Genomic DNA, 57,084 nt, shown 5'->3' on the forward strand with positions numbered 1-57,084 from the left:
CACGAGCAGGGCTCGACCTCGGGGCGTAAGACGGGCATGTTTATGCAGGTTCATCCGGGGCTCCTGGTGTGCTGGTTGGGTCGCACCTCCAGAATCCCGGGATCGCCCCGGGTGAACAACCTACTGAGAGATCACAGCTAGTCCTCTCGCTGTAATGCCAACTGCAAGCCGAAAGCGAGCAGCACGGTGCCGCACAGGCGATCCATCCAGTGGCCCAGGTCTGGCCGAGCCAGCAGCAGCCGGTGGATGCGTCCGCCGAGCAGCGCCAGCACCAGCGACCAGGTGAGGCCCGTGCCGATGAAGCTCATCCCCAGCACCAGCAGCGCCAGCTGCGGGTGCCCCGCCTGCGCCGAGACGAACTGCGGCAGGAACGCCAGGTAGAAAAGCGCCACCTTCGGGTTGAGCACGTTGGTCAGCAGGCCCTGCCGGAACGCAGCTCCCGCGCCCTGTCCACGGGTCGCGGTGGGCGTGTGCGCAGCCGTCCGCGAGAACAGCATGCGCAGGCCGATCCACACCAGGTAGGCCGCGCCCAGGTACTTGAGCGCACTGAACGCCAGCGCGGAGGTCATCAGGATCGCCGAAACGCCCAGCACGGCCGCCCCTGTGTGCACCACGCAGCCGGCATTGATGCCCAGCGCCGCGGCGAAGCCCACCGCGCGTCCCTCGCGACCGCTGCGGGCGAGGATGTAGAACGTATCGAGCCCGGGCGTGAGATTTAGCGCCACGCAGGCGAGCAGGAAGGCGCCGAAATGCGCGATGCCCAGCGTCGCCATCATGGCGCCGGCTCGGTATCGCGGTGCTTGCCGCGATAGCCGCGGAACAATGCGCGGATGCGCGCCATGTCGGCGTCGGGATCGTCGGTGGCGTATTGCAGCGTGCCCAGCGTGAAAGTCCGGGTCGGATAATCGAGGAACACCGGCAACACCGGCACGTCGGCTTCTCGCGCGATGCGCAGGAAGCCGCTCTTCCATTGCCTCACGTGCTTGCGCGTGCCTTCGGGGGTGATGCCCAGCCACATCCGCGGGTGGTCGGCGAAGCGGCGCACCATCTGGCCGACCACGTTGAGCGCGGCCTTGCGATTGATGCCGATCATGCCGATGGGCTTCAGGATCAGGCCCAGCGGGCTGTCCAGCACCTCGCGCTTGATCATGATCTTGATGTCCAGTCCCAGCGCGATCTTGATCATCAGGCCCCATACGCCGTCCCAGTAGGACGAATGCGGCGCGCCGATGATGATCAGCTTCGGCACGTCGGGCAGCTCGCCCAGCAGGCGCCAGCCGGACAGGCGCAGCAGGCCGCGCATCAGCCGGGGCCAGAAGCGGCTGTCCAGCCGCGGTGCCTGGGGTGGCACCGGCGGCAGCATGCGGTCGCTCATTCACCGCTCCAGTCGCGCGAGCGTGCCTGCTTGAGCTTGCCGCGCTGCTGCTTGACCGACAGGCGGCGTTCCTTCGAGGCGCGCGTGGGACGGGTCGCCACGCGCTTCGCCGGTGGCGCCAGCGCACCGCGAATGAGCTCGACGAGCCGGGCGCGCGCGTCGTCCCGATTGCGTCCCTGCTCGCGGAAGCGGCGTGCCTGGATCACCAGCACGCCCTCGTCGGTCATGCGCCGGTCGCGCCGCGTGAGCAGCCGCGCGCGCACTTCCTCGGGCAGCGAAGGCGAGGAGGCCACGTCGAAACGCAGCTCGACCGCGCTCTCGGTGCGGTTGACGTGCTGGCCGCCCGGACCATCCGCGCGCAGGAAGCGCTCGGTCAGTTCGGTGTCGGGGAGGGAGAGGGTGCGGCTGATGGACAGCATGTGCGCATTTTAGGGGATCGCCACGGGCGGGCTGAAGCCCGACCGGCCTCGCGCTGCCTGTCCGGTCGGGTGGGCTTCAGCCCGGCAGCGGCCAGCCGAAGCGCTCCAGCACCGCCTGGAATGCGCCGTCCAGCGGCGCTTCCAGGTCCATCGGCGCGCCGCTTGCCGGATGCGCGAAGCGCAGCCTCCAAGCGTGCAGCAGCATGCGGTGGCAGCCGAAATACTGCTTGTACAGGCGGTTGTGGTCGCCGCGCCCGTGCTGGCAGTCGCCGATCACCGGGTGATGGATATGCGCCATGTGCTTGCGGATCTGACGGAAGCGGCCGGTTTCAGGCTCCGCCCTCACCAGCGCGTAGCGCTGCTGCGGATATCGGCCGAGCGCGATCGGCACCTCGACCGTGCACAGGCGCGCAAAGCGCGTGCGCGCCTCGCGCCGCGGGCCGGTCTCGCGGGAACCGGGCAACGGGTAGTCGATCAGGCCTTCGGCCGGCTCCGGCCAACCGCGCACGACGGCCAGGTATTGCTTGCGCACCGCACGGCCCATGAACTGCTCGCCCAGCGCCGCGGCCATGGCAGCCGAGCGCGCCACCAGCAGCACGCCGCTGGTGGCGCGGTCCAGCCGATGGGCGAGGAACAACTCGCCACCCACTTGCTCGCGCAACAGGTCGACGAGGAACGCATCAGCGGGGCCGATCAGCTTGGAGCGGTGCACAGGCAGGCCCGCGGGCTTGTTGACCGCGAGCAGGGCGTCGTCCTGGTGGAGGATGTCGAGCATGGAGACAGCGTTTCTTTGGCGTTCCCGCTGGAACGGACCGTTCGCCTCGCAACCGAACGAATGGACTCCGCTCCTGCGGGAACGACGCCCGGACAGTGTTGCCGCACTGGGAAGGTGGCGGCCGTTTCAGCGCCGGGCGCTGGCGAGGAAGGCGACCAGGCCCGCCGCCAGGCATCCCAGCGCCAGCCATTCCGAACCCGCCGTCGCCCGGCCCAACCACAGCAGCGCGGCGCAGCCGAACGCGGTGGCGCCGAACAGCCCGCCCAGCAGCGCGCGGCGCCCGCGCAGGGCGAGCTCCGCACGCAGCGCCAGCTCCGCCGGTTCGGTTAGCGGCCGCCGCTCGCCGCTGGCCACCTGGCGCAGCGCATCGCGCACCAGCTCGGGCAGCTGCGGGGCCTCGTGCAGCCATTCAGGCAGGCGCTGGCGGATCGCGCGCAGGGTGCGACGCGCGCTGTAGCGCTCGCGCAGGATGCGCTTCAGGACCGGATGCGCGACCGCCCAGATGTCGATGTCCGGGTCGAGCATGCGACCCACGCCCTCGATGTTGAGCAGGGTCTTCTGCAGCAGGATCAGCTGCGGCTGCAGGGTCAATTCGAAGCGGCGCGCGGTCTGGAACAGCTTGACCACCAACTCGGCCAGCGAGATCTGCGACAACGGGCGGGTAAAGTAGGGCTCGCACACCGTACGCACGGCCGCCTCCAGTTCGTCCAGCCGGACCGTGGCGGGCATCCAGCCGGCCGCCACGTGCAGCTGCGCGATGCGCGCGTAGTCGCGCTCGAACAGGGCGATGAAGTTCTGCGCCAGCCAGTACTGGTCGGCCTCCGGCAGCGAGCCCATGATGCCGAAGTCCAGCGCGATGAAGCGCGGATCTTCGCGCCGCGCGATGTCCACCCAGATGTTGCCCGGGTGCGCGTCGGCGTGGAAGAAATTGTCGCGGAACACCTGCTCGTAGAACACCCGCACGCCCTTGGCGGCGAGCGCCTTGCGGTCGATGCCGGCGGCGTCGATGGCGGCGATGTCGTCCGCACTCACGCCATGCACGCGCTCCAGCGTGAGCACGCGCTCGGCGGTCAGCTCCCAGTGCACGGCCGGCACGTAGAGGTCCACGCCGCTCTCGAAGTTGCGCCGGAGCAGGCTGGCGCTGGCGCCTTCGCGCTGCAGGTCCAGCTCGTTCCCGAGCATTTTCTCCACTTCGGCGACGACATCGAGCGGGCGGATCTTGTCGGCATTGGGATGCCAGCGCCGGGCCAGCTCGCCCAGCGAGCGCATCAGCGCCACGTCGCGGGCGATCCTGCCCTCGATGCTCGGGCGCAGCACCTTGACCACCACCGCACGGCCGTCGTGCAGGGTGGCGGCGTGCACCTGGGCGATCGAGGCGGAGGCGAGCGGCGTCTCGTCGAAGTGGGCGTACAGGCGTCCCACCGGTTGCTTGAGCTGCTGCTCGACGATGGCACGCGCCTCGCTGCCGGGGAACGGCGGCACCTGGTCCTGCAGCTGCGCCAGCTCGTCCGCGATGTCGGTCGGGATGAGGTCGCGGCGCGTGGACAGCACCTGCCCTGCCTTGACAAAGATCGGCCCCAGCTCGGTCAGCGCCAGGCGCAGCCGCGCGCCGCGCGGCAGCTCGCGTGCACCCGGACGCGGACGCGCCAGCAGCGGGCGCAGCAGCTTGAGCGGGCGGTACAGGTGCGCCGCGTCGACCAGTTCGTCCAGCCGCCAGGCGAGCAGCACCGAGGCGACCCGCAACACGCCGGGCAATACCTTGAGAGGCGTCATGCGCGCGGCCCCGGCGTGCGCTGGCGCAGCCGGGCCAGCCGCGCCTCCAGGCGCTCGGTGCGTTCGCGCAGACGATCGACGCCGTCCAGGAAATCGTCCACCTCGCCCATCGCGGGGGTCAGTTGCGCCTCGTCACGCAGCCAGTCCGCGCCATCCTCGGTGAAGTGGCGGGCGCTTTCGCGCGCATGCCGTAGGCCGCGGGCGATGGCCTGTGCCAGCGGCACGCCGAGCACGTCGCCGAAGCTGCGTGCGAAGGCCTCCTCGAAGTCCGGCGCGAAGGCGCTGGCGAGCTTTTCCAGTCGACGTGCCAGGTCGGCGTCGCCGGCGATCTCCACCTTGCCGGGCGACACGCTTTCGTCTCCCCGTCGCAGCGCCATCGCCAGCAGGCTGGCCGGGCTCGCCGCCACCCGCAGCTGGCTTGAGTCCTGCGGCGGCCCGACCCGGAGGCGTTGGCCCTCCACCGCGACACGCAGGACCAGCTCCGGTCCGCGCAGGTGCAGCTGGATGCTGCGGCCTTCGAGCGCGGCCAGCTTGTGCCGGGTATCCGGGTCGAGCGCCAGCGTGTGGTTGAGCGCGGTTTCCAGGGCGCGGCCGGCGAGCTTGCGCAGCGGCTGCGGCAGCCAGGCATTCGGGGTGGCGGCATTCATCCGCTGATTGTAGCGGGTGCGTTGTAGCGGGCTGCACGGGGCGCGATCGCCCCTCGCGGCTCAGCCGCCGATGGGCGCGGCGCCATCGAAGCCGAGCTGGCGCCAGGCCTCGTACACCGCCACGGCAACGGCGTTGGAAAGGTTGAGGCTGCGGCTGTCCGGCCGCATCGGCAGCCGCAGGCGCTGTTCGGGCGGGATCGCCTCCAGCAGCTCAGGGGGCAGCCCGGCCGTCTCGCAGCCGAACAGCAGCGCGTCGCCCGGCACGTAACGCACGTCGACATGCGCGATGCGGCCTCGGGTGGAGAAGGCGAACACGCGCGGTTGGCCCAGTGAGGCCAGGCAGGCGGCCAGGTCCTCGTGCACGGCGACGCGGGCGTACTCGTGGTAGTCCAGGCCGGCGCGACGCAGGCGTGCGTCGTCCAGTTCGAAGCCCAGCGGCCGGATCAGGTGCAGGCTGGCGCCGGTGTTGGCGCACAGGCGGATGGCGTTGCCGGTGTTGGGCGGGATCTCGGGGCGGTACAGGATGACGTGCAGCATCGGGCCATTATCCCGATCCCGTGCGGCGCGCGCAGGACCCATCCCGTGTGGCGCCGCTCAGCTGTCCTGGCGCGGGCACACCACGCCATCGGGAGGCAGCATGCAGACGGCGGGCGCGGCCAGCAGCGCGCCGATGCGGGCGCCGCCGCCGGTACCCGCCAGTTGCACCGGGCCGGGGGTGAACAGCATCGCGCCCATGATCCATCCGCACGCCAGCAGGCAGGCGACGAAGAGGCTGCGCAGCAACAGGGTCTCGAATTTCATGGCTTGGCTTCCTTCAAACAGGGAAAGGGGTCCGTCGTGATTACTTTGGCAAGCGCCGTGCCAGCGATGCAGTGGCGGGAAAACCCTTGATCCAGTGACGTTTGTCAGCCCGGGCCGGTCGTGCGGCGGTTGTCCGCGGACAGTGCGGGTCCACTGCCGGACACCGGACGGACAGCGATGCGACAGCGCGCTTGTGCTCTCTCGCCCTCGCCCGATAGCCTCAGGAGACATCCATGAGACAGGAGGTTGCATCGTGGCAAGCCGCTTTCCCGCCAAGACCGCACTGGCACTGGTCGTCGCAGGCCTGATCGCCCTTCCCGGCCTGGCGCCGGCGGCACCGGTCGCCGGTACGCCCGCGGTCCAGGCGCAGAAGATCCCCGACCTGGCCTACCACCGCTTCACTCTCCCCAACGGGTTGACCGTGGTGGTGCACGAGGACCACAAGGCGCCGGTGGTGGCGGTGAGCGTGTGGTACCACGTGGGCTCCTCCTACGAACCCAAGGGCAAGACCGGTTTCGCGCACCTGTTCGAACACCTGATGTTCCAGGGCTCGGAAAACCACAGGGACGAGTACTTCCGGCCGTTCGAGCTGGCCGGCGCCACCGATCAGAACGGCACCACCTGGCTGGACCGCACCAACTATTTCGAGACGGTGCCCACTACCGCGCTGGACATGGCGCTGTGGATGGAGTCCGACCGCATGGGCCACCTGCTCGGCGCGATTGGCCAGAAGGAGCTGGACGAGCAGCGCGGCGTGGTGCAGAACGAGAAGCGCCAGGACGAGAACCAGCCCTACGGCCGTGTCGGCGAGCTGATCCAGGCCGAGGCCTTTCCGGCCAACCATCCCTACCACCACGACACGATCGGCTCGATGGCCGACTTGAACGCCGCCTCGCTGGCCGACGTCAAGCAATGGTTTCGCGACTACTACGGCGCGGCCAACACGGTGGTGGTGCTGGCCGGCGACATCACCCTGGCGCAAGCCAAGCAGAAGATGCTCAGGTACTTCGGCGACATCGGCGCCGGCCCGCGGGTGCCGCGCCCGCAGCCGTGGATCGCGCCGCGCGAGAAATCCAGCCGCGGCACGATGACCGACAACGTGGCGCAGACGCGCATCTACCGCGAGTGGAACGCACCCTCGCGCACCGACCTGGAACTCAACCAGCTGCAATTGGCCGCGGCGGTACTCGGCGGCGGCAAGACCTCGCGCCTTTACCAGCGCCTGGTCTACAAGGACAAGCTCGCCGACGACGTCTCGGTCGACATCGAGCAGCACGTGCTGGCGAGCCTGTTCGAGCTGCAGGTGGACGTGAAGAAGGGCGCCGACCCGGCCAAGGTCGAGGCCGCGGTGGCCGACGAGTGGGCGAAGTTCCTCAAGGACGGGCCTACCGCCGACGAGCTGGAACGCGTCAAGACCACCATCCGCGCCGCCTTCGTGCGCGGGCTGGAGCGGGTCAACACGCAAGCCTCGATCCTCGCCGAGGGGCAGCTTTACCAGGGCGATCCGGGCGCATACCTGAAGGACTTCGACACGCTGATGGCGGCCACGCCGGCCAGCGTCAAGGCGTCAGCCAACCGCTGGATCGCGCGCGGCGACTACACGCTCACCGTCGTTCCCGGCAAGGTCGAAGAGACCGACTTCGCCACCGCCGGCGGCCGTGCCGCGTTGCCGGGCAAGCCCGCGCCCCGGCTTTCGGACAAGGGCGACTACCACACCGTGAAGAGTCCGGTCGATCGCAGCAACGGCGTGCCGCAGGTGACGAGCTTCCCCAGCCTCACCTTCCCCACCCTGCAGCACGGCAAGCTCGCCAACGGCATCGAGGTCACCCTCGCCGAGCGCCACGAAGTGCCGGCGGTACAGGTGCAGCTGCTGTTCGATGCCGGCTACGCGGCCGACCAGGGCCGCAAGCTGGGCACCTCCAGCTTCACCATGGCAATGCTGGACGAAGGCACGACGGACCTCGACTCGGTCGAGATCGCCAAGCGCGAGCAGCGCCTGGGCGCGCTGATCGGTAGCGGTTGCGGGCTGGACTTCTGCAACGCCTCGCTCAACGCGCTCGACGACAAGCTGGAGCCTTCGCTCACCCTGTTCGCCGACATCGTGCGCAATCCGGCCTTCCGCGCCGATGACGTGGCGCGCCTGCGCGGCCAGTGGCTGGCGCGCATCGCGCAGGAGAAGAGCCAGCCGGTCGGCATCGCGCTGCGCACCTTGCCGCCGCTGCTCTACGGCGAGGGCCACGCCTACGCGATCCCGTTCACTGGCTCGGGCACGGTCGAGTCGATAACTGCGCTCGAGGTGGCCGACATGCGCCGCTTCATGGGCGACTTCATCCGGCCGGACAACGTCAAGATCCTCGTCGCCGGCGACACCACGCTGGCCAAGATCATTCCGCAGCTCGACAAGGTGTTCGCCGACTGGAGGCACGGCGCAGGCAAGGTGCCGGCCAAGAACCTCGCCGCCGTGGCGCCGCCCAAGTCGCCGCGGGTCTACCTGATCGACCGTCCCGGCGCGCAGCAGAGCCTGATCCTGGCCGGCAGCCTGGCGCCTTCGACCAAGGCGGCCAACAACCTCGACATCGAGACCATGAACGGCGCCTTCGGCGGCTCGTTCACCTCGCGCCTGAACATGAACCTGCGCGAGGACAAGCACTGGGCCTACGGCGCCTACAGCTTCCTGCCCGATGCGCTGGGCCAACGCCCGTTCCTGATGTACGCGCCGGTGCAGACCGACAAGACCGCGCCTTCGGCCGCGCAGATCCTGGCCGAGGCGCGCGGCGTGATCGGCAAGCAGCCGCTCACCCACCAGGAAATCGCCAAGATCAAGGACAGCGACGTGCGCGGCCTGCCCGGCGAGTACCAGACCACCTCCGCGGTGATGGGTGCACTGCAGGACATCGCCCTGTACGACCGCCCTGACGACTGGGTGCAGACCGAGAAGGCGCGCATCGAGGGGCTGAAGGACCCGCAGGTGCAGGCGGCGGCCGCGGAGGTGATTCACCCCGACAGGCTGACCTGGGTGATCGTGGGCGACCTCAAACAGATCGAGGCGCCGGTGCGGGCGCTGAAGCTGGGCCAGGTCGAGGTGCTCGATGCCGACGGCAAGCCGGTGAAGTAGCCGGCCCTCGCCCGGCGCCTCCGGTCGATCGCAACGAAGGGGGAGACTTTTGCTTTCCCTTCAGCCCGGCCCCGGCACTGCCGGGGTACGATGGCCTCTTCCACACTGCCCCGCCGGAGCCATCCATGCGCAAGACCCTGTTGCTGCTCGCCCCCATCCTGCTGCTCGGCGCCTGCACCTGGGGCATCACCCTGGATGAGGCCGGCAAGCAGGTGCGCACCGCCTGGAGCGGCGACGTCTCGCAATGCCGCGACCTGGGCAAGGTCACCGTCTCGGTGATGGACCATGTCGGCCCGGTGGATCGCAACGACATCAAGGTGCGCGACGAACTGGAAGTCATGGCTCGCAACGAGGCGGCCAAGATGCACGCCGACACCATCAAGCCGCTGGGCGAACCGGCCGACGGCTCGCAGGCCTGGGGCGCCTACCAGTGCGGCAGCGCCCGCCCGGTTTCCACCAGGCCCTCCGCCACGCCGGCGCCGGCGGCCTCCGGGGGCACTCAGACCTTCCCGATCCAGGGCGGCTGATTCGGACCGACGCGACGACGCGCCGCTACCGATCAGGACGCGGCACCCGCCACCGCGTCGGCCAGCACGAAGCGCACCAGGCCCAGGCGCCGTCCTGCGACCACGCGGTGGGCGCGTGTCCGCCGGGCTGGGCCAGGGTCACGCTGATCGCCCGGTTGGCCCGGGTGCTGCCCCACATGCGATACGCAGCTCGCGCCTCCCGCTCATCCAGGCGCCGGGGTCGCGTTCGGCTCGTTGCAATCCGCGCCAGGCGAAAGCAGGCGGCGCGCGCGGCCTGTTCGGGCGCATAGAGCGGCATGCGCCGCCGCCGTTGGGCGGTCGCGCTGTAGCAGCCAGACCGGGGCTTCGAGGCGGGCTCGCGGTGCCGCCGAGGATGATCGACAGGATCGGCTGCGCCGTCGGGCAGCTCCAGGTCGATGTCGCCGCTGGCCAGCCGTGCGGCGAAGCAGTTGGGGCCGGCGGAGCGAGGTGTCCCGCGCACCGGCTATGGCGCGTGTTGCCGCCCGCGCTTGGCGTCGAGCATCAGCAGGTCGGCTTCGCGGTAGGCCTCGCCCAGGTCACGGTCCGGACCGCGCCAGCTGTAGCCCAGCGTGGCGGCGATGCCGGCGACGCGCAGGGCCTCTTCCAAGCGACTGGCCTGGCGCGCCAGTTCGGTGGGACCCACATCGAGGATCAGCACCACGAATTCGTCGCCACCCAGGCGCGCGACCACATCGATGGCCCGCACCGAACGGGAGAGTTCCTGCGCGGCGCGCTGGATCAGCACGTCGCCCGCCGTGTGGCCTTGGCTGTCGTTGGTCTGCTTGAGCCGATCCAGATCGACCACCACGATGCCGGCGGTGGTGTGCTCGTCGCGGCAGCGCTGTTCCTCCAGCGTCAGCAGCTGGCGCCAGCCGCGGCGGTTGTAGATGCCGGTCATCGGGTCGGTCATCGCCTCGAGCTCGGCGCGCTCGGCGCGGCGCTGGGTTTCCTTCAGGTCCACGTCGTGGCGCCACAGCGTGGCCAGCATCTGCGCGCACAGCTTCACCACCGGTAGCCAGCGCTCCAGGTCCGCCGTCATCGGCTGAGGGTCGATCGCGCACAGCGTGCCGATGGCGCCGTGGTCGAGCTGCACCGGCACGCCCAGGTAGGCACCGATGCCGCGACGGGCGATTGGCGCGTCGGCATAGTCCGCCTGCGCATTGGCGTCGGAAACCACGCACGGGCCGCCGCGCACCATGCGCGAGCAGATCGAGTCGGCCCACTTGAGCGCGTCGCCGCTGCGCACGCCGTAGCGCTCGTCCGAGGCGGCCAGCACCAGCCAGTCCTCGCCGTCCACCCGGGTGAAGTACCAGGCGCCCACGCCGGTGCGCGCGCCCAGCAAGCCCAGGCAGGCCTGCGCCGCTTCGCGGAAGCCGCCGAACGGGGGCAGCGGCGGGAACGGGACGTTGTCGTACGGGGCGTTCATGCAGCGGTCGACGTGCGGAGGCGGGGCTTGGTCGATGGCCGCCTGAATCGTGCCAGCGTGTCGATGAATCGCCCCCTGCACGGGGGTTTGCACGTTGCGTGCCAGGGCTGACGTTACCAGGGCACCGGCAGCGGCGTACGCGTCAGCACGTCGGCCAGCGCGAGCGCGATCATCACCGCCAGCCAGGCGAAGCCCGCGCTGGCGACGATGCGCAGCAGCGCGTTGTCGCTCTTCAACCGCATGAAAATGCCGAGCACCAGCGACGCCTTGACCGCGGCGATGCCCAGGTTGGCCACCGCGTTGAACGGTCCGAGCCTGAGCAGCGCGCTGCCCGCGCTCAAGGCCAGCAACACCAGCAATGCGGCCAGCGTCCACAGGTTGCTGGCCAGCGAGGGCGGCCGCGGGCCGCTCCGGTGCGTGCGCTGCGGGCGGGCGGCGCGCGCGTTCATCCGGCCCTTCCGACCAGGTAGACCAGCGGGTAGACGAAGATCCACACGATGTCGACCAGGTGCCAGTACAGCGCCGTGAGCTCCAGCGGCGTGTGGTAGTCCGCATCGTAAGCGCGCCGCCAGGTGCGCCCGGCCATCACCAACATCAGCACCACGCCGACCATCACGTGGATGCTGTGGAAGCCGGTGATGAAGTAGTACAGGCAATAGAAGATCTCCATGCCGCGCGCATGGACGCCCTGCTGGGTGTAATGGATCGCCGGCATCAGCCCCTCGCGGTACTCGGCGACATATTCGAAGCCGTGCATCACGAGGAAGGCGACGCCGAGCGCGGCGGTGGCCGCCAGCAGCGCGCTGGCCAGCCGCCGCCCGCCCAGCTGCACCTCGCGCACGGACAGCGCCGCCGCGCAGCTGCTGGTCAGCAGCACGGCAGTCTCCAGCGTGCCCAGCAGCATGTCGGTGTGCCGGCTGCCTTCGGCGAAGGCATCGGGGAAGCGCACGCGACACAGCGTATAGCCGGCGAACAACACGCCGAAGAACAGGATCTCGGTGGCCAGGAACGCCCACATGCCGAGCGTGGCCGCCTCGCGCTGCTGCACGGGGTCGTCGAACTGCTCGGGAACGGGATGGGGTCGGGCATTCATCGGCGGTAGGCGTAAGGGCCTTCGGTGACCTCGGGGGCCTCGTCGAAGTTGTGCAGGGGCGGCGGCGAGGGAACGGTCCATTCCAGCCCGGTGGCATCCCAGGGGTTGGGGCCGGCGCGCGCGCCGTGGCGCAGCGACCAGGCGAGATAGAACAGCGGCAACAGGTAGGCCGCGCCCAGGATGGTGGCGCCGGCCGAGGACAGCACATTCCACACCTGGAACTGCGGCAGGTATTCGTGGTAACGCCGCGGCATGCCCTCGTAGCCCAGGATGTACTGCGGGAAGAAGGTGAGGTTGAAGCCGAAGAACATCAGGATCGCGGCGAAGCGCGCCCACGCTTCCGAATAGAGCCGACCGGTGATCTTGGGCCACCAGTAGTGGATGCCGCCCAGGTAAGCCATCACCGCCCCGCCGACCATGATGTAGTGGAAGTGCGCCACCACGAAGTAGGTGTCGGTGAGGTTGACGTCCAGCGCGGTCGCCGCCAGGAACAGACCGGTCAGCCCGCCCAGCATGAACAGGCCGACGAAGCCCAGCGCGTAGAGCATCGGCGCGTCGAAGGAGATGTCGCCCCTGTACAGCGTGGCGGTCCAGTTGAAGACCTTGATCGCCGAGGGCACCGCGATGATGAAGGAGAGGATCGAGAACACGATGCTCGCGTACATCGACTGCCCCGCCACGAACATGTGGTGACCCCACACCAGGAAGCCGACCACCGCGATGCCGATGATCGCCCACACCATGAACTTGTAACCGAAGATGCGCCGGCGCGCGCCATTAGTGATCAGCTCGCTGACCACGCCCATGGCCGGCAGGATCATGATGTACACGGCCGGGTGCGAGTAGAACCAGAAGAAGTGCTGGAACAGCACCGGGTCCCCGCCCAGCGCCGGGTCGAAGATGCCGACGCCGAACAGCCGTTCCAGCCCGATCAGCGCCAGCGTCATCGCCAGCACCGGCGTGGCCAGCATCATCACCAGCGCCACCGCGTACATCGCCCACACGAACAGCGGCAGGCGCATCCAGGTCATGCCCGGCGCGCGCATGGTGTGCACGGTGACGATGAAGTTGAGGCCTGTGAAGATCGAGGAGAAGCCCACCACGAACACGCCGACCACCACCAGCATCACGTTGGAGTTGGAGAACATCGTCGAGAACGGCGTGTAGAAGGTCCAGCCGGTGTCCACGCCGCCCAGCAGAAGGCAGAGCAGGGTGAACAGGCCGCCGACCACGTACAGGTACCAGCTGAACAGGTTCAGCCGGGGGAACGCCACGTCGCGCGCGCCGATCATCAGCGGCAGCAGGAAGTTGCCCAGGGTGGCGGGGATCGAGGGGATCAGGAAGAACCACACCATCACCACGCCGTGGAAGGTGAATGTCTTGTTGTAGGTCTCCGCGCTCATCAGGTCGCCGGCCGGCGTGACCAGCTCCCAGCGGATCAGCGCGGCGGCCAGCCCGCCGAGGAAGAAGAAGAAGGTGATGCCGATGCCGTAAAGGATGGCGATGCGCTTGTGGTCGTGCGTGGTCAGCCACGAGCGCAGGCCGTAGCCCTCCTCCAGATAGCTGCGTGGTGCGGGCACGCGCTCAACGGTGTTCATGGCTGTCCTCCGCCGCGCGCGTGCGGGTCTTCAGGTAGTCCACCAGGGCCAGCACGTCCTCCGCGCCGATGCGGCCCTCGAAGCTGGGCATGATCGGTGCGTAACCGGCGGCGATCTGCTTCTTCGGCAGCAGAATCGAGTCCTGCAGGTAGCGCTCGTCGGCGAGCACCTGCGAACCGTCCGACAGCGGCACGGTGTGGCCGTAGAGGTCGTACAGGTCGGGCGCGTGCACGCCTGACTGCGGGTCGTGGCAACCGCTGCAGCCCAGCTGCCGGAACAACGCCTCGCCCTGCGCCGCCAGGCCAAGCCCGGCGTGCGCGTGCAGCCAGCGCGCGTAGTCCGCCGGCGCCATGGCGATCACCGAACCGCCCATGCGCGCATGGTCGGTTCCGCAGAACTCGGCGCAGAACAGGTGGAAGGTGCCGGCCTGCGTGGCGGTGAACCACAGCTCCGTGTAGCGGTCCGGCAGCACGTCCTGCTTCACGCGGAAGGCTGGCACGTAGAAGCTGTGGATCACGTCCTGCGAGGTCATCACCAGGCGTATTGGCTGGCCCACCGGGACATGCAGCGTATCGATCTCGCGCTGACCGCCGGGGTGCTGCACCTTCCACATCCACTGCTTGGCGACCACGTAGACCGGCTGGGCGTTCTTGGGTGGCGTGCGCAGCCGGATCCACAGGTGCACGCTCCAGCCGAAGATGCCCATGAACAGGACGAAGGGGATGAGCGTCCAGGTCAGCTCCACGCCCAGATGCTGCCGCGCGGGCGTGCGCTCGGCAGCGGTACCGTGGCGATACCTCACGCAGAAGACGATCATCACGGCGAACACGCCGATCGTCACCAGGCCGCACAGCAACAGCAGCGCATCGAACAGGTGGTCGACGTCGGGGGCGAAGCTGGAGGCCTGCGGCAGCATGCTCATGCGCGCGCCCTCACTTTAAGCCAGGCCAGCCAGCACGCCAACGCCAGCACGAAGGCCACGCCAAGCGCCTGCATGGTGCGGCCGATCGCCAGGCTGTAGCGGCCGGTGGCCGGATCGTAGCCGCAGCACAGCAGCACCAGCCGGTCGGCCAGGGAGCCGAGCCGGCCTTGCGAGGCGCCCACCAACGCCAGGCGCAGCGATGCCGGTGGCCAGGACACGCCGAAGAAGTACTGCGCGACCTTGCCGCCCGGCGTGATCGCCACGAGGCCGGCGGCGTGGGCGTACTGGTGGAGCTTGTCGTCGTAGAAGTAGCGGAAGCCGACCGCGTGGGCGAGCGAGCCGATGCTCGCCTGATTGCCGGTGAGGAAGTGCCAGTGGGGCACGTGGGCGTCCGGATGCGTGCGCTCGAGCATCGCCTGGGTGTGGCGTGCGTCCGCCGGCCTGTCGGTCGGGTCGATGCTGACGAAGGCCACCGCGAAGTCGCGGCCGGGTGCGAGGTCGAGCATCGCCAGCGTGTGCGCCATACCGTTCAGCACCACGTCGCACAGATTGGGGCAGCGGTAGTAGCCGAGCGTGAGTAGGAGCGGCTTGCCGCCAGCGAGCGTGCGCAGGTCGATGGGTTTGCCGTTGGCGTCGAGGAAGCGGGTGTCCATAGGCAGCTGTGCGCCGAGACGTTGGTCAAAGCCGGCGCGCTGGGTGAGGTCCGGAGGAGGCGGCGGTGCGGACTGGATGGCGAGCGTGATCACTGGCCAGAGCAGCAGCCAAAGCAAGAGCAAGGGCCTCCCCCAAACCCCAACCCTCTCCCCCGGCGGAGCCACGGGAGAGAGAGCGGACTGCAGCGGCTTCGCGGCGCTGCGGGTCATGGCTGTCGCTCCCGCTGACGGCCGTCTGCCGGGTGCTCCGGCGCGTAGCGCGCACCGGTCCCCTCTCCCCCGGCCCCGCCGGGGGAGAGGGTTGGGGTGAGGGGGAGGCCTTTGCCCGCAGCCACCAACGCCATCGCCCGTGCAATCGGTATCCGCGCCACCGTATGCGCCCCATCCATCCACTGGTAGCCCTCCAGCCGCGAGCGCTGCAACGCACGCTCGGCGGCAATGTCGCCCGCCGGGTCGGGCTGCAGCCGCGGTTGCGGCGGGATCGGCCGCACCGGTGCCGCGCCGGCGGTGAGCACCGGCCGCGCCCACACGTACACCAGCAGGACGATCGCCAGCAGGCTGAGCGCCAGGATCACCGCAGCCCAGTGCAGCACGCCGGCAGCAACCGTATAGGACTCGTGCGAGTCGGGCTGGCGGCTCATGCATCCGCCTCCGGCACGGCTCGCCGTTGCGCACCGTAGCCCATCCACCACAGGCCGCCGATACCGATCCACGCCAGCGGATCACTCCAGGCCAGCGCGCTCGTGCGCAGCCCCGGCAGCACCAGCCAGGCGACGTAGCCGATCTGCGCCAGAAACAGCCACCATCCCACGCCGGCCAGCCACGCCGCGCGTTGCTTGGCCCGCCGCGAAAGCAACACCGCGAACGGCAGCGCGAGGTGGAACACCACCAGAAAGGCCCCCAGCCAGCGCCATCCGGTCTTCACCCGCGGCAGGTACCACACCGTTTCGGACGGCAGGTCGGCGATCCACACGGTGAGGTAGTCCATGAACGCGAGGTAGCCCCACGCGAGCACGAGCACCATCAGGATGCTGCCCAGGTCGTTCAGCCGCCTGGGCGTCCACGCCGCAGCGGCCGGGTCGCGGCCGGCCACGCTGACGCCTACGGCCAGTCCCGCCGCAGCCAGCAGTTGCGCCGTGCCCACCAGGACGCCAAACGTCGTCGAGTGCCAGCGCGGCACCAGGGAGACCACCCAGTCGACTGCCGCCACCGAGACGCTCAGCGCGTAGACGATCAGGCCACCGGCTGCAAAGCGCCCGGCGCTCGGCATGTCCAGCCGGCGGCGTATGCCGTGTGCGAGCCACAGCCACAGCACCCACACCACCACCGCGCGAGCGACGAAGAACGGCGCGTCCAGCCACCAGCGCTGGCGATCCAGGGTGGGATCGCCCGCTGCGTGCGGCCCGGCCCAGGGAAACAGCACGGCCACGCCCAAGAGCACCGGCAGCATCAGCAGCGCCATCAGCGGCAGCCGCCGGCTCGCCGCGAGCAGCGCGGGGCGCAACGCCAGGCCCCAGTCGCCCCCGGTCAGCGCGTGGATCATCAGCAGGCCCACGCTGCCCAACGCGGGCGCCAGCCAGAACAGCCAGGCGAACAGGTAGGACAGCAGCACCACGCGCGGCGCGCGCAGGCCCAGCAGCAGGCAGCCGACCAGCGCCAGCAGGCCGACCGCCGCGGCGACACCTTCGGTGCGCGAGACCCGCAACCAGCGGCCGCCGCTCATCGCTGCGTCTCCCCACCCTTGACGGGCGTGGCCGACAGGCGCGCCAGGTCCTGCGGCGACAAGCGGTCACGCGGCGCATGCTGGGACAGCTGCAGCGCCCGGATGTAGGCCACGATCGCCCAACGGTCGTGCGGACCGATGCGGTCGGCATAGGGATACATCACGCCGTAGCCGTCGCTGATGACCTGATAGAAGTGACTGTCCGGCGCGTTGCGCAGGCGGTCGGTGTGGTAGCTCGGCGGCGCCGGGAAACCGCGGCGCACGATCATGCCGTCGCCGTTGCCGCTCGCTCCATGGCAGGGCGCGCAGTAGATGTCGAAACGCTCGCGACCCCGCTCCAGCAGCGCCAAGGTGAGCGGCAAGGGGTTGGCATAGCGCCGCTCGCCGACGTCGCCACGGGCCAGGCTGCGGCCTTGGTCGTCCAGCGGCAGCGCGGGCCCGGGCGGCGCCGGCACCAGCGTGCGGCCGCGCCGGCCGCTCGCGGTATCGGCCGCCGCGCCCTGTGCCATCGGCACGCTGCCCGGCGGCGGCGTGCGCGCACTGTTGCCGTCGGCGAACAGCGGGCTGGGCGCCAGCGGCTTGTACTTGGGCTGGTCGTACATGTCGTGCATGGCCTGCTCGCAGCCGGCCAGCGAGAGCAGCGAAAGCGCCAGCACGAGACGGTGCCCGTTCACGGCTTCACCTCGTCGATCGCCTGCGGCGTCAGCCGCGCGAGGGCGGCCCGCGCCTGCGATGCCTCGAAGCGCGGATCGTCGGCGCGCAGCCACAGGAAGAAGCCGTCGCGGCTGGCCGCCTCGAAGCCCGGCACGGCGAACAGCGGATGCACCAGCCGCGGCAGGCCATTGGCGACGAACAGGCCGACGACGCCGAACAGCGCCGCGAACAGGATGGTCATTTCCAGCGCAGCCGGGACGAAGGCCGGCCAGCTCGCATCGGGACGGCCGCCGACGTCGATCGGGTAATTCACCACCGAGGCGTACCACTCCAGGAACAAAGTGCCCAAGCCGCCGCACAGCCCGCCCAGCAGCACCAGCAACGGGATCCGGTCGCGCACCGGCCCGAGCGCCTCGGCCAGGCCTTCCACCGCATACGGCGTATAGGCCTCCAGCTGCGTGTAGCCCAGGCGGCGCAGCTCGCGCACCGCCAGCAGCAGCGCCTGAGCGTCGCCGAAACGGGCGAGCCAGCCGCGCGCGTTCATGCCGCCTCCCGGCCGAGCTTCGCGCGCAGCTTGCGCAGCTCGAACATCGGCAGCACCGGCAGCAGCCGCACGAACAAGAGGAAGAGCAGGAAGAACAGGCCAATGGAGCCGGCGAGGAAGCCGATGTCCCAGAAGGTGGGGTAGAACATGCCCCAGCTGGAAGGGAGGAAATCCCGGTACAGGCTGCTGACGATCAGTTCGAAGCGCTCGAACCACATGCCGATGAGCACCAACACGGCGATCACGAACAACGCCGTGCGGCTCTGTCGCACGCGCTCGAACCAGATCGCCTGGATCGCCACCACATTGCAGCCGACGATGGTCCAGTACACCCAGGCATAGGCGCCGGTGAGCTCGGCCATGGCATGCGCAATCTCGAAGCGGTCGCCGCCGTAGAAGGCGTTGAACAGTTCCGAGGCGTAGCTGTAGTCGACGAACAGGCCGGCGGCGAGCATCAGCTTGGCGAGGTTGCGGATGTGCCGCGCGGTGATGAAGTCGCCCAGGTCAAAGAAGCGCCGCAGCGGGATGCCCAGCACGAGCACCATGGCGAAGCCCGAGAACAGCGCGCCGGCGACGAAGAACGGCGGAAAGATGGTCGAATGCCAGCCCGGCAACAGGCCCTCGGAGAAATCCAGCGCCACCATCGAATGCACCGAGAACACCAGCGGGACCGCCATCGCGGCAAGCAGCAGGTTGAGCGTCTCGAAGCGCCGCCAATGCCGCGCCTCGCCGCGCCAGCCGAGCGCGAGCAGCCCGTAGAACACCTGTTTGCCGCGCGTGCCGGCGCGGTCGCGCAGAGACGCGAGGTCGGGGATCAGGCCGACGTAGAAGTACAGGATCGACACGATCAGGTAGGCGACGATCGCCGAGAAGTCCCAGAACAGCGAGCTCCGCCATTGCGGCCACAGGCCCATGCGGTCGGGATAGGGCGCGAGCCAGTAGAAGAACCAGGGCCGGCCCAGGTGCAGGATGGGAAAGATGCCCGACACGGAAACGGCGAACACGGTCATCGCCTCGGCATAGCGGTTGAGCGCGTTGCGCCAGCCCTGCCGGGCCAGGTACAGGCCGCCGGAGATGAAGGTGCCGGCCATGCCGATGGCGATCCACCAAACGTAGTCGGCGATGGCGAAGGCCCAGGCAACCGGGATGTCCAGCCCCCAGATGCCCACGCCCTTGGCCAGCAGCCAGACGATGCCGACGCCCAGCCACGCGGTGAGCACGAAGGCCAGCGCGAAGGCGATCAGCCACAACCGGCCGGTCGGACGCTCGAGCACCAGGTTGCTCACCGTGTCGGTGATCGAGGCGTTGGTTTCGCGCGGGGCGAGCAGCGGCGCGCTCATGGCGATGCCTTCCAGCGCATCCGCGTACCGCGCGCTGCAGCTCCCTCTCCCCCGGCACAGCCGGGGGAGGGGGCCATGCTGAGGCCTACGCGTGACGGTGCGTGCTCATGGCGAGCGTGGTACGCGCTCATGCGTCGTCCTCCAGCGCCGGATGCGGGTTGCGGATCGCCGCCAGGTAGGTCGTGTGCGGGCGCGTGTTGAGCTCCTCCAGCAGGGCGTAGTTCCGCGGCGAGGCCTTCTGGCGACTGACCGCAGTGGCCGGGTCCTGTTGGTCGCCGAATACGATCGCCTGCGTGGGGCACGCCGCCTGGCAGGCGGTCAGCACCTCGCCGTCGGTGATGCGCCGTCCTTCGCGGTCCGCGGCGATGTGTGCGGTCTCGATGCGTTGAATGCAGTAGGTGCACTTCTCCATGACGCCGCGGTTGCGCACGGAGACGTCCGGGTTTCGCTGGGCCTTGAGGCTTTCGGTAGCGAGGTCGCTGTACTGCAGAAAATTGAAGCGGCGCACCTTGTACGGGCAGTTGTTGGAGCAGAATCGCGTGCCCACGCAGCGGTTGTAGACCTGTACGTTGAGCCCCTCGGTGTCGTGCACGGTGGCGCCGACCGGACAAACCATCTCGCAGGGCGCGTGCTCGCAATGCATGCACGGCACCGGCTGGTGGTGGATGCGCGGTGCGGCCGCCTCGCCCTCGTAGTAGCGGTCGACGCGGATCCAGTGCATCTCGCGGCCGCGCTCGACTTCCTCGGCACCGACCACGGGAATGTTGTTCTCTGCCTGGCAGGCGAGCGTGCAGGCGCCGCAGCCGATACAGGCGTTGAGGTCCACGCTCATGCCCCAGGCGTATTCGCCGCGTGGGCGGTCGGGGTAGAGGCTGGGCGGGGCGGGCGGATCCTTCGCGAATGCAGGGTGGACGCGAAAGTCTTCCAGCGTGCCTGCGCGTACCGGCGCGCGCCCTTCCATGGCGTGGTGGCGTTGCGTCGTGGCGAGCGCATAGCGCGCACCGGTGCGGTTGATCTGCAGGCCGCCGCCGCGCCAGGGTGCGGCGAGGCTGCGCAGCGCATAGGCGTCGAAGCCCAGCCGTTCGCCCACCCGGCCGGCGGCGCGGCGGCCGTAGCCAAGGCACACGGTGACGCTGCGCGCGGCCTGCCCGGGCATAACCCAGACCGGCGCCTGGGTGTGGCGCCCCTCGATGCGCAACTCCAGCGCGTCGCCGTTCTCGAGGCCGTGCGCAAGCGCAAGCTCGGGGCTCACCAGTGCCACGTTGCTCCAGGTCAGCGTGGTCAGCGGCTTGGGCAGTTCCTGCAGCCAGCCGTTGTTGGCGTAGCGCCCGTCCCACACGGTGGGGTCTGGTGCGAACAACAGTTCGAGGCTGGCCGGTTCGGCCGCCGCCGGCCGCTGCGCGAGAAAGGCAGCGTCCACCGGCGCGCGCCGCGCGGGCGGCGCACTGCGGGCGATGACGCCTGCCTGCAGGCTAGCCGTCCAGAAGCCATCCAGGTCGGCGCCAGCCTGGCCGCGCCAGGTGGCCTGCACGCGCTCGCGTTCGCCCCGCGTGTCGCCCAGGAACATCGCCAGCAGCTCGTGCACGCTGCGGCTGTCATAGAGCGGCGTGATCACCGGCTGCACGAGGCTGGCGCTGCCGTCGGTGGCGCGCAGGTCCGACCAGCTTTCCAGCGCGTGCGAGCGCGGCAGGTGCCATTGGCAGGCACTCGCGGTCTCGTCGCGGTACAGGCCCAGATGGAGGCGGTGGGGCACCTTGGCGAGCAGTTCGGCGAAGCGCGCATCGACCGGCGCGGCGTAGGCCGGGTTGCCGTCCAGGACCAGCAAGGTGTCCACACGCCCGGCAGCCATCGCCGCGATCAGTTCACGCAGGCCTTCGCCGGCGCTCTCCCACGGTTCGGGCGGCGCGTAGTACTCGACCGTGCGGCCGACGTTGCCGAGCGCCTCGTTCAGCAGATGCGCCAGAGCGTGCACCCAGGGCGGTTGCGTGCGGCCGGCCAGCACCAGCGCACTGCCTCGCTGCGCCTGGAGATCCTGCGCCAACGCGCGCAGGCGGCGCGCGGCGATGCCGCTGGACTGAGCCGCGTGCACGCCCGGCAGCCCGAGCAACTCGCCGAGCTCCAGCGCGAAGCTGCCCACCTGCGCGCTGGCGAGCGGCCAGCGATGGTCGGCCTTGGCACCGGTAAGGCTCGGGCTGGCCTCGACCGCGTAGAGCCGGTTGAAGACGGCGGCCTCGGGCTGGCGGCCGCCGGTGAAGTCGCGGGCATGGCGCAGCGCGCCAGGCAGGCTGCCGAGGAAATCGGCCTCCAGCGCCAGCACCACCTTCGCCTGATCGAAGCGGTAGCGCGCGCGCAGCGGCGTGCCGAAGGCGAGCCGTGCGCCGGCCAGCGCGTTGTCCTCGTCCACCGGCTCGTACTGGAACCAGCGCGAGCCGGGGAAGCGAGCCAGCCACGCCGCGCGCTGCGCCGCCAGCGTGGGCGAGTCGATGCGCCCGCCCAGCACGTGCAGGCCACGGCCGTCGCGCGCGTGGCGCGCGGCGAGCGCCTCGGCCTGCTCGCGGAACTCGTCCCAGCTCGCCGGCACGCCTTCGCGCAACGGCGCCTGCGAGCGGTCCGGATCCCACAGCTCGAGCACGGCCGCCTGCATCGCCGGCGAGGTGGCGCCCAGGCTCATCGGATGGGCAGGGTTGCCCTCGATCTTGGTCGGGCGGCCCTGATGCGTCTCCACCAGCACGCCCGCGACGTCGCCGGCGCAGGCGAGCGTGCTGGCGTAGAAGCGCGGCAGCGCCGGCGGCAGTTCGTCGGGACGGCGCACCCATGGCACCAGTTGCTCCTGCGGCGGACGGCTGCAGGCGCCCAGGCCCGCCAACGCGAGCGAAGCGCCGAGCAGCCTGAGAAAACCGCGACGATCGACCTTCGGCTCCAGCTGCGACAGCTGCGGAAAGGCTTCCTGCAGGCGGTCGCGCCAGTCCGGCTGTTCGATGAGCTCCTCCAGCGCGCGCCAGTAGCGCGGACCGCGGGCATCGCCCAACCGCGTGCGCAGCGCGTCGAGGGCGGTCGGCCGGCTCATGCGCGCTTCCGCCCGCGCCTGCCGCCGACGCCGCCGGCGGAATGGGCGCCGAGGCGTGGCATGCGGCCGGTCAGCGGTGGCATACCGAGCAATCCGTCAGCCGGCGCGTGTCGACGTGGTAGCGCTCGACCAGCGCCAGACCCAGCTTTTCCTGGTCCTGTGGCTTCCAGCCCATGGCGAACTCTTGCTCGCGCGGGCGCAGGTACTTCTGCGGCGCGCGGTGGCAGTCCAGGCACCACTTCATCGACAAGGGCTGCGTGCGCATGGTCAGCGCCATGCGGTCGACACGGCCGTGGCAGCTCTCGCAGCCCACACCCTTGGCCACGTGGATGGAGTGGTTGAAGTAGACGAAGTCGGGCAGCTGGTGCACGCGCTGCCAGTGCAGCGCTACGCCACGCTGCCAGCTCTGCACCACCGGCGCGAGCATCGCCTGGTCGGTGTAGAGCTGCGAGTGGCAGGTCATGCAGGTGGAGATCGGCGGGATGCCGGCGAAGGCGTCCGTTTCCACCGTGGCGTGGCAGTAGCGGCAGTCGATGCCGTCGTCGCCCACGTGGTGTTTGTGGCTGAAGGGCACCGGCTGCTCCACGGCTTCGCCGATGCGGTGCTGCTCGTTGGTCAGTCCGCGCCAGGCCAGCACGGCGGCACTGGCCAGGATCAGCAGCGCCAGCAGGGCGAGCTTGACGAACAAGCCGAAGCGCGGATGGAAGATCTGGCTCATCGCCCTCTCGTGGTGATCCTTTCAAGCGAGCGCTCGCCTTCCAGCATCGCAGGCGGCGCGTGAAGCGCATGCCCGCGCTCTCATTGGTTTGAGCCGGCGCGAAGCGCCCGCCTTCGCTCATCTCTCCCGCTGGAGGGAAGCGGGAGGGAGGAGGCCAGGCTAGCCACCCGGCGACTTGCGCAGCGTCTTGCGCAGGTCTTCCACGTGGCCGGCGTCCACTGCCTCCGCCTGGTTGCCCCACGCGTTGCGGATGTAGGTGGTGAGGTCGGCGATCTGCGCGTCGTCGAGGTGATCGGCGAAACCCTGCATGGCCAGACCGGTGGGATCGCCGCTCTTCGTGACCGGGATGCGTGCGCCCTGCAGGATCACCCCGATCAGCGTGTCGGCACTCCTGGCCTGTACCGCGCTGCTCTGGCGCAGTGGCGGGAAGGCGCCCAGCTCGCCTTGCCCCTGGGCGAGGTGGCAGCCGGCGCAGTTGTCGACGTACAACGCCGCGCCGCGGTCGAGCGTGCCGTGATCGACGCGACCCGCCGATGCCTCCTTCGGCGTGGGCAGGCTCTTGAGGTAGACGGCGATCGCCCGGCGGTCGGCCTCGCTCATGTACTGCGTGGACTGCTCGACCACCTCGGCCATGGGCCCGGCGGCGGCGGTGCGATCGTTCCGACCGGTGCCCAGATACTGCACGATGTCCTGTTCGCTCCAGCTTCCCAGCCCATCGCGCGCGCCGCCGGCCAGGCTCGGCGCAAAGGCGTTCTCGGCGTAGCCACCGGAGAACGGGTCGTCCATGTCGGTGGCGCCGGCGAAATTTCTCTTGCTGTGGCAGGCGCCGCAGTGGCCCGCGCCCTGGACGAGGTAGGCGCCGCGATTCCATTGCGCCGAGCGCTTCGGGTCGCTCCGGTAGGTGCCGTCCTGGAAATACATGCCGTCCCACGCTGCCATGACGCCGCGCTGGTCGAGTGGCCACGGCAGCTCGTTGTGCCGCTTGGCCTGGCGCACCGGCGCGAGCGTGTCGAGGTAGGCCTTGATCGCCCGCACGTCGTCGCGACTCAGGCGCGTGTACCAGGGATAGGGAAAGGCCGGGTACAGGTGATTGCCTTCGCGGTCGATGCCCTCGTGCATGGCGCGATAGAAGTCGGCGTCGTTCCAGTCACCGATGCCGGTTTCCATGTCGGGGGTGATGTTGCTGGAGTAGATCGTCCCGAACGGCGTGGGGATCGCACGATCGCCGGCGAACGGCGTGCCGCCGGGGGCGGTATGGCAGGCCGCGCAGTCGCCGATGCGCACCAGGTAGCGGCCGCGCGCGATGTCGCCGTAGGGGCCGGGGCTCATGCGCTCGCCAAGCTTGATGGCCGAGGGCGCCGCCAGATCGCGGTCATGGGTGCAGGCGGTGCAGAGCGCGGCGGCGAGCACCAGGCCCATGAGCGCCGCGGCCCTTCGCAAGGCCGCCCCTTGCGCACGCGCTCTCATGTCGCCACCAGCGGGCCGGGGTTCTTCAGGTAGCGCTTCATCGCCTCGGCCGACCAGTAGGTCAGCGCACCGACGGTGCCGGTGGGGTTGTAGCCGGCGTTCTGCGGAAACACGCTCGAGCCCATCACCCACAGGTTCGGCACGTCCCAGCTCTGCAGGAACCGGTTGACGACGCTGGTCTTGGGGTCGGTGCCCATCACCGCGCCGCCGGTGTTGTGAGTGGTCTGGTAGGGCACGATCGAGTAGGGACCCTGACGCTTCTTCACGTGCACGCTGGCGCCGGGGATCGCGCGGCCGATCGTGGCGGCCTGGTCGGTGAGGAAATCCGACATCTTGTGTTCGTTGGGCTGGAAATCGAAGGTCAGCCGCAACAGCGGGTTGCCGTACGCATCGCGCCAGGTGGGGTCCAGGTCCAGGTAGCTTCCGCGGTAGCTCATCACGCTGCCGTGGGTGGCGATCGAGCATGCGGTGAGGTAGTTCTCGTGCATCGCCTGCTTCCAGCCCGCGCCCCACTTGGCCGCATGCTCCGGCAGGTAGTGCTGCAGGATCGGCCGCCCGCCGGTATTCCACAGCGCGACGTAGCCGCCGCCGATGAAGCCGTGCGGGCCGTGGTCGAAATTGTCGCCGTTGAACTCGTCGATCGCCTGACCCAGCGCGCCGGCGCCCATGAAGGGGTTGAGGCGCTCTTTCTGGAACACGTCCACCGAGGAGGTGATCTGGTAGGCGTAGTTGCGCCCGACCACGCCGGTGTTGGCGACCGGGTCGTAGGGCTGGCCGATCTTGGAGAGCAGCAGCAGGTGCACGTTGTGCTGGGCGAAGGCGCACAGCACCACCATCTCGGCCGGCTGCTCGATCTCGTTGCCGTCGACGTCGACATAGGTGACGCCGGTGGCGCGCTTGCCGCTGCCGTCGGTGTTGACGCGGGTGACGTTGCAATGGGTACGGAAGTGGAAGTTCTCCTTCTTCAGCAGCACCGGCAGGATCGTCGTCTGCGGACTGGCCTTGGAGTAGTTGCCGCAGCCGAACCACTCGCAATAACCGCAATAGGTGCACTGGCCCATCTGCACGCCGAGCGGGTTGCGGTACGGCCGCGAGGCGTTGGCGGCAGGGCAGGGAAACGGCTTGAAGCCGGCCTCGCGCGCGGCCTTGTCGAACAGCACGGTGGAGGCGCTGCGCTCCAGCGGCGGCAGCGGATAGCCGCGTGTGCGCGGCCCCTCGAAGGGGTTGCCGCCGGCCACGAGCTGGCCCTTGACGTTGCCGGCCTGCCCGGAGACGCCGCACAGGTACTCGAAGCGGTCGTAGTAGGGCTCCAGCTCGTCGTAGCTGACGCCCCAGTCCTGCAGGTTCATGTCGGCCGGGACGAAGCCTTTGCCGTAGCGCTGCTCGGTGTGCGAGCGGATCACGAAGTCCTGCGGCAGGAAACGCCAGCACTGGCCGTTCCAGTGCACGCCCGCACCACCCACGCCCGACGCGGGCAGGAACGAGCCCAGGTGGCGCATCGGCAACGCGGTCTGGCTGGCGTTGTTGCGGAAGGTCAGCGACTCGCGCTCGGGCGCCTCGAAGATCTGCTTGCGCACCGCATAGCGCAGCTCGTCCTGGATGTGGTCGGTGGCGAAGTCCGGCACGGTGTCCCGCCAGGCGCCCCGCTCCAGCGCCAGGACCTGCACGCCGGCATCGGTGAGTTCCTGCGCGATGATCGAGGCGGTCCAGCCGAAGCCAACCAGCACTACGTCCACCGGTGGCATGCGCCTGGCCATCAGCCCACGTCTCCGGCATGGGCAAGCGCCGCGGTGGGCGCGCGGCCGATCAGGCTCACGAAGGGCTGCTGGTAGGGCTGGCCGAACTGGCCGATCTCGCGCACGTAGTTGTAGCGGGGGCCGGGGAAGCCGATCAGCTTCCAGCCGGCGAAGTCGCGGTTGCCGCCGTAGGCCGGGTCGGCCAGGTAGCCTTCCTGGGTGTTCTGCCAGAGCAGGTTGAAGAAGGTCTTCGACGGCAGGTCGCCAAGGTCCATCTTGCCGTCCTCCAACGCATGCAACACGGCGTCCTGCTGTCCGGCGCCGAGCTTGGCGAAGGGCTGCTGGTACTGCTTGCGGCAATATGCGTCGATGCCGGCGATGGCATGGCGGTATACCTGCGCGGGGGTGTAGCGCAGCTGGTAGCCCTGGCTGTCCACGCCGCTGGGCCAGGGGCCCTGCATGTACCAGCGCTCGGCGCGACCGTAGGGACCGGCCAGCTGCAGATCGATGAAGGTGGGTACGCCGGCCTGGTCGGCGCCGGGACCTAGCGCATCGGCAGGAATCAGCCGCGCCACGGCGGCACGTATGAAATCCATTTCCTCCGTGGCCAGGAAGGCGTTGGGCGAGGCGGCGTGCACGCCGCTTCCGCCGGGGCCGCCGCACGCGCAGAGCGTCATGCCTGCGGGAACCGCCACGCCCAAGAGTCTCAGGAATTCCCGGCGTGCCGGATCGTGCCCCACGTCTGCCTCCTCCCTTGCTTTGGACATAGGAGCCTAGGCAGGTCACAGTGAAGGAAGGGCGTCATCCCGGTGAAAGGAGGGTGGTAGCGCGTCGAAAACTCTTGCGTTCCACGCAGCCAATTGCGCTCTTGCCGCCGGGACCGCATCCCTTCGTCAACGCCCTTTCTCGGTTTCTTGCAAATGCACGCGGCCGGTGTGTTCGCGTGTAGTGCACGGGGACATCAACATTTGTAAACTGAAACCAGAAGATCGCATGCTTAACGCTTGACGCAGCAAGGCTTTAACCTGCACGCTTCCGTCACTTGTGTGTGGTCAGAATTCACGGTTCTGGCCGCGCGAGCGTGTGGAGGGGTCATGGCGAAGGACAACCTTGTGTTGTTAGTGGAGGACGACTCGGACACGCGCGAAGTCATGGCGCTGCTGCTCGATGCGGCCGGCTACCAGGTGTTGTCCGCGCGCGACGCCAAGAGCGGCATCCAGTTGATGGACGAGCAGCCCCAGATCGATGTGATCGTCACCGACGTCAACATCGGCGGCGGCCAGGACGGCATCAGCATGACCGAGGAACTGCGCCGGCGCGGATCGAACGCCGCCGTGGTGGTGATCTCGGGCGACCCGGAAGCGTCCAGCGACCGCCTGGGTCCCACCGCCACCTTCCTGCCCAAGCCGTACGACCGCAAGGCGCTGCTGGCCGCCATCGCCGATGCCCGTGCGAAGAACGCCCGCGCCTGCGCCGTCGCCGACGGCGGCCTGCCGCCGTATCCTGGTGCATCCCACTAGGCATTGAGGTAGGTTCGGTTGAGGTCGGCCAGGCGGAACGCGGTCGCCCAGAGGCGACCGCAATCCCCCTCTCCGGGGACGAGACACCGATGACATCGTCATGGACGGCCGTGGCGCGGTACCTGCTGTGCAAGGACGGTGGCATGCAAACGAGCGGGACCAACCCCTACCAGTTGCTGGTCCAGTCCATCCTGGACTACGCCATCTTCATGGTCGATCCGCAGGGCCGCGTCCGCAGCTGGAACGCGGGCGCGGAGCAGATCCACGGCTACCGCCCGGCCGATATCGTCGGTCGCCCGTTCGCCCTGCTGCACACCGAGCAGGAGCGCGCCGGTGGTCGCCCCGAGCTGATCCTGCATATGGCCGCCGCGCACGGACGCTTTCAGGAGGAGGCTGAGCGGCTGCGCCGCGACGGCAGCCGCTTCTGGGGACACATGGTCTGCGACGCGGTGCGCGACGAGCACGGACACCTGCTTGGCTTCGCAATGGTCACCCGCGACATCACCGAGCGTCGCCATACCGAGCAGCGGCTGCGCGAGGTGGAAAGGCGCTTCCGCCTGTTCGTCGACGGCGTCACCGACTGCGCGATCTGCATGCTCGACCCCAACGGCATCGTCACCGACTGGAACGCCGGCGCCGAGCGCATCAAGGGCTATGCCGCCGCCGAGATCATCGGCCGCCCGCTGGCGCGCTTCTTCGTCAACCCGCAGGTGGCGCAGACGGCCATGACGGTGGCCGCCGAAAGCGGACGCTACGACATGGTCGACTGGCAGGTGCGCAAGGACGGCTCGCGCTTCATGGCCGAGATCGCCATCGACGCCATCCGCGACAGCGACGGCCAGCTGCTGGGCTTCGCCAAGATCACCCGCGACATCACCGAGCGGATCGAGGCCGAGCGCCGCCTGGAGGACACCCGTGCGCAGCTGTTCCAGTCGCAGAAGATCGAGGCGCTGGGCCAGCTCACCGGCGGTATCGCGCACGATTTCAACAATCTGCTGCAGGGCATCATCGGCTCGCTCGAGGTGGTGCAGATGCGCCTGGCGAGCGGGCGCCAGGACGTGGATCGTTTCCTGGGTAATGCCATCGACTCGGCCAAGCGCGCAGCCACGCTGACGCATCGCCTGCTCGCCTTCGCGCGGCGCCAGCCGCTGGCGCCCAAGAGCGTGAGCCTCAACGACCTGGTCACGCAGATCGCCGAGTTGCTGCCGGCCACGCTGGGCGAACGGGTGGAGCTGAAGCTCGACCTGGCGCCCGCGTTGGTGCCGGTGTTGTGCGATCCGAACCTGCTGGAAAGCGCGTTGCTCAACCTGGCCATCAACGCGCGCGATGCGATGCCTGACGGTGGCCGCCTGACCATCCGTACCGGCTCGGTGCCGCCCGGCGAAGGGCCGCTGCGGCGTCCGCACAGCCTCAGCGATGCGCCCACCCTGCTGCTGCAGGTATCCGACACCGGCGTGGGCATGGCGCCCGAGGTGCGCGCGCGGGCGTTCGACCCTTTCTTCACCACCAAGCCCAAGGGCCGCGGCACCGGCCTGGGGCTGTCGATGATCCATGGCTTCGTCACCCAGTCGCGGGGCGCGATCGAGCTGGAGAGCGCACCGGGCCAGGGCACCACCGTATCGATCTACCTGCCCAGCGGCGAGCGGCGCAGCATGCGCTCCAATGACGCGCGCGAAACGGGCGCGCGCTGGGAGCCGGCCGCCGGTGAAACCGTCCTGCTGGTGGAAGACGAGGACGTGGTGCGCGAGCTGGTCGCCGGCAAGCTGCGCGAGCTGCACTACCGCGTGCTGGAAGCGCGCGACGGTCACAGCGGACTGGCGGCGATCGAGTCGGGCGAGCGCATCGATCTGATCGTTTCAGACATCGGCCTGCCCGGGCTGAGCGGTCTGCAGATGGTCGAGGTCGGGCGCCACCGCCGGCCCGGCCTCAAGGTGCTGTTCGTCACCGGCTATGCCGAGACGATGCCGGAGGACTGGACGCCCGATGCCGATACCGATCTGCTGACGAAGCCGTTCGAATTCGACATGCTGGTGCAGCGCATTCGCGCGTTGCTGCCCAGCCCGCTCGTCCGCGCTCAGAACCCCTGAAACCGCCGGCCGGCAGGGATCAGGCCCGGCCGTCACGCCGGACGGCCGGGCCCGCCTGAACCGCGGCAGGCGTCCAGCACGGCCTTGGCACGTGGCTTGTATGACCGGGAGTGCTCCTCCGCGAGGACTTCCCATGCAAATGTTCCTGCCCTGCCCGCCGCCCGTCGCGATCCGCATGCCGCGCATCGGCCCCATCGGCGGCATGACGCCGTCCAAGCCGGTGGGCGATCCCGAGTCGCTGCCGCCGGACCCCACACCGCCGCAACCCTACGAGCCGGGCGACCCGGTGCGTGCGCCCAGGCCGCGCGAACCCGACCAGCCGGCGATCGATCCGCACGATCCGGGCATGCCCATGCCGCGCATCGACGATCCGGCCGCGCCCGCTTTGTGCTGGTTCAACTGAAGCAAAAAGTCGGCATACGGCTGCAAATTTTTCGCGCATATCCTTAAGGAGCTCCCATGAGCCGACATGACCACGACGACCCGCAACGCGGCCCGCGCGTCCCCGACGAACGGCGCGACCCGTACGAGGCCCGGCGCCACGTGCGTACTTTCGGCGACGAGGACGAAATGGCCGCCGAACATCCATGGCGCGCCGCCCACCCACAGCAGGAGCGGGGCGGCACGCGCAGCCCGCGCTGGAGCGAGCAGCCCGCACGCTACGGCGGCGGCTACCGTGAGGACGAGTTGTGGAGCGGCCACCGCGGCGATGCACGCTATGGCCTGGACACCGACAACGAACGCGCCTACGGCCAGCGCCAGCACCAGGGTGGCCGCCACAGCCATGGCCAGTGGCAGCAGCCCCAGCGCGATTACGGCCGCGACATCCATGGCCAGGACAACAGCGGCTATGGCGCAGAACGTTCCTATGGCCAGGGCGGCTCGCAGGACGACGCGCGCGCCGACTACGCCCACGCCAGCTGGACGCAGGAACACGACTACCAGGGCCCGCGCTACGGTTCGGGCTCCCGCGCCGGACGCGATCCCAGCGGTGACCAGTACGCCCGCACCGACACCTATGGCGGCGCCGGCTTTCGCCAGGAAGGCAAGCGCTACTGGTTCGACGAAGGCGACCAGCGCGGCGCGTTCCGCGGCACTCGCCCGCGCGGCTACGAGCGCAGCGACGAACGGCTCCGCGAACTGGCGTGCGAACGCCTCACCGAGGCCGATTTGGATGCCAGCGACATCGAAGTGAAGGTGAGCCAGGGTACGGTCACGCTCGAAGGCAGCGTCCCCGCGCGCTGGATGAAGCACCAGGCGGAGGACATCGTCGACGACCTGGGCAGCGTCAAGGACATCCAGAACCACCTGCGCGTGAGCCAGCGCGACACCACGCGACCCGGCACGGCAAGTTCGGGTGGTTCGCCCGCGCCCGGCAGCACCGGCGCCGCCGGTGGCGGCCTCGCGCCAGGCAGCGACACCGGGGCCCGCAGCAGGCACTGACGCGCCGCGCCGCCTGCAAGGCACATCACGGCCGCACCGAACGCCTGCGCGCGCGGCGCACGCCAGCGAACGCGCCGCTCTCTCGAACAACTCTTCGACGCAGCTTGCACTTCGCTTGCGGCATCGTCGGTGTCGTCCACGCCGACATGCCAAGCGCTCCGCAGCCGCGGTTGCCGCCGTGGACGCATGGGTACGCCTCGGCGGCCTGCTTCTTTCAATGCGACAGCCTCCGGGTCATGCGACCCCTTCCGGTGAAATTGTGCCGACGACCGCTTCCATCCTGCTCGTTGACGACGATCCCAAATTCCTAGACGTGGTAACCGCCTTCGCCGAACCGAAAGACTGCTCCGTCTGCGGCGCAGCCAGCCTGGCGCACGCTCTGAAGCTCACCACCGAGGCGCACTTCGACCTGGTGCTGCTTGATCTTTCGCTGCCCGACGGCAACGGCCTGGAATTGATCGCCAAGCTCGACCCGCAACAGACCGGCCAGGTGGTCGTGATCACCGGGCATCCCTCGGTGGAAACCGCCGTGCAGGCCTTGCAGCTGCCGGTGCTGGACTACCTCATCAAGCCGGTCGAAGGCGACCAGCTCAATCGCCTGCTCGACCAGGCGGTCGCCGCGGCCAAGCTGCGCGCCGCCACTGCGCAGGCGAGCGAGCGCTGCGGCGAATTGATCGGCGCCAGCGCGGTGATGCAGCGATTGTTCGAGAAGATCCGTCGCGTCGCGCCGCTGGACGTCACCGTGCTCATCCATGGTGAGAGCGGTACCGGCAAGGAACTGGCCGCGCGTGCATTGCATCAGTACAGCGAGCGCAGCGGCCGCTTCGTTGCGGTCAACTGCGGCGCGATTGCGCCAGACCTGCTGACCAGCCAGCTGTTCGGCCATGAGCGCGGCAGCTTCACCGGCGCGATCAAGGACCACGCCGGCTTCTTCGAGCAGGCGCAGGGCGGCACGCTGTTCCTGGACGAATGCACCGAGATGCCGCTGCAGTTGCAGACCCACCTGCTGCGCGTGCTGGAAGAGCGCGACGTGACCCGCGTGGGCGCCAGCGCCAGCAAGCCCGTGGACGTGCGCGTGATCGCCGCGACCAATCGCGACCCCTTGCAGGCGGTGCGTGATGGCCTGCTGCGTGCGGACTTGTACTACCGGCTGATGGATTTCCCCTTGGCGATGCCGCCGCTGCGCGAGCACCCCAGCGACATCCCGTTGCTGGCGCAGCGCTTCCTGGACCGCCTCAACGAGCGCTACGGCACCAGCCGCCGCTTCGCGCCCGACGCCATGCGCCGTCTATTGGTCCACGACTGGCCCGGCAACGCGCGCGAGCTCAAGCACGCGGTGCAGCGCGCCTGGGTGATGTCCGGCGACGAGCTGGACATGCACATCGCCCAGCCGCCGCAGTATCCGTTGCACCAGGCGCACGACCACGGCAGCATGCCTTTCCGCGTGGGCATGACCATCGACGAGATGGAAAAGCAGATGCTGCTGCGCACCCTTGCGCATTTCGACAACGACAAAACGCGGACGGCCGAGGCGCTGGGGGTCAGCCTCAAGACCATCTACAACAAGCTGTCGCGCTACCAGCACGAAGACCGCGAATGATGAACGCACGCCCGGCCAGCCCCTCCATTACCCCCATTCCCCTGCCGCTGCCGACCACGCTGCAAGCGCTCGACGCATCCTCCGCGGAGCAGGCGATCACCCGCTTGTTGCAGCAGGTAAGCCTGCAATGGCACGCCGAGGTCTGCCTGCTGGTCGCGCCGCACCGACCCAGCGGACAGGGCCGCTACTGCTGGTCATTGCCGCCACCGCCGCCCTCGCGGCGCGAGGCGCGGGCGCTGGCTTCGCACCTGGCCGGGCAGTCGCTGCGCTCCTCGCTATGCGTGGAACGCAGCGATGCGCGCGAACGCGGCGGCAACGTCCGCCTGCGCGCGATCGCCTTGCCTTGTCGGCGCGCGCGCCGCCCAGCGGCGGCGCTCGGCCTGGCGCTGTACCGGCCGCGCACGCTCGACAGCGAGGATCGTGCCGCGCTTGCTCACGTCGGCGCGTGGCTGGCCGTACTGCTGCAGCGCGAGCGGCGCGAGGCCGACGCACAGGAGCAATGCGCCAACCCGGTCTCGGTCGTCGACGCGATCAACAACGCGCTCAACGTCATCCTGATGCGCACCGACCTGGCCGCGCTGATGCTCGAGCGCAAGGAGCACGCCGGCGTGCTCACCCTGCTCGATCAGATCGGCAATGGCTGCCTGCGCTGCGCCGAGCTCGCCCGCGGCCTGCTCGGCGAGCCGCGTCCGGTCCGCCGAAGCGATCTCCACTAGTCGATGCGAGCGGACTCGACGGGCATGTGCCGTCGAAACGTCTAGCCTTGCTGCACGCGGCCGTCACCGCGCCTAGCTGCGCGCCACGGCAACTTTTCCAAGCGGCTTTGTAGTTTTGCCGCGACCGCTTGCGAGCAGGCGCGACAGCATCTGGCCTGTCGGCGACGTTGCAGACCTAACGGCGGCGTTCGGCGCACTTTCGGGCTGGCATGGATGTTGCGACCACACGGCAGCCGCCGCGCAACGCGGTGCGCCGTCGGGTTCTACCCGACGTTCCCCCGAACGGAAGAAGAGAGCACCGACATGTCCAGCAAGAACCCAGGCAGCGGCACCAGCAAGCGCGGCTTCGCCAGCATGGACGAGGAGCGCCAGCGCGAGATCGCCAGCGAAGGCGGCCGTGCGGCGCACGCCAGCGGCCACGCCCACCAGTTCACGTCCGAGGAAGCACGTCGCGCCGGCCAGAAGGGCGGCGAAGCCGTGAGCTCCAACCGCGAGCACATGGCCGCGATCGGCCGCAAAGGTGGCGAAGCCAGCCACGGCCGCCGCAGCGGCGAGGAAAGCAACCGCGGCAACACTCAGCAGGCCAAGGCCGGCCGCGAGGGCTCCAAGAACGAGGAAGAAGATTGACCGCGCCGTGCAAAAACCCAGGGCGCGCAAACCAACCACGAGGAAACCGACATGATCATCCGACGCATCAGCATGATGCTCGGCACGCTGTTGCTGGCCGGCCTGGCCTGCGTGGCGTTCGCCCAGAGCAGCAGCAGTCCCGGCACCATGAGCAAGAGCAAGAGCGGCACCAGCAAGGACGCCATGTTCATGCGCCATGCGGCGGCCGACAGCCTGGCGGAGATCCAGATGGGCCGCATCGCGCTGGACAGGTCCTCCTCCGCTCGGGTGAAGGAGCTGGCCCAGCGCATCGTCGACGACCACACCAAGGCGAATGATCAGTTGATGAGCATCGCCCAGCGCCAGCAGGTCACCCTGCCGACCGAGCCGACGCCGGCGCAGAAGCATGAGGCCGACAAGCTCAAGGCGATGAGCGGCACCGCTTTCGACAAGGCCTACGCCAGGGCGATGGTGAAAGACCACCGCAAGGCGATCAAGATGTTCGGCATGGAAAGCCAGAAGGCGAGCGACGATGACGTCAAGCAGTTCGCCAGCACCACCTTGCCTGTGCTCAAGACGCACATGGAGATGGCCGAAAAGCTCGCCGGCAGCGAAGGCATGCACGGCGGCGCCCGCTCGAAGAGCCATACCGGCAAGCCGATGGACGGCAACGGCTCGATGAGCATGCCAGCCTCGGGCAGCACCACTCACTGATGCCATGAACGCTTCCGCCAGCCAGCGTTGCGCCCACCCGGCCTGCCGCTGCAGCGTGCCCATCGGCGACACCTATTGCTCGGATCACTGCCGCCAGGCGGTGGGCGAGCCCTCGTCGGGCCCCTGCGGCTGCGGCCATACGCCGTGCCAGCCCAAGCCCGCCGAGGGCAAACCGGCCGTTCCGTGAATCAGAGCCCTCCTCGCTAATGCGGGGAGGGCCTCATCGGAGAAGGGCGGGCTGCCCGTGCACCTTGAGCCATCGCGCGAGCAGTGCCAGCACTTCGCCACGCGCCGGCTCCGCCTCGTTGAAGAGCTCGTGGAACAGCGTGTCGAACAGATGCGTGGTCAGCACGCTGGCCGGCGCCGCCGCCGCGAACGCGCGGCTGCCGCCCGCATCTACCAGGCGATCGGCGCCAGCGACGAGCAGCAGGGTGGGCACGGATAGCCGCGGCGCCTCCGCGATGCAGTGCCGACCGCCCGCGAAGATGAAATGCGCCAGTCGAGGTGTGATGCTGCCCGAGCGCAGCGGATCGTCCCGGTAGGACGCCACCACCGCGGCGTCGTGCGAAAGCGCCTCGAACGGCAAGCCGCTGCGCAGCGGCAGGTTGGGCAGCCAGCCCGACAGCTGCCGGGCCAGGGCCTGTTCCCATGCAGGCGCCCAGGTGCGCAGCGCCGGCGAAGAAAGCACCATGGCTGGCGGCGCCACCCCACCATCGATGACCGTATGCAGAGCCACCAGGGCGCCCATGCTGTGCCCGAGCAGCAGCGGCGGCGTCCCCAGCTCCCGGGCGAAGCGCGCGTAGACCTCGACCAGGTCCTCGACCAGTTCCAGCGGTCGGTCAAGCGCGCCGCGCCGACCCGGCGAGCGGCCATGCCCGCGCTGGTCGTAGCCGCGCACTGTGTAGCCGCGCGCGTTGAACCAGCCGGCCAGGCGACCGTAGCGGCCCGCGTGCTCGCCCAGGCCGTGCACGAACAGCACGCCGGCGCTCGCATCCTCGCGCGGCCAGTCGTGCACGCACAGCCATCGGCCATCGGCCAGCGTCAGCCTGCCGAGCAAACCTTCGGTCGTGTGCCATGGTGCATCCACTCGCATGCCTCCGCGCCAGATCCTCCAACGTAGCCCGCCCGCCGTGTCCTGAACAGACATTCGAGGAGCAGGCACTCGAGAGCAGGCGCTCGAAGTATGAGACGCCCGCCCCTATATCATCAGGCGATGCCGCTCGGTCACTTCCATCCCGCCGTCGCGCGCTGGTTCCAGCGCAGCTTTCCCGCGCCCACCGCGGCGCAGGCCGGCGCCTGGCCGAACATCCATGCCGGAGCGCACACGCTGGTGGCCGCGCCGACCGGCTCGGGCAAGACGCTGACCGCTTTCCTCGCCGCGATCGATGCGCTGGTGCGCGAGGGTGTGGCCACCGGTGGCGTGCTGCCGGACGAAACGCGGGTGGTCTACGTCTCGCCGCTGAAGGCCCTCTCCAACGACATCCACATCAACCTGGAAGCGCCGCTGGAGGGTATCCGCGCCGAGCTCCAGGCCGAAGGCCTGCCCGATGTGGCGATCCGCACCGCCGTGCGCACCGGCGACACACCGCAGGCCGAGCGTGCGCTGATGCGCAAGCTCGCCCCGCACATTCTGGTGACCACGCCCGAATCGCTGTACGTGTTGCTGGGCTCGACCTCGGGGCGGGCCATGCTCAAGAGCACGCGTACGGTGATCGTCGACGAGATCCACGCGCTGGCCAATTCCAAGCGTGGCACGCACCTGGCCTTGTCGCTGGAGCGGTTGGAATCGCTGTGCCAGCGGCCGTTGCAGCGGATCGGCTTGTCCGCGACACAGAAGCCGATCGAGGAAGTGGCCCGGTTTCTGGTCGGCGCCCGGAACCAGGGTCCCTCTCCCCTTCAGGGAGAGGGCTGGGGTGAAGGGCGGCTCCTGCCTGAAACTTCCCGGCAAACTACCGGCAATCTCCCCGACCCTTCGGGCCACCTTGTCCTCCCGTCCCCATCCGGTACGGGGGAGAAGGATCTGTCGCGCTGCGCGATTGTTGATGTGGGCCACACCCGCGTGCGGGACCTCGCCATTGAGGTCCCGCCCGTCCCGCTCGAGGCGGTGATGTCCAACGACGCCTGGGACACCGTCTACGAGCGCCTGGCCCAGCTCGCCCGCGAGCACCGCACCACGCTTGTCTTCGTCAACACCCGCCGCATGGCCGAGCGCGCCGCACGCCATCTCGCCGAAAGGCTGGGCAAGGAGGCGGTCGCCGCGCACCACGGCAGCCTGGCCAAGGAGCTCAGGCTCGATGCCGAGCAGCGCCTGAAGCGAGGCGAGCTCAAGCTGCTGGTCGCGACCGCCTCGCTTGAGCTCGGCATCGACATCGGCGACGTCGACCTGGTATGCCAGCTCGCCTCGCCACGTTCGATCGCCGCCTTCCTGCAACGCGCCGGCCGTTCCGGCCACGCGGTGAGCGGCACGCCCAAGGCGCGCCTCTTTCCGACCAGCCGCGACGACCTGCTCGAATGCGCGGCGTTGCTCGATTGCGTGCGCCGTGGCGAGCTCGATGCGCTGGTGCAGCCCGTGCAGCCGCTCGACGTGCTGGCCCAGCAGATCGTCGCCGAGGTCGCCTGCCAGGAATGGGACGAGGATGCGCTGTACGCCCTGGTGCGCGGCGCGCACCCTTATCGTGCGCTGCCGCGCGAGCAGTTCGACGCCATCGTGCGCATGCTCGCCGAAGGCTTCAGCACCCGCCGCGGCGCACGCGCGGCGTACATCCATCGCGACGCGGTGCATCGCCAGCTGCGCGCCCGCCGCAATGCGCGGCTGACCGCGGTGACCTCCGGCGGCACGATACCCGACACCGCCGATTACCTGGTCGTGCTCGAACCCCAATCCACCATCGTCGGCTCGGTCAACGAGGATTTCGCAGTCGAGAGCCTGGCCGGCGACGTGTTCCAGCTGGGCAACACCAGCTACCGCATCCTGCGGGTGGAACGCGATCGCCTGCGCGTGGAGGATGCGCACGGCGCGCCGCCGAGCATCCCGTTCTGGCTGGGTGAGGCGCCCGGGCGCAGCGATGAACTCTCGTACGGCGTGGCCCGCCTGCGCGAGGAGGTGGGCGGGCTGCTCGACGCCGGTGGCGTCGCCGGAGCGGTCGCGTGGCTGCGCAGCACGCTTTCGATGAGCGAGCCGGCCGCGCAACAGCTGGCCGACTACCTCCATCGGGCCAAGGTGGCGCTGGGCGTGCTACCGACCCAGCACACGATCGTGTTCGAGCGCTTCTTCGACGAATCGGGCGGCACCCAGCTGGTGATCCACACCCCCTTCGGCAGCCGGATCAACCGCGCCTGGGGCCTGGCCCTGCGCAAGCGCTTCTGCCGCCAGTTCAATTTCGAGCTGCAGGCGGCGGCGACCGAGGACGCGATCGTGCTGTCGCTCTCGACCAGCCACAGCTTCCCGCTGGAGGAAGTGTCGCGCTACCTGCATTCGAACTCCGCCGAGCACGTGCTGGTGCAGGCGCTGCTGGACGCGCCGCTGTTCCCGGCGCGCTGGCGCTGGAATGCGGTGACCGCGCTGGCGCTGCCGCGCTACACCGGCGGCAAGAAGACCCCGCCGCAGATCCAGCGCATGAAGAGCGAGGACCTGCTCGCCACCGTGTTTCCCGACCAGGTCGCCTGCCTGGAAAACATCGTCGGCGAGCGGCAGATCCCCGACCATCCTCTGGTCAACCAGACCCTGCACGACTGCCTGCGCGAGGCGATGGACGTGGACGGCCTGCTTACCGTGCTGCGCGGCTTCGAAAGCGGCGCCATCAAGGTGGTCGCACGTGACCTCACCGGACCCAGCCCGCTCGCCGCCGAAGTGCTGACGGCCGCACCCTACGCCTACCTCGACGACGCGCCGCTGGAGGAACGCCGCACGCAGGCAGTGCAGAACCGCCGCTGGAACGCCGAGGACGCCGATGATCTGGGCCGGCTGGATCCGGAGGCGATCGCGGCCGTGCGCGAGGAAGCCTGGCCGCAGGTGCGCAGCGCCGACGAGATGCACGAGGCGCTGACCCTGCTGGGTTTCGTCACGGTCGCCGAGGTGGCCCACAACACCGGCTGGCAGGAACGGCTGGAGGCGCTTGCCCGGCATCACCGCGCGACGCGATCGACTCCCGGCCTCTCGGCCGCCCTGTCCGCCGAGGGGCGGGCGGTCGACGGCAGGTGGATCGCGGCGGAACTGCTGCCGCTATGGCAGGCCGTGCTTGCCGAAGCCACCCTGCACCCGCCCATCAGCGCGCCACCGGATTACGCCGCGCAGGCCTGGACCCGAGACGAAGCCTTGCTGGAACTGGTGCGCCGGCGTCTCGGCGGCTCGGGTCCGGTAACGGTCGCGGCGCTCGCCGCCTCGCTCGCCGTCGACTCGACCGACGTCGAGCCGGCCCTGTTGCGCCTGCAGTCCGAAGGCTACGTGATGCAGGGACGCTTCACCCCCGATGCGTCCGGCATCGAGTGGTGCGAGCGGCATCTGCTCGCGCGCATCCACCGCTACACCATCGGCCGGCTGCGCCGCGAGATCGAGCCGGTCAGCCGGCGCGACCTGCTGCGCTTCTACGCGGACTGGCAACACCTGACGCCGGACACCCGCATGGAGGGGCCGGATGGCCTGATCGGCGCCCTGCACCAGCTCGAAGGCTACGAAGCGGCGGCCGGCGCCTGGGAGAGCGAATTGTTGCCCGCGCGAGTAGGCGACTATGCCAGCCGCTGGCTGGACGAGCTGTGCCGTGCCGGCCGCTTCGGCTGGAACCGCCTGCGCACCGGCGGCGGCAGTGCGGGCCCGGTCCGCGCCACGCCGATCGTGCTGCTGCCGCGGCGGCAGATGGCCGTATGGACGTTCATGGCGTCGGACGGGCAGGCGCAGGACGCGCTGCTTTCCTCGCGCGCACAGGCCGTCGCCGACGCCTTGGCCGCGCATGGCGCGCTGTTCTTCGACGAACTGCTCGAGCTGACGCATTTGTTGCGCACCGAGCTGGAGAACGCGCTGGGCGAACTGGTCGCCGCCGGCCGCGTCACCGCCGACAGCTTCGCCGGCCTGCGCGCACTGCTGCTGCCGGCGGCCAAGCGCGAGTCGCGCCCGCACCGGCGCGCGCGGCGACACGCGTTGAGCGAGATCGAGGATGCGGGACGCTGGTCGTTGGCTCGCCCGGTCTTTCTTCCCTCTGGGGAGAAGTTGGCCCAGAACGGGTCGAATGATGGTCCAGGGTTCGCGCGTGGCTCTGTCGGGGGATCACCCCAAGAACGTCCGCTCACCTCAATCCTTTCCCCCATCCCTGATCAAAGCCGGGGGAGAGGAGGCGAACGGGGCGCTTTGCGCCGCATTGATTCCGACGAGGCAGAGCACGTCGCCCGCGTGCTGCTCCGTCGCTACGGCGTCGTCTTCTGGAAGCTGCTCGAGCGCGAAGCCCCGTGGCTGCCGTCCTGGCGCGAGCTGCTGCGCGTGTACCACCGGCTGGAAGCGCGCGGCGAGATCCGCGGCGGCCGCTTCGTCGAGGGCCTGGTCGGCGAGCAGTTCGCGCTGCCGGAGGCGATCGGCGCCCTGCGCGCGGTGCGCAACCGTGCCCCCACGCAGCAACTGGTGTGCGTCAGCGGCAGCGACCCGCTAAACCTGGTCGGCACGGTGCTGGCCGGCGACAAGCTGCCGGCGCTAGCCGGTACCCGCGTGCTGTACGAGGACGGCGTGCCGGTGGCTGCCCTGGTGGCCAACAAGCCGCAGTTCCTGCAGGACGCCGACGGCGCCACCCAGCAGCGATGGCGCAACGCGCTGCTGCGCCGGGCCGGTAGCGAGCCGCACGGCCTCGGCCTGGCCATCTAGCCGACCGAGGCCGTCAGTCGCTGATGTCGGCGATGTGGATCAGCAGCCCGTCATGCACGCGGAACTCGCTGCGGCCGTTCAGCGCGATCATCTGGCCGGCCCGCGCGCCGTTGGGCAGGTCCAGTGCGAACACGCCTTCGAAGGCGATACCCACCTGCGCCATGCCGTCCTTTTCCTCGTAGCGGGTCACCGTCTGCCGCCGGCGGGCGAACAGCGGCAGCGTGCTCTGGGCGAGGCGGCGGAACTCCTCGATGCCTTGCGTGCGCACCGTGGCGACGCCGGCGGTGATGTTCTCGAAAGCCACCTGCGGGTGCAGCGTGGCCAGCATGCCGTCCACGTCAAGGCGGTTGTAGGCGTCGAGATAGCGATCGATCAGGGTGCGCATGCAGGCTCACCGTTTTGGCTTTCGGCAGCATAGCAAGCTCGGGATGCCCGCCCTACCCCGTCGAAAAAGGGTGGGAGTGAGGGTCTGGCCGGGCGGGGACCCGGGCGGCTAGGCCAGCTCGCCACGCAGCTGGCGTACGCGCGCCTCCAGCGCATCCAGGCGCAGCGGTTGCGGTGGTACCGCCGCATCGACCACCAGCTCGACCCGTGCGCGGAAGCGTCGCGGCAGGCGCGCGCGGCCCAGGCGCGTATCGCGCCGGCTCCATACGCTGCCCCACAAACCCCGCAAGGCCATCGGCACCACCGGCACCGGCCGGCGCTCGAGGATGCGCAACATGCCGGGCCGGAACGGCGCGATCTCGCCGTCGCGGGTCAGGCCGCCTTCGGGAAAGATGCACACCAGCTCGCCGGCGGCGAGCGCCTGGTCGATCGCTTCGTAAGCTGCGGCCAGCACCGCCGGATCTTCCTTCTGGCCGGCGATGGGAATCGCCCTGGCAGTGCGGAAAATGAAGTTGAGTACCGGGATGTTGAAGATGCGGTAGTACATGACGAAGCGCGCCGGCCGGCGCAGGTTCGCCATCAGCAGCAGCGGGTCCATGAAGCTGACGTGGTTGCATACCAGCAGCGCCGGCCCTTCCTCCGGAACGTGGCGCATGCCATCGACGCGCACGCGGTAGAGCGCGTTGACCAGCACCCAGGTGATGAAGCGCATCGGGAACTCGGGCACCAGCGTGAAGATGTACGCCGCCACGGCCACGTTGAGCAGCGCCGCGGCCAGGAATATCTCCACCGCGTCCAGGCCCAGCGCACCGAGACCCAGGCCGAAGCCCGCGGCCAGCACGATCAGCAGTGCATTGACGATGTTGTTGCCGGCGATCACGCGCGAAAGCTGCTCGCGCGGCGCGCGCGCCTGCACGAAGGCGAACAGCGGCACGACGTAGAAGCCCGCGAACACGCCGATCAGGGTGAGGTCCAGCACGATGCGCCAGCTTCCCCCGCCGCGCAGGAAGGCCAGCCAGTCCAGCCCATGCGCAACCGCCGCGCCGTGCCGGGCGAAATAGAGGTCCACGCCGAACACGGTCAGGCCGAATGCGCCCAGCGGCACCAGGCCGATTTCCACCCGCCTGCCCGACATGCGTTCGCACAACAGCGCGCCCACGCCGGTGCCGATGGAAAAGAGCGTGAGCACCAGCGTGTTGACCGAACCGTCGCCGCCCAGCGTCTCGCGCGTGTAGTTGGGCAGCTGCGCGATCAGCACCGTGCCGAAGAACCAGAACCAGGAGATCCCCAGCACGGCGTTGAACACGGCGCCATCGCGCCGCACGATGCCGAGCACGCGCGCCGTTTCGCTCAAGGGGTTCCAGTTGAACCTGAGCTGTGGCGCGGTAGCCGGTGCCGCCGGGATGCGCCGGCTAGCCAGGTAGCCGGCCACCGCCACCGCGATGGTGGCGGCTGACGACAGCCACGGTCCGACGCCGGCGACCAACATCAGCGAATTGCCGGCGATCATGCCCACCAGCATCGCCAGCTGCGTGCCCGTCTCGACCAGGCCGTTGCCGCCCACCAGCTCCTCCGGCCTGAGCGCCTGCGGCAGGATTGCGTACTTGATCGGCCCGAACGTGGTCGAGTGCAGTCCCATCAGGAACAACACGGTCAGCAGCAGAGCCGTGTCGTGCGTGAGAAAGCCGACGGCGGCAAGCGCCATCGCGCCGATCTCGAAAAGCTTGACCCAGCGGATGATGCGCGCCTTCTCGTATTTCTCCGCCAGCTGCCCGGCGGTCGCCGAGAACAGGAAGAACGGCAGGATGAACAGCGCCGGCGCCAGATTGGTGTAGAGCGACACGCTCTTGTCGTCCAGACCCATCTGGAACGCCACCAGCATCACCAGCGCATTACGGAAGGCGTTGTCGTTGAACGCACCCAGCGCCTGGGTCCAGAAGAACGGCGCGAAGCGACGCTGGCCGAGCAGGGTGAACTGGCTCATGCGGGTCCTGGTCCGAAGGCTGGCGCTAGCCTAAAGCGCCAGGGCGTCTGCCGCCATCGCGCCAAAGGCGTTGCGGCGAGCATCGGATGGGCATACCTTGCGCCCCGGAAGCCGCGGTTGGGGCCGGCGCGCGCATGACCTCGCCTGCCAGCGGACCTTCCGCGGCGCTCATGGCGCCCGCCCACATGGCGCCTGTGTTTTCGAGGGGAAACACCATGGACTTCAGCCGCAGATACCTGGTTTTTGCCTTGTCCTATGCCGCCATCGGCATGGCGCTGGGCATCTACATGGCCGCCTCGCACGATCACGGGCAGCTGGTCACGCATGCCCACGTGCTGCTGGTGGGTTTCGTGCTCTCGCTGATCTACGGAATCATCCATCGCCTGTGGCTGGATGCGCCGCGCCGTACCCTCGCCAACATCCAGTTCGTGCTGCACCAGCTGGCGGCGGTCGCAATGTTCGTCGGCCTGTTCCTGCTCTACGGCGGCAAGGCCGCCGAAGCCACGCTCGAACCGCTGCTGGGCTTCGGTTCGTCCGGCGTGCTGGCCGGCATGCTGCTGATGCTCTACATGGTGCTGCGGCCAGGGGCCGTGCCCGCCGCCCAGGCGGACAAGGCGGCCGCCTGAGCTTCAGTCTCGCCGCAGTGCCCGGTGCGCGATGTCGCGCCGGCAGAACGCGCCGTTGAAGTGGATCCTGGCGACCGCTTCGTAGGCGTGCTCGCGCGCGGCGGCGAGGTCGTGGCCCAGGGCGCAGACGGTCAGCACGCGGCCGCCGGCGGTGGCCGCGCGGCCTTGCGCGTCCAGCTTGGTGCCGGCATGGAATACCTTCACGGTGGGATCGAACGGGCCTTCCAGACCGCCGATCGGATCGCCGCTGCGCACGCGGCCGGGGTAGCCCTCGGCCGCGACCACCACGCCGATCGAGGGGCGGCTGTCCCACTGTGCGCGGGTGTGCCGCAGCTCGCCGTCCAGCGCGGCCTCGATCAGCTCGACCAGGTCTGACTTCAGGCGCAGCATGATCGGCTGGGTTTCCGGGTCGCCGAAGCGCACGTTGAACTCGATCACCCTGGGCGCCCCGGATTTGTCGATCATCAGCCCGGCGTAAAGAAAGCCGATGAACGGCGCGCCTTCGGAGGCCATGCCGTGCAGGGTCGGCTCGATCACTTCCTTCAGGATGCGTTGCTCGACCGCGCCGGTGACCACCGGTGCCGGCGAGTAGGCGCCCATGCCGCCGGTGTTGGGTCCGAGGTCGCCCTCGTCGCGGCGCTTGTGGTCCTGGCTCGACGCCATCGGCAGCGCGTGGCTGCCGTCGCTCATCACGATGTAGCTGGCTTCCTCGCCCTCGAGGAATTCCTCGATCACCACCCGGGCGGAGGCATCGCCGAAGGCATGGCCGCCCAGCATGTCGTGCAGCGCCTGCTCGGCGTCGGCCAGCGTCAGCGCCACCACCACGCCCTTGCCGGCGGCCAGGCCATCGGCCTTGATCACGATGGGCGCGCCCTGCTCGCGCACGTAGGTCAGCGCGCGGGAGAGCTCGGTGAACACCGCATAGCGAGCAGTGGGAATGTTGTGGCGGAGCAGGAAATCCTTGGCGAAGGCCTTCGATCCCTCCAGCTGTGCCGCGATCGCGCGTGGCCCGAAGATGCGCAGGCCGGCGGCGCGGAAGCGGTCGACCACGCCGGCGACCAGCGGCACTTCCGGGCCGACCACGGTCAAGCCGACCTTCTCGGCCTTGGCCAGCGCTAGCAGACCGTCGAGGTCGTTCATGGCCACCTCGGCGTTGCGTACGCCGCGCTCGCGCGCGGTGCCGGCGTTGCCGGGCGCCACGATCACCTCGCTGACCCGCGGCGACTGCTTGAGCTTCCACGCCAGCGCGTGCTCGCGCCCGCCGCTGCCGATGACCAGGACCTTCATGCCGACTCCACGCGTGTGCGCCCCGCGGCGCAGGCGCGCATTGTAGCCGAGCGCATATGGCTTCCTTGCCCGGCTATGCGCGGGAGACGGAGGCGATTGCTCATGTGCCGCGGCGGGCTCTGGCGTACTTCATCAACCCTCCCGAGAGCCGAGGACTCCAGGCACGATCAGGCGTGGTGGCGGGCGGCCAGTTCCAGCAGCGCGGCGCGGGGCAGTTTGCCGGTCTCGTTGCGCGGCAGCGCTGCGACCCGCAGCAGTGGCCGCGGCAGGAAGACCGGATCGACCGCGCGGCGCAGCGCCTCCATGATGGCGTGCTCGTCCAGCTCCGGCGCCACCGCCAGCGCGGCGATGCGGTGCACGCCCAGCGCATCGCCGCCATCGAGCTGGAACACCACGCCGTCCTGAACGCCGGGGATGGCCAGCAGGCGCCGGGTGAGGTCGCCCAGCGAGGCGCGCTTGCCGGCGATTTCCAGCATGTCGGCCTGGCGTCCGCGCAGGCGGAAACCGCGGCCGTCGGCGGTCAGGGTGACGATGTCGGCCAGCAGACGCGGGGCATCCAGCAGTTGCGGCGCATCGACCTGGGTGCCGTCGGGCTGCGGGTGCAGGTGGACGCCGGCATAGAGCGTCCAGTCCTCTTCGGTCGTGGTGCGGCGGCTGGCGAACACGCAGGTTTCGGTGGAACCGAATACCTCCAGCAGCGGCGCGCCGAAGCGTTGCTCGGCCGCCTGCGCAAGCTCCACCGGCATCGGCGCGGTAGCCGAAACCATGGCCGCCAGTGCCGGCAGCGAAATGCCGGATTCCACCAGTGCGCGCAGGTGTACGGGGGTGGTCACCAGCACGCGTGGCGCCGGCACCTGGGCCAACGCAGCGGCCACGTCGGCGGGAAAGAACGGCCGTCCGGCATGCACGCCGACGCCGCCCAGCAACGGCAGCAGCACGCTCATCTCCATGCCGTACATGTGCTGCGGCGGCACGGTGGCGACCACCGCGAAGCGCTCGCCGACCGCCGCGTGCAGCATCGCCAGGTTGCCGGCGTTGCTGGCATGGAAGCTGTGCCAGGTCTTGGCGTTGGCGCTGGGCGTGCCGGTGGAGCCGGAGGTGTAGCCGATCGCCACCACCTGTTCGCCCGGAATCTGCGGCCAGCCGTCCGCCTCGTCGTCCACCGGCTGCGCCGACAACGCCGGCAACCGGTGGTAGCCGGCCGGCGCCGGATCCAGCGCCTGCTCGCCCAGCGCATAGCAACCCGGATGCGCGGCCATCACCTCGTCCACCGCCTGCGGGGCACGCGAGGAGGGCAGCAGGTTGGCCTGGCCACGCAGCGCGATTGCGCAGAAGGCGACCAGGAAGGCGTAGCGGTCCTCGCACAGGTTCACCGCGGCCCCGGCGCTCGGCAACACGGCGGCGACCTGGCGCACGTGGGCCAGGAACTGCGCGGCGCTGACCGGTTCGCCGTCGCGCCAGGCCAGCACGCGCCCAGGCGTATCTGCACGCAGCAGCACCAGACGCCGTGGCGCCTCGCGCTGGAAAGTGTCGTAAACGATGGCCAAGCCGCTTATCTCCCAGTCCGCCACGTGCCAGACGCACACAGCATGGCCGCCGATCGTCGCAAGTCGGCGTGAACCTTGCGTTTTTCGTTGTCCCGCCGCAGGCCGGGCAAAAGGCGCGCGGCGCCCCCATGGACGCTCAGGCGCGGATGATAGCGCCGGTGAGCGCGTCGCGGATCACCGTCGGGCGGTCCTGGCCGCCGAGCGGGGCATCGAGGACGCCGTCGAGTGCATCGCCGAAGTAGTCCAGTGCCTGCTGCGCGCTGCGCGCCGGCGGCGAGCCGTGCGGGTTGGCGCTGGTCGACACCAGCGCGCCGCCCCAGGCGCGGCACAGCGCGGCAGCGGGTTCGTGCGCGGTGACGCGCAGCGCGATGCCCGCGTGCGCCCCGGCAACCCAGGCCGGCACCGCCTCGGTGCGCGGGAAGATCCAGGTGTTCGGGCCGGGCCAGCTCGCCTGGACCTGCGCCAGTACCTCGGCGGGGACTCTGGCCAGATCGATGTAGCGCTCGATTTGGACGAAGTCGGCCGCGATCAGCAGCACGCCCTGGGTCGGCGGGCGCTGCTTGAGCGCGAACAGGCGCTCGAACGCGCCCTGGTCGCGCGGATCGCATCCAAGGCCATAGACCGCCTCGGTCGGGTAGGCCAGCACGCCTCCATCACGCACCAACGCGGCGGCGGCGCCGCATTCGGCCAAGTTGAAGCGTGCGGTCATCATCAGGTACCGGCGGTCTTTTTCGCGGTCGCCTTCTTCGTGGCGGCCTTCTTGGCAGCCGTCTTCTTGGCCGCGGCCTTCTTCGCTGGCGCCTTCTTGACCGCCGTTTTCTTGGGTGCGGCCTTCTTGGTGGCCGGCGCCTTCTTCGCGGCTGCCTGCTTGGCGGCGGTCTTGCGCGCGAAGCGCCCCTTCTTGGCCGGGGCGGCGGCCAGCAGCTCCAGACACTGCGCCTCGGTCAGGTCCTTCGGCTCGGTGTCCTTGGGGATGCGCGCGTTCTTCTGGCCGTCGGTGATGTACGCACCGTAGCGGCCGTTGAGCACCTGCACGCCATTGCCGAAGTCGGCGATGACACGGTTGGCGAGCATCTCGAGTTTCTCGCGCACGATCTGCAGGGCGCGCGGCAGTTCGATCGTGTAGGGGTCGTCCTCGGCCTTGAGCGAGGCGTAGGTGCTGCCCTGCTTGACGAACGGGCCGAAGCGGCCGATGCCGACGCTGACCTCCTCGCCGCCCTCGCTGGTGCCGAGCACGCGCGGCAGCTTGAACAGTTCCAACGCCTGTTCCAGCGTGATGGTGTGCATGCTCTGGCCGGGCCGCAAGGATGCGAACTGCAGCTTCTCGTCGGTGTCCTTGTCGCCGATCTGCGCATACGGCCCATAGCGGCCCAGGCGCACGGACACGGGCTTGCCGCTCTTGGGGTCGATGCCCAGCTCGCGCGCGCCGGTCGCTTCGCTGCGGTCGACCGACTCGGTCTTTTCCTCGACCTGGGTCTTGAACGGCTGCCAGAAGCGCTCCATCAGCGGCACCCAGGCTTCCTCGCCGCGGCTGACCGCGTCCAGTTCGTCTTCGAGCTTGGCTGTGAAGTCGTAGTCGACGTACTGGTTGAAGTGCTGGGTAAGGAACTTGCCGACCGCGCGGCCCACGTCGGTCGGCTTGAAGCGGCGGTTCTCGAGGAATACGTACTCCCGGTTCTGCAGCACCTGGATGATGCTCGCGTAGGTCGAAGGGCGGCCGATGCCGTATTCCTCCAGCGCCTTGACCAGGCTGGCTTCGGAATAGCGCGGCGGCGGCTCGGTGAAATGCTGGTCGGCAAGGATGTCGGCAAGCGCTACTTGTTCGCCCTTGGACAGGCGCGGCAGGCGGCGGCCTTCCTCGTCATCCTCGGCGGTGCGGGTGTCGCGACCTTCCTCGTACACGGCGAGGAAGCCCTGATCGACCACCGTGGTGCCGGTGGCGCGGAACGCGGCCGGGCCTCCGGCAGCGTTCGGCAGTTCGAAGTCCACCGACACGGTGTTGAGCGTGGCGTGGATCATCTGGCAGGCGACCGTGCGCTTCCAGATCAGCTCGTAGAGCTTGCGCTGCTCGTCGTTTAGGAAGGCCGCGACTTGGCGCGGCGTGCGCATGGCTGAAGTCGGGCGGATCGCCTCGTGTGCTTCCTGCGCGTTCTTGGACTTGGTGCGGTAGACCTGCACGCCGTCGGGCAACGCTTCGCGGCCGAAGTCGCGCGCGATCAGGTCGCGCAGCTCGTCCGTCGCCTCGGTCGAGAGCGCGGTGGAGTCGGTACGCATGTAGGTGATCAGGCCGACGTTACCCTCTTGCCCCAAGCTCACGCCCTCGTACAGGCCTTGCGCGATCTTCATCGTGCGGCTGGTGCCGAAACCGAGCTTGCGCGCGGCTTCCTGCTGCAGGGTGGAGGTGGTGAACGGCGGCGCCGGGCGGCGTTTGCGTTCCTTCGAAGTGACTTCGCTCACCGTCAGGCGGGCGTGCGCGGCGTCCTTGAGCGTGGCGCGCGCTGCCATCGCATCGCGTTCGTTGGTGAGGTCGAATTGTTCGAACTTCTTGCCGTTGAACCGGGTCAGACGCGCGCCGAAGTCGCCCTCGGCATGCTTGAGCCTCGCCTCGACCGTCCAGTACTCGCGGGCGACGAAGGCTTCGATTTCCTCCTCGCGCTCGACGATCATGCGCAGCGCTGGGCTCTGCACGCGGCCGGCCGACAGGCCGCGCTGCACCTTGCGCCACAGCACCGGCGAAAGATTGAAGCCGACCAGGTAGTCCAGCGCACGGCGGGCCTGCTGTGCGTCGACCATGTCGTGCGACAGCCCGCGCGGCTGCGCCACCGCGGCCTTGATCGCCTTGGGCGTGATCTCGGAGAACACCACTCGGTGCATGCGCTTGCCTTCGGTCAGTCCGCGCTCCTTGAGAATCTCGCTGATGTGCCAGGAAATGGCTTCGCCCTCGCGGTCCAAGTCGGTAGCCAGGTAGATGTCGTCGGCCTGCTTGGCTGCCTTGGCGATCGCATCGACGTGCTTCTCGTTGCGCTCGATCACCTCGTACTTCATGGCGAAATGGTTGTCCGGGTCGACCGCGCCCTCCTTGGGCTTGAGGTCGCGTACGTGGCCATAGGAGGCCAGGACCTGGAAGTCCTTGCCGAGGTATTTGTTGATCGTCTTGGCCTTGGCAGGCGATTCGACGATGAGGAGGTTCTTGGCCATCAGCTGGGGATTCCGGAAGCGGTCCGTGCCGCCGGCTGGCGGGCACACTCTTTATTAGTTGAGCCATGCGCTCGCGTGGGCTGTCAAGCCGGATCGCGTGAAAGCGCGACGTGACGCGGGTTGCGAGGACTGCAGCGGGCGTCGCTCATGCGCTGTGGCCGCGGATGGCACCTGGCGGCTAGCACGCACACTGGAACCGGTTGCCGGGCAGGCTCTCGACGCGCCCATCCAGTTCGAGCATCAGCAACATGGAGGACAGCACCGCCGGCGGCAAGCCGGTGCGCGCCGCCAGTTCGTCGAGCGTCGCCGGATCGTGGCCCATCGCCTGGTACAGCAGGCCGTACTCGGGATCCTGGTCCGCCGTGCCGGCGGGAGCGGGCCCGGCAGTGCCGACCCCGGCCGCCAGCCGCGCGGCCAGCTCCATGCCCAGCGCGCGCGCCGCCGGCGCCAGGGCCTCGACCAGCTCGTCCGGCTCCTCGACCAGCCGCACGCCTTCCCGGATCAGGCGGTGGCACCCGCGCGCCAGCGGGTTGTGCACCGAGCCGGGCAGGGCGAACACTTCGCGGCCCTGTTCGCCGGCCAGCCGCGCGGTGATCAGCGAACCGGACTTCAGGCCTGCCTCGACCACCAGCGTGCCCAGCGACAGCCCGGCAATGATGCGGTTGCGGCGGGGGAAATGATCCGCGCGCGGCGGCATGCCGGGCGGGAACTCGCTGACCAGCGCGCCGCGCGCCGCGATGGCGCGTGCCAGTGCCTGGTGCTTGCGCGGGTAGACGCGATCCGGGCCGGTGCCGACCACCGCGATGGTCGGCGCGCCTGCATCCAGCGCCGCGCCATGTGCCGCGCCGTCGACGCCTTCGGCCATGCCGCTGGTGATCACGAAGCCGGCCTGCGCCAGCACGCTGGCGAATCGGCGCGCATGCGCCAGGCCGCCCGAGGTGGCGCCACGCGCGCCGACGATGGCGACCTGCGGGCGCAGCAGCAGCCCGGAATCCCCGTCCACGAACAACGCTGCGGGCGGCTGTGCAATGTGTTCCAGCAGCGGTGGAAAGTCCGCGTCGGTGCAGCACAGCAGGCGATGGCCGGAGGCGTCGAGCCAGTCGAGATCGGCAGCCAGCCGCGCTTCGTCCGGCCGCGCCAGCCAGTCCCGGGCCGCCTCCTCCAGGGCTGCCGGCGCGCGCCGCAGTGTTTCGAGCACGGCACGGGTGTCGCCGCCCTCATCCGCCAACCGCTCGCGCAGCCAGGCGGGCCCGATGCCGGGTGTTCGCAGCAGGATCAGCCAGGCGCGCAGCGCGTCAGGGTCGTTCATCCGGGCCAGTGTAGGGAGCGCACCAGGAAAAACGGCGCGGCCAAGGCCGCGCCGTCCTGTCGGAGAATCCCGAAAATGGAAGCCTTACTGCGGAAGTTCCAGGCGGTCGCCGCGATGCACTGGCCGCAGGCCATCCATCACCAGGCCATAGCTGACCCGGTCGAAGGTGCGGAACACCATCACGTGGCCGACGAACTCCTCCGGCAAGGTTACCTTTTCACCGACGCCGCGATCCCAGCTGCTGCTGGCGACGTCGTCGTGCACCCGCTCGCCGGGCTGGAACAGGGCGTAGGTCTGGCCGTTGTCCACGCCGTCCTTCGCGCCGATCGACAGCGCCACCACCTGGCGGCGGCCGGCTGCGTCCATCGCGTCGGCGAAGGCGATCACCCGTGCATTGCGCGGCAGCGACTGCGGTGCGTGCGGGTAGTAGTACGGGTCGTAAGCGGGGCCATCCAGCGGTAGGACGCGGTCGCCGGTGCGGATCTCCTGGGTGGCATCGAGCAGCAGCAGGGTGGACGGGTCGCCATCGCGCAGCGTCTCGGCGGTGCCGATCACGCTGACTTCGACACCCAGGTCATCGCCGCGGCCGTAGTGGCCGTCGTCGCGGAAATCCTCCGACCACGGCGTGCGGACCATCGCCACATCGCTGTCCAGCTCGTGTCCGACGACGTCTTCGCCGCCGTCACCCTTGCCGCCCTGCGCGAAGCCGCGGAACACGTGGGTCGGGCGGACGATCGCCCAGCGCTGGCCCGGGCTGCTCTTCAGGCCGCGCACGTAGAGGTTCTGGCCGACCGCGCCGCGCAGCCGCGCCTCCTCGAAGCCGACCACGTAGGGCGCCGAGCTGACTGCCTTGGAGTCCATCACGCGCATGTCCCTGAGGAACATGCGCAGCTGGTCGAGCGGGATCGCCGGAACGGCCTCGCCTTCGCGGTGCGCGGACGGCTCCAGCTTCACCCGCGGGCCGTTGATGAAGGAAAGGTTGAGCACGTCGCCCGGATAGATCAGGTGCGGGTTGCGCACCTGCGGGTTGGCTTGCCAGATCTCCGGCCAGAGCCAGGGTTTGGAAAGGAACTTGGCCGAGATGTCCCACAACGTGTCGCTGCGGCGCACGGTGTAGGTATCGGGGTGGTCGGCGCGCAGCTGGGCGCCGGCGGCATACACGGCAACCGTGACCAGCATGCCGGCCAGCAGCCCGATGGACTTCTTGATCATATGCTCCGATTCCCCTACCCCCGAGGCTCGGGCGAGTGTAACCGAACCGTGAAGGCCCGCAACCGGGAGCAGTTGGCAAAATCGCCTGCCGCACGGGAGCTTGCCGCCGTACAATGAGGCCCATTCTAGTTTGCGCCGGGGCCTTTCGATCCGCCGATCCGCCCGCATCTGAAGGCGCCTAAAGGTGATTGAAATGTCCGTCCTGCCGATCCTCGAATTTCCCGATCCCCGGCTGCGCACGCAGGCCGCCCTGGTGACCGCGTTCGACGCCGAACTGAAGCAGCTCGTAGCCGACATGTTCCAGACCATGTACGAGGCCAACGGCGTGGGTCTGGCTGCGACCCAGGTCAACGTGCACAAGCGCGTGCTGGTGGCCGACATGAGCGAGGAGCGCAACCAGCCGCTCGCGCTGATCAATGCGCAGATCGTGGGCAAGGAAGGTTCGCAGGTGTACCAGGAGGGCTGCCTGTCCTTCCCCGGCATCTATGCCGACGTCACCCGCGCGCTGAAGGTCACGGTCAAGGCGCAGGACGTGGAGGGCAACGAGATCACGGTCGAGGCCGAGGGCCCGCTGGCGGTGTGCATCCAGCACGAGCTGGACCACCTGGCCGGCAAGGTGTTCGTCGACTACCTCTCGCCACTCAAGCGCAACCTGCTGCTCAAGCGCCTGGAGAAGCAGCGCAAGCAGGCGGCGAGCGCTTGATCCGCGTCGTTTTCGCGGGCACGCCGGAATTCTCCGTTCCCTGCCTGGAAGCCTGCCGCGCCAGCGGCGCGCAGGTCGTCGCCGTCTACACCCAGCCCGACCGCCCTGCCGGCCGCGGGCGCAAGCTTGCCCCCAGTCCGGTCAAGCAGGCCGCGCTCGCTGCCGGCCTGCCGGTGGAGCAGCCCGAGTCGCTTAAGCCGGCCCAGGCCCAGGCCACGCTGGCCGGCTACGCGCCGGACCTGATGGTGGTGGTCGCCTACGGGCTGATCCTGCCGCGCAAGATGCTCGCCATGCCGCGGCTCGGCTGCTGGAACGTGCATGCCAGCCTGCTGCCGCGCTGGCGCGGCGCGGCGCCGATCCAGCGCGCGGTTCTCGCCGGCGACGCGGAGACGGGGGTGGACCTGATGCGCATGGAGGCCGGCCTGGATACCGGCCCGGTGCTGTTGGAGAAGCGCACGCCGATCCTTCCGGGCGATACCGGCGGCACGCTGCACGACCGGCTCGCCGTGCTGGGTGCCGAGGCGCTTGCCGAAGGCCTGCGCCATGCGCTCGCTGGCGAGGTACTGGCCGCGGTGCCGCAGCCGGCCGAGGGCGCGACCTACGCGCACAAGCTGGACAAGGCCGAAGCGCGGCTGGATTTCGCCCGCCCGGCAGTCGAGCTGGAGCGTACCGTGCGCGCGTTCGACCCTTGGCCGGTGGCCGAGGGCGCCCTCGCCGGCGAGAACGTCCGGATCTGGGCCGCCCAGGCCATCGACGGACGGCACGGAGCCACGCCCGGCACCGTGCTGGCGGCCGGCCGCGACGGCATCGACCTGGCCTGCGGCGAGGGCGCCCTGCGCATCACCGCGCTGCAACGCGCGGGTGGCAAGCGCATCAGCGCCGCGGATTACCTCAACGCGCGCCCTGAACTGCGCGGAGCGTCCAGGTGAGGCACGCGATGCTCCCCTGCCCAAGAGGGAGATGCGGTGTCGATCGCGGCCCCGTGGCCCTCGCGAGCGCGTCCATCCTCGGTGGCAGTTGGCTCGATGGCGGTCGGCCTGCGGGCAGCGGGGCCAGGCCATGACCGACACCCGCGCCCTGGCCGCCACCGCGCTGGCCGACATCGCCTTGCGCGGCGCCTCGCTGCGCGAGGCGATGGAACGCCATGCGGGCAAACTGCCGGACCCGCGCGACCGCGCCCTGCTGATGGCGCTGTTGAGCGAGGGCGCACGTTGGTGGCTGCGCTTCGATCCGGCGCTGGATCGCCTGCTGGCACAGCCGCTGCGGCGCAAGGAGTCGCAGGTGCATGCGCTGCTGGTGCTCGGCCTGGTGCAGCTGGAAATCCTGCAGCTCAGCGACTACGCCGCGGTGGCGGCCACTGTCGAGGCGACCCGTGCGCTCAAGCGCCCGCGCCTGGCCGGGCTGGTCAACGCCGTGCTGCGCCGCTGGCAGCGCGAGCGCGGCGAGCTGCTGGCCCTCCTCGATGCCCACCCCTCCACCCGCCATGCCCATCCGGCCTGGCTGGCCGATGTGATCGCCCGCGACTGGCCTGGCCAGGCCGCGGAGGTGCTGGCTGCCGATAACCGCGAGCCCCCGCTGATGCTGCGCGCCAACCGCCGCCGCACCACGCGGGAGGCGCTGCTCGAACGCCTGCGCCTGCACGGCCAGGCGGCCGAACTGCACCCCTGGCTTGCCGACGCCGTCGTTTTGCCGCACAGCGGCGACGTCACCCGCCTGCCGGGCTTCGCCGAGGGTCTGTTCGCGGTGCAGGACGGCGCCGCCCAGACCGCCGCCGACCTGCTCGACGCCCACCCCGGCCAGCGCGTGCTCGATGCCTGCGCCGCTCCAGGTGGCAAGGCTTGCCACCTGCTCGAACGCCACGACCTCGACCTCACCGCCCTGGATTCGGACCCCGGCCGCCTGCGCCGGATCGCCCAGAACCTGGATCGTCTGGGCCTGCGTGCCGAGCTGCGCACAGGCGACGCCAGTGCGCCGCAAGCGTGGTGGGACGGCCAGCCCTACGACCGCATCCTGATCGATGCGCCTTGCTCGGCCACTGGCGTGCTGCGTCGCCGGCCGGACGTGCGCCTGCACCGGCGCGCGAGCGACATCGACGCGCTGGCTGCGCTGCAGCAGCGCATCCTGGCGGCGCTGTGGCCGCTGCTCAAGCCGGGCGGCCGGCTGGTGTACGCCACCTGTTCGCTGCTGCGCGCGGAGAACGAGGCGGCCGTCCAAGCCCTGCTCTTGCGTGCACCCGACGCGCGCGCGCTGTCGTTCACCCTGCCGGAGGGGCAGGCGGCCGCCGTGGGCTGGCAGATCCTGCCCGGCGATGGCGATCTGGACGGCATGTACTATGCCGTGCTGGAAAAGCGGTAACCGCGGCTCAGCGCCAGGTAAGCACGCCCAAGCTAAAACCCCTCGCTGCCTCGCACGGATCGCCCATGTCCTTTTCCCATGCCACGCCGCAGGACCGCCGCCGTTTCTGGCTGCTGATGCTGATCGCCCTGGTGGTGGTCGGTGCCGGCATCGGCCTGCGCGATCCCTGGCCATCGGACGAGCCTCGCTTCACGCTGGCGGCCAAGCAGATGGTCGAGGGCGGCGACTGGCTCTTCCCCCACCGCGGCAGCGAGCTCTACGCCGACAAGCCGCCGGTGTTGATGTGGACCGAGGCGGCCAGCTTCGAGCTGGTGCGCAACTGGCGCATTGCCTTCCTGCTTCCCTCGCTGCTGGCGGCCCTGGGCACGCTTGCGCTGGTCTACGACCTCGGCCGGCGGCTGTGGAACCGCCAGGTGGGCCTGTACGCAGCGGCCGGACTGCTGCTGGCGTTCCAGTTCGTCTACCAGACCAAACGCGCGCAGATCGATCCGCTGGTGATGTTCCTTATCACCGCGGGCAACTGGGGGCTGCTCAAGCACCTGCTCAAGGGGCCGGACTGGCGCGCGTACTGGCTGGGCTGCTTCTGCGCCGGCCTGGGCGTGATCACCAAGGGCGTGGGTTTCCTGCCGCTGCTGCTGTTGCTGCCGTACGCATTCGCGTTGCGGCGCGGCTGGAACGGCGTGGTGCGGATGGGGCGAGGTCAGGCGATGCGCTGGTGGCTGGGCCTGCTCGCCGTGCTCGCGGCGATCGCGCTGTGGCTGGTGCCGATGTTGCTGGCGGCCCGTGCGCATACCGGGAATCCGGCTTACGCCGCCTACGTGCGCGACATCCTGTTCCACCAGACTGCCGACCGTTACGCCAAGTCGTGGGGGCACATCCACTCGCCGCTCTACTACGTGCCGATCGTACTGTTCAGCTGGCTGCCGCTGTCGCTGACCTATCCGGGCACGCTGCCGCGCTGGTGGCGCGCGCTGAAGGCCAAGGATGCGCGGGTGCTGCTGCCGCTGGCCTGGATCGCGCTGGTGCTGGTGTTCTTCTCGATTCCGGCCGGCAAGCGCGATGTCTACATCCTGCCGGCCTTGCCGATGGTCGCGCTTGCCAGTGCGCCGTTCCTCGACGAACTGCTGCGCATGCGCTGGCTGCGCACGGCGGGGCTGGTGTTCGTCGGGCTGTTCGGCACGCTGCTGCTGGTGGCGGGCGCCTATGCGCTCCTGGCCACGCCCAAGGCCGCCACGCAATGGGCGCTCGAGCGGGGCTTCGCCGGCGCGCGCGCGCTGTGGTGGTGGCTGGCGTCCATCGGTGCGGCGCAGTTGCTGCTGGTGGCCGCGCTGCGGCTGCGCCGCGCGGCATGGGCGGTCGGCGGCGGCATGGTCGCGCTGTGGCTGGGCTGGAGCTTTGGCATCACGCCGCTGCTCAACGAGTCCAGTTCCGCGGCCGGGCTGATGGCCAGGGTGGCGGCGCGCATGCAGCCCGGCGACACGGTCGGCCTGGTCGCCTGGAAGGAGCAGAATCTGCTGATGCTCGACCGGCCTGCCGTGGATTTTGGCTTCACCC

Annotated in this window: 48 protein-coding genes and 2 pseudogenes (1 of these 50 only partly in view); 17 read left to right on the plus strand and 33 right to left on the minus strand. The window is 69.6% G+C overall.

All coding sequences use genetic code 11. The annotated features are described in order from the left end of the window. Positions 1–137: 137 nt before the first annotated feature. From VGU65_RS01665 to VGU65_RS01700, 8 genes are all read right to left on the minus strand, one after another. Complete coding sequence (locus VGU65_RS01665) at positions 138–776, minus strand: LysE family translocator (protein ID WP_327472426.1); 639 nt, start codon at positions 774–776, stop codon at positions 138–140. After that, positions 773–1,375: a 1-acyl-sn-glycerol-3-phosphate acyltransferase gene (locus VGU65_RS01670; RefSeq protein ID WP_327472427.1), complete on the minus strand. Its 603-nt coding sequence runs from the start codon at positions 1,373–1,375 to the stop codon at positions 773–775. Before VGU65_RS01670 ends, VGU65_RS01665 begins: the two co-directional genes overlap by 4 nt. Then, entirely contained in the window at positions 1,372–1,794 is a 423-nt protein-coding gene (gene arfB, locus VGU65_RS01675) for an alternative ribosome rescue aminoacyl-tRNA hydrolase ArfB (protein ID WP_327472428.1), read from the minus strand. Before arfB ends, VGU65_RS01670 begins: the two co-directional genes overlap by 4 nt. 76 nt (positions 1,795–1,870) lie before the next feature. Further along, entirely contained in the window at positions 1,871–2,569 is a 699-nt protein-coding gene (locus tag VGU65_RS01680; protein ID WP_327472429.1) for a pseudouridine synthase, read from the minus strand. A 126-nt stretch (positions 2,570–2,695) separates the two neighbouring features. Beyond that, the gene (ubiB, locus tag VGU65_RS01685) at positions 2,696–4,342 is read right to left on the minus strand and encodes a ubiquinone biosynthesis regulatory protein kinase UbiB (protein WP_327472430.1); all 1,647 of its coding nucleotides are present in this window, start codon (positions 4,340–4,342) and stop codon (positions 2,696–2,698) included. After that, complete coding sequence (locus VGU65_RS01690; protein ID WP_327472431.1) at positions 4,339–4,989, minus strand: ubiquinone biosynthesis accessory factor UbiJ; 651 nt, start codon at positions 4,987–4,989, stop codon at positions 4,339–4,341. Before VGU65_RS01690 ends, ubiB begins: the two co-directional genes overlap by 4 nt. A 60-nt stretch (positions 4,990–5,049) precedes the next feature. After that, on the minus strand, positions 5,050–5,526 hold the full coding sequence (locus VGU65_RS01695; RefSeq protein ID WP_327472432.1) for a tRNA (cytidine(34)-2'-O)-methyltransferase: 477 nt from the start codon (positions 5,524–5,526) through the stop codon (positions 5,050–5,052). Positions 5,527–5,583: 57 nt separating this feature from the next. Next, entirely contained in the window at positions 5,584–5,790 is a 207-nt protein-coding gene (locus tag VGU65_RS01700) for a hypothetical protein (RefSeq protein WP_327472433.1), read from the minus strand. 253 nt (positions 5,791–6,043) lie between these two features. On the opposite strand from VGU65_RS01700, the gene VGU65_RS01705 reads away from it, so the two are divergent. Both VGU65_RS01705 and VGU65_RS01710 read left to right on the plus strand, forming a co-directional pair. Continuing rightward, positions 6,044–8,905, plus strand: a complete 2,862-nt coding sequence (locus VGU65_RS01705; RefSeq protein ID WP_327472434.1) for a M16 family metallopeptidase — start codon at positions 6,044–6,046, stop codon at positions 8,903–8,905. A gap of 125 nt (positions 8,906–9,030) precedes the next feature. Further along, entirely contained in the window at positions 9,031–9,432 is a 402-nt protein-coding gene (locus VGU65_RS01710; RefSeq protein ID WP_327472435.1) for a DUF4156 domain-containing protein, read from the plus strand. A gap of 484 nt (positions 9,433–9,916) precedes the next feature. Here VGU65_RS01710 and VGU65_RS01715 read toward each other — a convergent pair whose 3' ends face one another. The 16 genes from VGU65_RS01715 to VGU65_RS01790 all read right to left on the minus strand — a co-directional run bounded on the left by VGU65_RS01715 (position 9,917) and on the right by VGU65_RS01790 (position 27,134). Further along, a complete protein-coding gene (locus tag VGU65_RS01715) occupies positions 9,917–10,879 on the minus strand; it encodes a diguanylate cyclase (protein ID WP_327472436.1) in 963 nt (320 codons plus the stop codon). A 113-nt stretch (positions 10,880–10,992) separates the two neighbouring features. Beyond that, positions 10,993–11,328 (minus strand): cytochrome C oxidase subunit IV family protein, encoded by a 336-nt coding sequence (locus VGU65_RS01720; RefSeq protein WP_327472437.1) that lies wholly within the window; start codon positions 11,326–11,328, stop codon positions 10,993–10,995. Continuing rightward, positions 11,325–11,972: a cytochrome c oxidase subunit 3 gene (locus VGU65_RS01725; protein WP_327472438.1), complete on the minus strand. Its 648-nt coding sequence runs from the start codon at positions 11,970–11,972 to the stop codon at positions 11,325–11,327. The genes VGU65_RS01720 and VGU65_RS01725 overlap by 4 nt, the downstream gene beginning before the upstream one ends. Further along, complete coding sequence (ctaD, locus tag VGU65_RS01730) at positions 11,969–13,570, minus strand: cytochrome c oxidase subunit I (RefSeq protein ID WP_327472439.1); 1,602 nt, start codon at positions 13,568–13,570, stop codon at positions 11,969–11,971. The genes VGU65_RS01725 and ctaD overlap by 4 nt, the downstream gene beginning before the upstream one ends. Beyond that, positions 13,557–14,492, minus strand: a complete 936-nt coding sequence (gene coxB / locus VGU65_RS01735) for a cytochrome c oxidase subunit II (RefSeq protein ID WP_327472440.1) — start codon at positions 14,490–14,492, stop codon at positions 13,557–13,559. Before coxB ends, ctaD begins: the two co-directional genes overlap by 14 nt. Beyond that, the gene (locus VGU65_RS01740) at positions 14,489–15,268 is read right to left on the minus strand and encodes an SCO family protein (RefSeq protein WP_327472441.1); all 780 of its coding nucleotides are present in this window, start codon (positions 15,266–15,268) and stop codon (positions 14,489–14,491) included. The genes coxB and VGU65_RS01740 overlap by 4 nt, the downstream gene beginning before the upstream one ends. Positions 15,269–15,351: 83 nt before the next feature. Continuing rightward, entirely contained in the window at positions 15,352–15,786 is a 435-nt protein-coding gene (locus VGU65_RS01745) for a hypothetical protein (RefSeq protein WP_327472442.1), read from the minus strand. Beyond that, the gene (locus VGU65_RS01750; protein ID WP_327472443.1) at positions 15,783–16,868 is read right to left on the minus strand and encodes a hypothetical protein; all 1,086 of its coding nucleotides are present in this window, start codon (positions 16,866–16,868) and stop codon (positions 15,783–15,785) included. Before VGU65_RS01750 ends, VGU65_RS01745 begins: the two co-directional genes overlap by 4 nt. Further along, positions 16,865–17,542, minus strand: a complete 678-nt coding sequence (locus tag VGU65_RS01755) for a c-type cytochrome (RefSeq protein WP_327472444.1) — start codon at positions 17,540–17,542, stop codon at positions 16,865–16,867. Before VGU65_RS01755 ends, VGU65_RS01750 begins: the two co-directional genes overlap by 4 nt. Then, the gene (locus VGU65_RS01760; RefSeq protein ID WP_327472445.1) at positions 17,539–18,066 is read right to left on the minus strand and encodes a DUF3341 domain-containing protein; all 528 of its coding nucleotides are present in this window, start codon (positions 18,064–18,066) and stop codon (positions 17,539–17,541) included. The genes VGU65_RS01755 and VGU65_RS01760 overlap by 4 nt, the downstream gene beginning before the upstream one ends. Continuing rightward, positions 18,063–19,406 (minus strand): NrfD/PsrC family molybdoenzyme membrane anchor subunit, encoded by a 1,344-nt coding sequence (gene nrfD, locus VGU65_RS01765; protein ID WP_327472446.1) that lies wholly within the window; start codon positions 19,404–19,406, stop codon positions 18,063–18,065. Before nrfD ends, VGU65_RS01760 begins: the two co-directional genes overlap by 4 nt. Positions 19,407–19,533: 127 nt before the next feature. Next, positions 19,534–22,473, minus strand: coding sequence for a TAT-variant-translocated molybdopterin oxidoreductase (locus tag VGU65_RS01770; protein WP_327472447.1), 2,940 nt, complete (start codon positions 22,471–22,473; stop codon positions 19,534–19,536). 70 nt (positions 22,474–22,543) lie between these two features. Beyond that, entirely contained in the window at positions 22,544–23,191 is a 648-nt protein-coding gene (locus tag VGU65_RS01775) for a cytochrome c3 family protein (protein ID WP_327472448.1), read from the minus strand. Between the two features lie 159 nt (positions 23,192–23,350). Further along, entirely contained in the window at positions 23,351–24,658 is a 1,308-nt protein-coding gene (locus VGU65_RS01780) for a c-type cytochrome (protein ID WP_327472449.1), read from the minus strand. Next, complete coding sequence (locus VGU65_RS01785) at positions 24,655–26,415, minus strand: GMC family oxidoreductase (RefSeq protein ID WP_327472450.1); 1,761 nt, start codon at positions 26,413–26,415, stop codon at positions 24,655–24,657. Before VGU65_RS01785 ends, VGU65_RS01780 begins: the two co-directional genes overlap by 4 nt. Beyond that, positions 26,415–27,134: a gluconate 2-dehydrogenase subunit 3 family protein gene (locus tag VGU65_RS01790; protein ID WP_327472451.1), complete on the minus strand. Its 720-nt coding sequence runs from the start codon at positions 27,132–27,134 to the stop codon at positions 26,415–26,417. Before VGU65_RS01790 ends, VGU65_RS01785 begins: the two co-directional genes overlap by 1 nt. 354 nt (positions 27,135–27,488) lie before the next feature. On the opposite strand from VGU65_RS01790, the gene VGU65_RS01795 reads away from it, so the two are divergent. The 8 genes from VGU65_RS01795 to VGU65_RS01830 all read left to right on the plus strand — a co-directional run bounded on the left by VGU65_RS01795 (position 27,489) and on the right by VGU65_RS01830 (position 35,080). Continuing rightward, positions 27,489–27,914 (plus strand): response regulator, encoded by a 426-nt coding sequence (locus VGU65_RS01795; protein WP_327472452.1) that lies wholly within the window; start codon positions 27,489–27,491, stop codon positions 27,912–27,914. A gap of 143 nt (positions 27,915–28,057) precedes the next feature. Continuing rightward, positions 28,058–30,001, plus strand: a complete 1,944-nt coding sequence (locus VGU65_RS01800; protein WP_327472453.1) for a hybrid sensor histidine kinase/response regulator — start codon at positions 28,058–28,060, stop codon at positions 29,999–30,001. A 133-nt stretch (positions 30,002–30,134) separates the two neighbouring features. Then, a complete protein-coding gene (locus VGU65_RS01805) occupies positions 30,135–30,404 on the plus strand; it encodes a hypothetical protein (protein ID WP_327472454.1) in 270 nt (89 codons plus the stop codon). A gap of 56 nt (positions 30,405–30,460) precedes the next feature. Further along, positions 30,461–31,444, plus strand: coding sequence for a BON domain-containing protein (locus tag VGU65_RS01810; protein WP_327472455.1), 984 nt, complete (start codon positions 30,461–30,463; stop codon positions 31,442–31,444). 259 nt (positions 31,445–31,703) lie between these two features. Continuing rightward, positions 31,704–33,044, plus strand: coding sequence for a sigma-54-dependent transcriptional regulator (locus VGU65_RS01815; protein ID WP_327472456.1), 1,341 nt, complete (start codon positions 31,704–31,706; stop codon positions 33,042–33,044). Continuing rightward, positions 33,044–33,760 (plus strand): sensor histidine kinase, encoded by a 717-nt coding sequence (locus VGU65_RS01820; protein ID WP_327472457.1) that lies wholly within the window; start codon positions 33,044–33,046, stop codon positions 33,758–33,760. Before VGU65_RS01815 ends, VGU65_RS01820 begins: the two co-directional genes overlap by 1 nt. 303 nt (positions 33,761–34,063) lie before the next feature. Then, on the plus strand, positions 34,064–34,387 hold the full coding sequence (locus tag VGU65_RS01825) for a KGG domain-containing protein (RefSeq protein ID WP_327472458.1): 324 nt from the start codon (positions 34,064–34,066) through the stop codon (positions 34,385–34,387). Positions 34,388–34,438: 51 nt separating this feature from the next. Next, positions 34,439–35,080, plus strand: coding sequence for a DUF4142 domain-containing protein (locus tag VGU65_RS01830; protein WP_327472459.1), 642 nt, complete (start codon positions 34,439–34,441; stop codon positions 35,078–35,080). A gap of 220 nt (positions 35,081–35,300) precedes the next feature. Here the strand turns inward: VGU65_RS01830 and VGU65_RS01835 are convergent, their stop codons facing one another. Continuing rightward, positions 35,301–36,173: an alpha/beta hydrolase gene (locus VGU65_RS01835; RefSeq protein ID WP_414655781.1), complete on the minus strand. Its 873-nt coding sequence runs from the start codon at positions 36,171–36,173 to the stop codon at positions 35,301–35,303. A gap of 120 nt (positions 36,174–36,293) precedes the next feature. Here VGU65_RS01835 and VGU65_RS15695 point away from each other — a divergent pair. After that, positions 36,294–36,965 (plus strand): annotated as a pseudogene (locus tag VGU65_RS15695) (DEAD/DEAH box helicase); the annotation flags it as partial. A 102-nt stretch (positions 36,966–37,067) separates the two neighbouring features. Then, a pseudogene (locus VGU65_RS01840) lies at positions 37,068–40,925 on the plus strand (Lhr family helicase); the annotation flags it as partial. 13 nt (positions 40,926–40,938) lie between these two features. On the opposite strand, the gene VGU65_RS01850 reads toward VGU65_RS01840, so the two are convergent. Both VGU65_RS01850 and VGU65_RS01855 read right to left on the minus strand, forming a co-directional pair. Further along, on the minus strand, positions 40,939–41,310 hold the full coding sequence (locus VGU65_RS01850) for a nuclear transport factor 2 family protein (RefSeq protein WP_327472461.1): 372 nt from the start codon (positions 41,308–41,310) through the stop codon (positions 40,939–40,941). 108 nt (positions 41,311–41,418) lie between these two features. Next, positions 41,419–43,293 (minus strand): MFS transporter, encoded by a 1,875-nt coding sequence (locus VGU65_RS01855; RefSeq protein WP_327472462.1) that lies wholly within the window; start codon positions 43,291–43,293, stop codon positions 41,419–41,421. A gap of 215 nt (positions 43,294–43,508) precedes the next feature. Between VGU65_RS01855 and VGU65_RS01860 the strand changes: the two genes are divergently transcribed. Continuing rightward, a complete protein-coding gene (locus tag VGU65_RS01860; RefSeq protein ID WP_327472463.1) occupies positions 43,509–43,919 on the plus strand; it encodes a TonB-dependent receptor in 411 nt (136 codons plus the stop codon). Between the two features lie 3 nt (positions 43,920–43,922). On the opposite strand, the gene purD is transcribed toward VGU65_RS01860, so the two are convergent. From purD to VGU65_RS01890, 6 genes are all read right to left on the minus strand, one after another. After that, positions 43,923–45,206, minus strand: a complete 1,284-nt coding sequence (gene purD / locus VGU65_RS01865) for a phosphoribosylamine--glycine ligase (protein ID WP_327472464.1) — start codon at positions 45,204–45,206, stop codon at positions 43,923–43,925. Between the two features lie 167 nt (positions 45,207–45,373). Beyond that, a complete protein-coding gene (locus VGU65_RS01870; protein ID WP_327472465.1) occupies positions 45,374–46,753 on the minus strand; it encodes an AMP-binding protein in 1,380 nt (459 codons plus the stop codon). Positions 46,754–46,889: 136 nt separating this feature from the next. Next, positions 46,890–47,462, minus strand: coding sequence for an L-threonylcarbamoyladenylate synthase type 1 TsaC (gene tsaC, locus VGU65_RS01875; protein ID WP_327472466.1), 573 nt, complete (start codon positions 47,460–47,462; stop codon positions 46,890–46,892). Positions 47,463–47,464: 2 nt separating this feature from the next. Next, positions 47,465–49,951, minus strand: coding sequence for a DNA topoisomerase I (locus VGU65_RS01880; protein ID WP_327472467.1), 2,487 nt, complete (start codon positions 49,949–49,951; stop codon positions 47,465–47,467). A 178-nt stretch (positions 49,952–50,129) separates the two neighbouring features. Then, positions 50,130–51,260 carry a DNA-processing protein DprA gene (gene dprA / locus VGU65_RS01885; RefSeq protein WP_327472468.1) on the minus strand — a complete coding sequence of 377 codons (1,131 nt, stop codon included), beginning with the start codon at positions 51,258–51,260 and terminating at the stop codon, positions 50,130–50,132. An 84-nt stretch (positions 51,261–51,344) separates the two neighbouring features. Then, on the minus strand, positions 51,345–52,472 hold the full coding sequence (locus VGU65_RS01890; RefSeq protein WP_327472469.1) for a LysM peptidoglycan-binding domain-containing protein: 1,128 nt from the start codon (positions 52,470–52,472) through the stop codon (positions 51,345–51,347). Positions 52,473–52,665: 193 nt separating this feature from the next. Here VGU65_RS01890 and def point away from each other — a divergent pair, with 193 nt between their 5' ends. The 4 genes from def to VGU65_RS01910 form a co-directional block, all read left to right on the plus strand. Further along, positions 52,666–53,175, plus strand: a complete 510-nt coding sequence (gene def, locus VGU65_RS01895) for a peptide deformylase (RefSeq protein ID WP_327472470.1) — start codon at positions 52,666–52,668, stop codon at positions 53,173–53,175. Then, complete coding sequence (fmt, locus tag VGU65_RS01900; protein ID WP_327472860.1) at positions 53,175–54,104, plus strand: methionyl-tRNA formyltransferase; 930 nt, start codon at positions 53,175–53,177, stop codon at positions 54,102–54,104. The genes def and fmt overlap by 1 nt, the downstream gene beginning before the upstream one ends. Before the next feature lie 130 nt (positions 54,105–54,234). After that, the gene (gene rsmB, locus VGU65_RS01905) at positions 54,235–55,530 is read left to right on the plus strand and encodes a 16S rRNA (cytosine(967)-C(5))-methyltransferase RsmB (RefSeq protein ID WP_327472471.1); all 1,296 of its coding nucleotides are present in this window, start codon (positions 54,235–54,237) and stop codon (positions 55,528–55,530) included. A gap of 65 nt (positions 55,531–55,595) precedes the next feature. Further along, on the plus strand, positions 55,596–57,084 hold the 5' portion of the coding sequence (locus VGU65_RS01910; RefSeq protein WP_327472472.1) for an ArnT family glycosyltransferase. Its footprint extends 233 nt past the window's final position; 1,489 of the gene's 1,722 nt are visible here — the first part of the coding sequence; its start codon is at positions 55,596–55,598; its stop codon lies beyond the right edge, outside the window.

This window comes from Frateuria sp. (assembly GCF_035943815.1).
In the GTDB taxonomy this organism is placed as follows: Bacteria; Pseudomonadota; Gammaproteobacteria; order Xanthomonadales; family Rhodanobacteraceae; genus Frateuria_A.

Bases quoted from the DNA above. Each gene is read 5' to 3' on its own strand.
- VGU65_RS01665 (WP_327472426.1), bottom strand. From the start codon at position 776: ATGATGGCGACGCTGGGCATCGCGCATTTCGGCGCCTTCCTGCTCGCC.
- VGU65_RS01670 (WP_327472427.1), bottom strand. From the start codon at position 1,375: ATGAGCGACCGCATGCTGCCGCCGGTGCCACCCCAGGCACCGCGGCTG.
- arfB (WP_327472428.1), bottom strand. From the start codon at position 1,794: ATGCTGTCCATCAGCCGCACCCTCTCCCTCCCCGACACCGAACTGACC.
- VGU65_RS01680 (WP_327472429.1), bottom strand. From the start codon at position 2,569: ATGCTCGACATCCTCCACCAGGACGACGCCCTGCTCGCGGTCAACAAG.
- ubiB (WP_327472430.1), bottom strand. From the start codon at position 4,342: ATGACGCCTCTCAAGGTATTGCCCGGCGTGTTGCGGGTCGCCTCGGTG.
- VGU65_RS01690 (WP_327472431.1), bottom strand. From the start codon at position 4,989: ATGAATGCCGCCACCCCGAATGCCTGGCTGCCGCAGCCGCTGCGCAAG.
- VGU65_RS01695 (WP_327472432.1), bottom strand. From the start codon at position 5,526: ATGCTGCACGTCATCCTGTACCGCCCCGAGATCCCGCCCAACACCGGC.
- VGU65_RS01700 (WP_327472433.1), bottom strand. From the start codon at position 5,790: ATGAAATTCGAGACCCTGTTGCTGCGCAGCCTCTTCGTCGCCTGCCTG.
- VGU65_RS01710 (WP_327472435.1), top strand. From the start codon at position 9,031: ATGCGCAAGACCCTGTTGCTGCTCGCCCCCATCCTGCTGCTCGGCGCC.
- VGU65_RS01715 (WP_327472436.1), bottom strand. From the start codon at position 10,879: ATGAACGCCCCGTACGACAACGTCCCGTTCCCGCCGCTGCCCCCGTTC.
- VGU65_RS01720 (WP_327472437.1), bottom strand. From the start codon at position 11,328: ATGAACGCGCGCGCCGCCCGCCCGCAGCGCACGCACCGGAGCGGCCCG.
- VGU65_RS01725 (WP_327472438.1), bottom strand. From the start codon at position 11,972: ATGAATGCCCGACCCCATCCCGTTCCCGAGCAGTTCGACGACCCCGTG.
- ctaD (WP_327472439.1), bottom strand. From the start codon at position 13,570: ATGAACACCGTTGAGCGCGTGCCCGCACCACGCAGCTATCTGGAGGAG.
- coxB (WP_327472440.1), bottom strand. From the start codon at position 14,492: ATGAGCATGCTGCCGCAGGCCTCCAGCTTCGCCCCCGACGTCGACCAC.
- VGU65_RS01745 (WP_327472442.1), bottom strand. From the start codon at position 15,786: ATGAGCCGCCAGCCCGACTCGCACGAGTCCTATACGGTTGCTGCCGGC.
- VGU65_RS01750 (WP_327472443.1), bottom strand. From the start codon at position 16,868: ATGAGCGGCGGCCGCTGGTTGCGGGTCTCGCGCACCGAAGGTGTCGCC.
- VGU65_RS01760 (WP_327472445.1), bottom strand. From the start codon at position 18,066: ATGAACGCGCGCGGCTGGCTCGCCCGTTTCGGCGACGCTCAGGCGCTG.
- nrfD (WP_327472446.1), bottom strand. From the start codon at position 19,406: ATGAGCGCGCCGCTGCTCGCCCCGCGCGAAACCAACGCCTCGATCACC.
- VGU65_RS01770 (WP_327472447.1), bottom strand. From the start codon at position 22,473: ATGAGCCGGCCGACCGCCCTCGACGCGCTGCGCACGCGGTTGGGCGAT.
- VGU65_RS01775 (WP_327472448.1), bottom strand. From the start codon at position 23,191: ATGAGCCAGATCTTCCATCCGCGCTTCGGCTTGTTCGTCAAGCTCGCC.
- VGU65_RS01780 (WP_327472449.1), bottom strand. From the start codon at position 24,658: ATGAGAGCGCGTGCGCAAGGGGCGGCCTTGCGAAGGGCCGCGGCGCTC.
- VGU65_RS01785 (WP_327472450.1), bottom strand. From the start codon at position 26,415: ATGGCCAGGCGCATGCCACCGGTGGACGTAGTGCTGGTTGGCTTCGGC.
- VGU65_RS01795 (WP_327472452.1), top strand. From the start codon at position 27,489: ATGGCGAAGGACAACCTTGTGTTGTTAGTGGAGGACGACTCGGACACG.
- VGU65_RS01800 (WP_327472453.1), top strand. From the start codon at position 28,058: ATGCAAACGAGCGGGACCAACCCCTACCAGTTGCTGGTCCAGTCCATC.
- VGU65_RS01805 (WP_327472454.1), top strand. From the start codon at position 30,135: ATGCAAATGTTCCTGCCCTGCCCGCCGCCCGTCGCGATCCGCATGCCG.
- VGU65_RS01810 (WP_327472455.1), top strand. From the start codon at position 30,461: ATGAGCCGACATGACCACGACGACCCGCAACGCGGCCCGCGCGTCCCC.
- VGU65_RS01820 (WP_327472457.1), top strand. From the start codon at position 33,044: ATGAACGCACGCCCGGCCAGCCCCTCCATTACCCCCATTCCCCTGCCG.
- VGU65_RS01825 (WP_327472458.1), top strand. From the start codon at position 34,064: ATGTCCAGCAAGAACCCAGGCAGCGGCACCAGCAAGCGCGGCTTCGCC.
- VGU65_RS01830 (WP_327472459.1), top strand. From the start codon at position 34,439: ATGATCATCCGACGCATCAGCATGATGCTCGGCACGCTGTTGCTGGCC.
- VGU65_RS01835 (WP_414655781.1), bottom strand. From the start codon at position 36,173: ATGCGAGTGGATGCACCATGGCACACGACCGAAGGTTTGCTCGGCAGG.
- VGU65_RS01850 (WP_327472461.1), bottom strand. From the start codon at position 41,310: ATGCGCACCCTGATCGATCGCTATCTCGACGCCTACAACCGCCTTGAC.
- VGU65_RS01855 (WP_327472462.1), bottom strand. From the start codon at position 43,293: ATGAGCCAGTTCACCCTGCTCGGCCAGCGTCGCTTCGCGCCGTTCTTC.
- VGU65_RS01860 (WP_327472463.1), top strand. From the start codon at position 43,509: ATGGACTTCAGCCGCAGATACCTGGTTTTTGCCTTGTCCTATGCCGCC.
- purD (WP_327472464.1), bottom strand. From the start codon at position 45,206: ATGAAGGTCCTGGTCATCGGCAGCGGCGGGCGCGAGCACGCGCTGGCG.
- tsaC (WP_327472466.1), bottom strand. From the start codon at position 47,462: ATGACCGCACGCTTCAACTTGGCCGAATGCGGCGCCGCCGCCGCGTTG.
- VGU65_RS01880 (WP_327472467.1), bottom strand. From the start codon at position 49,951: ATGGCCAAGAACCTCCTCATCGTCGAATCGCCTGCCAAGGCCAAGACG.
- dprA (WP_327472468.1), bottom strand. From the start codon at position 51,260: ATGAACGACCCTGACGCGCTGCGCGCCTGGCTGATCCTGCTGCGAACA.
- VGU65_RS01890 (WP_327472469.1), bottom strand. From the start codon at position 52,472: ATGATCAAGAAGTCCATCGGGCTGCTGGCCGGCATGCTGGTCACGGTT.
- def (WP_327472470.1), top strand. From the start codon at position 52,666: ATGTCCGTCCTGCCGATCCTCGAATTTCCCGATCCCCGGCTGCGCACG.
- rsmB (WP_327472471.1), top strand. From the start codon at position 54,235: ATGACCGACACCCGCGCCCTGGCCGCCACCGCGCTGGCCGACATCGCC.